Here is a 55,005-nt window from a genome sequence, read left to right on the forward strand (position 1 = left end):
CTGTGACGGCCACAAAAAAGGGAGGAAGAGAATGTTGAGATTCGTATCGAAAATCGCGGCTGCGGCGACCGTGTTCGCCGGTGTTGCACTGGCTGCACCGGCGCTGGCGCAGGATGCTCAGAAGACGTTCTACCTGCTGTCGCATGGCGGCCCGTCGGACGCCTTCTGGATCGACTGGAATGCAGGCGCGACCAAGGCCTGCGACCAGCTCAAGGTGACCTGCAAGATCTCGTTCAGCGGCGGCGACATGGCGGCGCAGAAGGAGGCCTTCAACTCCGCACTTGCCGCCAAGCCGGACGGCATCGCCACCACCTCGGCGCAGCCCGGCCTATGGAACGAGGAGGTCAAGGCAGCCAAGGCGGCTGGCGTCCCGATCGTGTTCTTCAACACCGACGATCCAGCGACCGGCCGGCAGGCCTATGTCGGCGCCGACATCAGGCAAGCCGGCGTCATCTGGGCGAAATATCTGGTCGACCACAAGATGGTGAAGCAAGGCGACAAGGTGTTCCTGCCGGTGGAAGTGCCGGGCGCCAGCTATCAGCAGCTCGAGACCGAAGGCATCGCCAGCGTCTTCGATCCGCTCGGCATCAAATACGACGTGGTCGATTGCGGCACCGATCCGGCCGGCATCATCGCCAAGATGACCGACTACATGGTCGCCAACAATCCGCCGGCGATCATCGCGCTCGGCGATTCCGTGGCGGCCAGCATCAAGCGGGTGTTCGACGGCGCCGGCGTGCCGGCCGGCACGATCCCGGTCGTAGGTTGGGGCAATTCCCGGGAGACCGCCGAAGCCGTCAAGGCCGGCTTCGTCAACGCGGCTGCCTGGCAGTTTCCGTCGGCGCAGGGCTTCATGCCGGTGGCGCTGCTCGGGCTTGCCGCCGCGGGCGAACCGATCGGCTACGATATCCACACTTTCAGCCTCTACGACGCATCGAGCGTCGAACCGATCCTGAAACTCTACGACAAGTGATTGAGACTGACGCCCGCTGCGCAGGCGGCGGGCGCCGCCCTGAGATATGGTCCAAGCAGTCATGACTATCGCCGCAGAACAGGAAATGCCGCGCTCCAAACGCAGGTCGAGCCTGATCCGCTCGCCGCAATTCTCTTCGCTCGTCATCCTGATTGTCCTGCTGGCGGTGTTCGCGATCGCCGACGGGAACTTCCTGTCGCCGCTCAACATCTCCAACATGATGGCGTTCCTGCCCGAACTCGGCATCATCGCGCTCGGCATGACGCTGCTTCTGACGGCGGGCGAGTTCGACCTTTCGGTCGGCGCCGTGTTCGGCCTGGCGCCGGTCGTCGTCCTGCTTTTGGTGCAGAACGGCGGGTTCGATATCGGCATCGCGCTGCTTGCCGGGCTATTGCTGTGCGTGGCGATCGGCGCCATCAACGGGCTGATCGTCACCAAGATCGGTATCTCCTCCTTCCTGGTGACGCTGTCGATGCTGCTCGTCGTGCGAGGGGCGGCGCTCTACATCACGCAAGGCTTTCCGCTGAAATCCTGGGACCAGCCTGGCTTTTTCGTGACACTGCTGGCCGGCAGCTTCAATATCGGAACGTTCCGTTTCTATACCTCGCTGTGGTGGTTCATCGGCCTGTCGCTGCTGGCGATCTACGTGCTGCACTACGCCAAGCTCGGCAACTGGATCAGCGCCATCGGTTCGAACCGCAACGCTGCGGTTGCGCGCGGCGTGCCGGCCGATGCGGTCAAGGTCTGGCTGTTCATCCTGACCTCAGTGCTGGCGGGTCTGGCCGGCATGATCAGTGCGTTCCGCATCTCGGCCGCCTCGCCGGTAGCCGGCACCGGATACGAGCTCGAAGTGATCGCCATGGTGGTGGTTGGCGGCACGGCGCTGACCGGCGGGCGCGGCACCATCCTGGGCACCATCGTCGGCGCGCTGATGCTGCGCAGCATCCGCAACGGCATCGTACTGGTTGGTGTGCCGGGGCTTGCCTACAATATCTTCGTCGGCGTCATCATCCTTGCCATGCTCATCCTGCACGCTTTGCTGCAGAAGAACGCCGCCAGGAACTGACCATGGAAGTGCTTCGGCTGCACAATCTGCAAAAATCCTTCGGCAGCGTTCGCGCGCTGAAGAGCGCCTCCTTCACCCTCAACGAGGGCGAAGTGGTGGCCTTGCTCGGCGACAATGGCGCCGGCAAATCCACGCTGATCAAGGCGATCTCCGGCGTCTTTCCCGTCGACCGCGGCGACATCTATGTGCGCGGCCAAAAAGTCTCGATCCGCTCGACGCGCGACGCCATGGATCTCGGCATCGAGACGATCCACCAGGATACCTCGTTGGCGCCGGACCTGAGCATCGCGCGCAACCTCTTTCTCGGTCGCGAGCCGGTCAATCTGAAATGGCTGGGCGTGTTCGCGCCGCTCGACCTCGCCAAATTGCGTGATGCCGCCGCGGCACTTTTGAAGCGCGTCGGCATCTCGAAAAAACTCGACGCCGATGCGCTGGTCAGCACATTGTCGGGCGGTGAGCGCCAGTCGATCGCCATTTCGCGGGCCATGCAGTTCGCCGCCAAGGTCATCATCCTTGACGAGCCGACCAACAATCTCGGCGTCGAGGAAACGCACGGTGTGCTGCGTTTCGTCAAGGAGATGCGCGCCGCCGGCCATTCGGTGCTTTTGATCACCCACAATATCCATCATGTCTTCCAGGTCGCCGACCGCATCATCGTCATGCGCCGTGGCGAGATCGTCGCCGAGCAGACGGTCGCCGATACCGATCTGCTGACGGTGGAGAGCATCATCACCGGCGCCGACATGTCGGCCCTGCTCAAGGAGACGAGAGCGAAGTGAAGGAACTGGCCGTCAGATGGTAGAGCTTTACGGCAAGACGCTTTCGCGCCGGCAGGTCTCGGAACGGTCCGGCATGCTGTCGCAGTTCGCCGGCGTGCGGCTGATGACGCTTGGCGACGGGGTGGAGCGCGGCATCCGCATGCTCGAATTCCGCACCGGCTCCGGCCTGCGCTTCACCGCGCTGGTCGACCGGGCGCTCGACATCGCCGATTGCGATTTTAGGGGCCAGGCGATCGGCTGGCATTCGCCGAGCGGCTTTCGCCATCCCGGCCTGCACGAATATGAAGGCGAGGAGGGGCTGGCCTGGGCGCGGTCGTTTTCCGGCCTGCTGCTGACCTGCGGCCTTGACCACATATTGTTCATGAACGAGGTACCCGCCGACAGCTACCATTATCCGCCGAAGAAGACGGTGCGCCATTCGCTGCATGGCCGCGTCAGCACCATCCCGGCGCGATTGACTGGCTATGGCGAGACATGGGACGGCGACCGCTGCGTGCTGTGGGCCGAAGGCATCGTTCAGCAGTCGACGGTGTTCGGCGAGGATCTGCATCTGCTGCGGCGGATCGAGGCCGATGTCGGCGGCAACGAGATCCGGCTTTCGGACCGCGTCGTCAATCACGGTTTTAGCCGCACGCCGCATATGTACTTTTATCACATCAATGTCAGCCATCCGGTGCTCGACGAGGGCTCGCGCTACCTGGCGCCGATCCGCGACGTCGTCTGGGCGGGCCATGCCGGCGAGCGCTATGAAGCGCAGAAGGTCGGCTACCGCACGGCGCCGGCACCGCAACTGGGCTTCACGGAACAGGTCTGGCAGCACGAACTCGGCGCCGACGCCAACGGCGACGTGCCGGTGGCGGTGGTCAACGACCGTCTCGGCCTCGGTCTCGAAGTCGTCACCCGCAAGCACCAGTTGCCTTGCGCCTATGAGTGGCAGAATTTCCAGGCTGGGCATTATGCGCTCGGCATCGAGCCGTCGACGCATCATGTGCTGGGCAATCTGGCAGCGCGCGAGCGCGGCGAGATGATCTGGCTGGAGCACGGCGAAAGCCGTTCGTACGAAGCGGTGTTTCGGGTTCTCGACGGCGCCGGCGAGATCGCCGCCGCCGAGAGCCGGATCGCAGCGATTGCCAGGCAGCCGCGGGAGGATTATCCGCGGCCATCGGGTCATTTTCCTGTTCTCGGAGGCAGGTCGTGACAATGGCGAAGGCGGTGCGAAACACCAGTTGGAAGGCTGGCCTCGGCCGGAGTGGAGAGGGCTCGCGGCGGTTCGAAAATTGGAGGTCACAATGGCTGGCAAGGTGAAACGCGATTACAGCCTGGTCGGCGAAAGCACGCGGATTGCGATCGAAACCGGGCTAGCCTCGGCTGAGTGGTACCATACCGATGTGCCGCGCAAGACGATGAAGGAACTGATGCAACGTTCCGACAGTCCGGCAATCCGCGACACGGCCATCTGGCTGGGCGCCATCCTGGTCTCCGCCGCCGGCGGCGTTTACTTCTGGGGCACCTGGTGGTGCGTGCCGTTCTTCTTCGTCTATGGCGTGCTCTATGCCTCGGCCAGCGACTCGCGCTGGCACGAATGCGGCCACGGCACGGCTTTCCGCACGCGCTGGATGAATGATGTCGTCTACCAGATTGCCAGCTTCATGCTGATGCGCAACCCGGTGACCTGGCGCTGGAGCCATGCCAGGCATCACACCGACACCATCATCGTCGGACGCGATGCCGAGATCGCCGTGATGCGCCCGCCGGACCTGCTGCGCACCGCACTCGCCTTCACCGGTATCCTCGACTTTCGCTATTCGCTCCCGGCACTGGCACGCCAGGCGTTCGGCAAGCTGACGCCGGACGAGAAAAGCTACGTGCCCGAGATGGAACAGCACAAGGCCGTCACTGCCGCGCGCTGGCATATCGCCATCTACATCGCCACAATCGCGCTCGCGGTTTTCATGCAGTCGTGGGTGCCGCTGGTGCTCATCGGCGTGCCGCGCCTCTACGGCACCTGGCACATGGTGCTGACCGGCCTGCTGCAGCACATCGGCCTGGCCGACAATGTCGTCGATCACCGGCTCAACAGCAGGACCGTGTATATGAACCCGATCAGCCGGTTCATCTACTGGAACATGAACTACCACGTCGAGCATCACATGTTTCCGATGGTGCCCTATCACGCGCTGCCCAGGCTGCACGAATTGATCAAGCACGATCTGCCGGAGCCGAACCCGTCGATGTGGCATGCCTATCGCGAGGTTTGGCCGGTCCTGCTCAGGCAGCTCAAATATGAGGACTATTTCCTCAAGCGCGAACTGCCGCCGACGGCACGGCCCTATCGTGGCGAGTTCCACGAAGTGAACATGTCGGCAACAGCTGAATAGCACTGCGCAGCACAGCAAGGCGAAATTTCGGGAGAAAATAGAGATGGCCGATTGGGTCGAGGCGTGCGCTGTGGACGATGTCGACGAAGAGGATGTCATCCGCTTCGATCATGACGGCCGCAGCTTCGCGATCTACCGTTCGCCGGATGACGAATTCTTCGCTACCGACGGCTTTTGCACACATGAAAAGGCGCATCTGGCCGATGGGCTTGTCATGGACGACATCATCGAATGCCCCAAGCACAATGGCCGCTTCAATTACAAGACCGGCCAGGCCAAGGGCGCGCCCGTCTGCGTCAATCTGCAGACCTATCCGGTCAAGGTCGAAGCTGGCAAGGTGATGATCCAGATCGCCTGACCGGCCTTCCGTTCACGTAACAAAGGGGACCAAATCAATGAGCCGGAAAAGACCGACGGTGGCAGACCTGCGCGCTATGAAGGGCAAGCGGCAATTGACCATGCTGCGGGTGCTGACGATGGCCGAGGCCGAGGCCGCCGAACGAGCCGGGGTCGACATAGTCTCGGTGCCGCCGGAACTGGTGCTCGATCCGCAATACCGCGATGCCGCACCCAGCCTGTTCACCATGCCGGGCGACAATTTCTACGAGATCGGCACAGCCGACGATTTCGTCCGCTGGGCGTTTCGGCTCTACAAGGCAAGCGCCGACGCGGTTTATTGCAGCGCCGGCTTTGCCGCTGTCAAACGGCTGGCCGATGACAATATCCCGGTGATCGGCCATGTCGGTCTGATCCCGTCGCGCGCCACCTGGACCGGCGGCTTCAAGGCTGTCGGCAAGACCGCCGACAGCGCCATGCAGATTTTCGAGGCAGTCAAGCAATACGAAGCGGCCGGCGCGATCGGCGCCGAGATCGAAGTGGTGCCGGTCGAGGTGGCCAAGGCGATTTCGGAGCGAACCTCGCTGATCATGCTGTCGATGGGGGCGGGCACCGGCTGCGACGCGCAATATCTGTTCGCCGACGACATCCTTGGCCAGAACCGTGGCCACATGCCGCGCCATTCCAAGGTCTATCGCAATTTCGCCGCCGAATATGACCGCCTGCAGGCGGAACGCATCGCTGCTTTTTCCGAATATGTCGCCGACGTCAACAGCCTGGCCTATCCCGAAGACAAGCATGTGGTGCATATGGACCCGGACCAGCTCGGCCAGTTCATGGAGAAGATCGACGCGGAATGAGACGCACCGGCCAGGATCGGCTGTGACCTTCTCCCCTTGTGGGAGAAGGTGGATCGGTGCGTAGCGCCGAGACGGATGAGGGGTGCTGGGAGAAACGCGGCGAAGAAAATATCGTGGAATTTGAAGTGCTTATGGCTTCGGTGTAGCGATCCTTCCAGCACCTCTCATCCGACCGACAGGTCGCGATACAAGTTTGTTGGGCCAAGTCTGGACGTCGCCGCCCAAATGCTGTTCAAACCGGTGCGTCACCGATTTGCCGGACAATCGCCTGGTCCCAGTGGCGCGGGAAAACCTTTCGTACAGTTCTGCGCATGACCGCCATTCCCGAAAACAAAGCCTTGCCCGAAACCGCGACGGCGGCGCGGCAGGCGCGGCGCGTGGCATTGATCGTCGCCGTCGCCTTCTTCATGCAGCTTCTGGATTCGACGATCATCTCGACATCGTTGCCGCAGATGGGAGAATCCTTCGGCGTGCCGGCAGTGGCGATGAGCATCGGCATCACCGTCTACATGCTGACCATGGCGGTGTTCGTGCCGCTGTCCGGCTGGCTCGCCGACCGCTTCGGCGCGCGCAACATCTTCCTTGTGGCGATCGCCCTGTTCACGCTGGCCTCGATCGCCTGCGGCATCTCGCAGAACCTGACCCAGTTCGTCGCCGCGCGTGCCGTGCAGGGCCTGGGCAGTGCGCTGATGACACCGGTCGGCCGCATCCTGGTGCTGCGCAACGCCTCGAAGTCCGAGCTTCTCAATGCCACCGCGCTGATCACATGGCCGGCGCTGTTTGCGCCGGTGATCGGGCCGGTGCTTGGCGGCTTCATCACCACTTATCTGTCCTGGCACTGGAATTTCTTCATCAACATTCCGCTCGGCGCGGCCGGCCTGGCGCTGGTCGCCCGCTTCATTCCCGGCGACCGCGCTTCCGAAACCAGGCCGCTCGACTGGCCGGGCTTCCTTGTGACCTCGGTCGGGCTTGCCTCAATGCTCTACGGCCTCGAACGCATCGCCCATCCGCAAGACGGCACCTTGCCGACCGTGGCGCTGCTTGGCGCGGGCGTCCTGATCGGCTGGCTGGCCGTGCGGCACCTGGCGCGCGCCAAAAATCCGCTGCTCGACCTTGCGGCATTCAAGGTGCAGACTTTCGCCATATCGACGCTGTCGGCCGGCACCATTTTCCGGGTCTCCATCAACGCCACGCCGTTCCTGCTGCCGCTGCTGTTCCAGGTCGGGTTCGGCCTGAGACCCGTCGATGCCGGCATGCTGATCCTGGCTTATTTCCTCGGCAATCTCGGCATGAAGACGGTGACGACGCCGACGCTGAAGCGCTTCGGTTTCCGTTCGGTGCTGGTCGTCAACGGCGTGATCGCATCGCTGTCGATCATGGCCTGCGCGGCGATATCGCCGCAGACACCGCAAGCGCTGGTGGTGGCGCTGATGCTGATTGCCGGACTGACGCGGTCGATGCAGTTCACCGCGCTCAACACGCTGGCCTTCGCCGATATCGCTTCGGCGCAGCGCAGCTCGGCGGCGACGCTGTCCAGCATGCTGCAGCAGGTGGCGATGCTGTTCGGCGTGGCGGTCGCCGCGGCGCTGCTCAACCTGTCGCAGATCGCCAGGGCCGGGGCGGCGCCCGACCTCGTCGACTTCCGCCTCGCCTTCCTGGCGATCGGCGCCATCGGGCTCGTGGCCTAGTTCCGCTTCCTGGCGCTGCCGCGGGCCGCCGGCGCCGAGGTTTCGGGCCATCGGGCGTGACCTTCTCCCACAATGGTGTTTGGAAGGGGGGCAGCGCGTCACACCGGCCGATATACCTTCTCCGCTGTGTTCCAAAAAATGTCCGCCTCTGCCGCCGCACCATGCTTGGCCACCGCCTCCCGGTGCTTCTTGATCAGTTCGGCGTGGCTGGTCCACAGCTTTTCGATCGGGAAGTTGGAGCCGAACATCAGACGGTCGCTGCCGAGGATTTCGATTGCGTTGTCGACAATGTAGGCGATCAGCGCCGGGTCGTTGCGGTGGACGAAGGTGCCGAGGCCGGACAGCTTGGCGTAGAGGTTTGGCGCTGCTGAAAGCGAGCGCAGGCCGGCCTTCCAGGCTTGCGTGGTTTCCTCCGACATGTCGGTCAGCATGCCGGCATGGGTGAGGATGAAGTTGGTCTCGGGATTTTCGCCGACAAGCGTCAGCCCGTCCTTCATCTGGGCCGGGAAAAGCTGCAGGTCGAAGGACAGGCCATAGTCCTTCAGCCGCGCCACATTGGCCCGCACCTTCGGGTCGACGACCTGATCGGCGGACGCGGCAAAGCGGAAGGCCGGCGTTTCGTGCCAGTGCAATTGCATGCGCACGCCGCGCAGCAGGGGGTACTTGATCAGTCGGTCGATCTGATGGCGTACATCGTCCACCGTCATGTCGGCATAGCCGACGATGGCGTGCGGCCAACCGGTTTCGTCAGCCGTCGTCTGCAGCAAGGCGACTTCTTTCTCGAAATCCTCCTTGGCCCAGTTGGTCTGGACATAGACCGCCTTCTCGACATCAGAGCCTTGCTGGTCGGCGAGGAATTCCTCGATCGGGTAGTCGCGTCGGATCGGCTCGTAGGGACCGAAGATGCGCGGCACCATCGGCCCGCGCAGCCAGGGCTGATCCTCCTGGCGCCAGATATGGAAATGCGCGTCGATCGCCTTTTTCATCATGAAACCCTTTTCCAGATTGCTGCCGCCGCCGGAGCGGGGCGGGCGAGCGACAGGATGAAATCGGTGAGACCGGCGATCGAAGAACCGTCGACCAGATCGTCGAGCACCGGCAGGATGGCGCGAAGTGCTGCCGTCGCCGGCCGGAAACGCGGATCGCCGGCCAGCGGCGTCGCCAGCGACAGGCGGAAGGCGCGGGCGCTCAGCCGGCGCATCGCCATTTCCAGCTCGGCATGGTCGCCGCGCTCCAGCGCATCCGACAGGATGACCACCGCCGCCCCGCGCGCAAGTGAGGAGAACCGCGGCACCGACAGGAAGGCGAGCAGCGTCGGTCCCATGCGGGTGCCGCCATCCCAGTCGTCGACCAATGCTGCCACCCGCGCCAGCGCCTGGTCGCGGTCGCGAATACGCAGCGCCGTGGTGATGCGGGTCAGCCGCGTGCCGAAGGTGAAAATTTCAGCCCGGTCCGCGCCTTGCACCGCCGCATGCGCCAGCTTGAGATAGTCCGATGTGTAGAGCTTCATCGAGCCGGACACGTCGATCAGCAGCAAAAGCTTGCGCGACACGGTCTGCCGGCGGCGCAGCAGCGGCGACGGAATATCGCCGTCGGCACTGACGATTTCGCGCAGCGAGCGGCGCAGATCGAGCTTGCCGCGTGCGTGCGTGCGAACGGTTCGGAAGGAGCGGCGGGCGGGCAGGGCGCTAGCGAGCTTGCGGCGGAAAGCGGCAAGCCCGTCGCCGACGCGCTGGAAGTCGCGGGCGCTCAACTGTTCGGCGCCAGACGATAGCGCGCCGCCTTCCTCCTGGCGCGCCACCTCGTTCTCTTCGTCGCTGGCGCCGCCGTCGTCCTTGATGCGGGTTTCCTCGTCGGCCTCGCCTTCGACCACGGCCGCGGTGTTGCCGTAGAAATAGCTTTGGAAATGCGCCTCGAATTCGTCGCGGCGGTCGGGCGGCGGCGCCAGCGTGGCAAGCGCGGCCTCGTGGATATCGGCCATCGAGCGGGGCCCGAGCAGCGTCACCGCCTGCATGAAGCCTGACACCTGCTCGGGCGCCACCGGAAAGCCGTAGCGGCGCAGCAGCCGGCCAAAACCGAGGAGAGGTGCTGCGGCGCGGGGTAGGGCCGCGGGGCTCACGCCAATGCCTCCTCGACGATCCGGCCAAGCTCGGGCGCGATGTAGGACAGGTCCTCCTCATCCTTGATCAGCACGCCGATGGCGCGGCGGAACGCTTCCGGCCATGGGCTGCCGCCCTTTTCGAGGATCGTCGCGGCGTTGGCCCATTCGACCGCTTCGGCGATGCCCGGCGGCTTGGCCAGCGGGCGGGCGCGGATGTCGCGCACGGCGGCAGCCACGGCGCGCGCCGTGGCGTTGGCGACGTCGCCGGCGCGCAGCATGATGATTTCGGCCTCGCGCTCGGCGTCGGGATAGGTGATCCAGTGGTAGACGCAGCGCCGCCGCAGCGCCTCCGCCAGTTCGCGGGTGCGGTTCGAGGTCAGGACGACGATCGGCTGCGCTTTGGCGCGGATGGTGCCGCGCTCGGGAATGCTGATCTGGAAGTCGGACAGGAATTCCAGCAGCAGCGCTTCGAACTCATGGTCGGAACGGTCGATCTCGTCGACCAGCAGCACGCGCTTTTCCGGCGCCTTCAGCACCTGCAGCAGCGGCCGCGCGATCAAAAAGCGGTCGTCATAGATGTCGACCTCATGCTCGCCGGCATGGCGGATGGCGAGCAACTGGCGCTGGTAGTTCCATTCGTATAGCGCGTGTGCGGCGTCGATGCCTTCGTAGCATTGCAGCCGCACCAGGTCGCGCCCGAGCAGTTCGGCTATCGCCTTGGCCGCTTCTGTCTTGCCGACGCCCGGCGCGCCTTCGAGCAGCAGCGGCTTGCCCAGCCGGATCGCCAGGAAAATGGCGGTGGCCAGGCTTTCATCGGCCAGATAGCGCGAGGCGGCGAGGCGCGATGCCACCGCCTCCGGCGAGATCACGACAGTGTCGGCGCTTCCAGTCCGGGCGCTTCTTTTGGGCATTTCCAGCACTCAGTTCGAGGCTTGCGCCTTCAGCGCCCGCAGGATGCGTTCCGGCGTGATCGGCAGCGTGTCGATGCGCACGCCGACGGCGTCGAAGACCGCGTTGGCGACCGCCGGGATTTGCGGGTTGGCGCACATTTCGCCCGGCCCCTTGGCGCCAAAGGGTCCGTCGGCCGAGGGCCTCTCCAGCACGATGATCTCGGTTTGCGCAAGATCGCCTGGTCCCGGCATCAGATACTGGTTGAAGTCGGTGCCGCCATGATCGCGGTCGGGGTAATAGGGTTCCGTCGTCTCGTAGAGCGCGTGGCTGATGCCCATCCACGAGCCACCGACGAGCTGCTGCTCGACCATTTTCGGGTTCAGCGCGCGGCCGATCTCAAAGACGTTCTTCACCGTCAGCACGGTGACCTCGCCGGTTTCGTCGTCGACCTCGACCTCGACCACCGTGCAGGCATGCGCGTAGCAGGTCGACGGTTTCATCGCGCCGGTTTCTTTTTCCGGATAGGAGCGCGGGATCAAGAACATGCCGCGGCCGGAAATCGAGCGGCCGCGCTTGAAATGCGCCGACAGCGCCACATCGAAGATCGAGATCGATCTTTGCGGCGCGCCCTTGACCAGGATGTTGCCCTGGCCGTCGGTCTCGAGGTCCGAGGCGTTCACTTCCAGTTCCTCTGCCGCCACTTCCAGCATCACCTGGCGGGCTTCCCTGGCCGCCTGGATGACGGCGTTGCCGGCGCGGTGGGTGCCGCGCGAGGCGAAGGTGCCCATGCAGTGCGGGCCGGTGTCGGTGTCGGCGGTGTCGACGACGACGCGGTCGGTCGGTACGCCGATCGTCTCGGCACAGATCTGCGCCATGATCTGCTTCATGCCCTGGCCGAGATCGACGCTCGACAGCGTTACCATGAAATTGCCGGTCGGCGTCGAATGGACCAGCGCCTGGGTTGGATCGCCACCGAGGTTCATGCCTGTCGGATAGTTGATCGCGGCGACGCCGCGCCCGCGCCTGATCGCCATTTCAAGCTCCCTTCGCGTAGGACGACATCGCCATGAATTTGTCCGCCACCGGCCAGTTGGCGGCGCGCGAGGCTTCCTGCATGCACTCGATCAGCGCCGCGCCCTCGGTCGGCTGGCGGTGCGCCTTGATGTCGCCGTCGCGGTAGGCATTGATGAAGCGGAACTCGAGCGGGTCCATGCCGATCAGCCGGGCGAGCTTGTCCATCTGCACCTCAAGCGCGAAATCGCCGATGGTGACGCCGAAGCCGCGCATGGCGGAGGAGGGGGTGCGGTTGGTGTAGACGCAGTAGGTGTCGATCCAGACATTCGGGATGGTGTAAGGGCCGGGATAGTGGCCGGCGCCCTTCTGCGCGCCATAGGGCGAATGGCGCGAATAGGCCCCGGCATCGGTGTAGCCGGTGACTTTTCTGGCGACGATGCGGCCATCCTTCATGACGCCGTCCTTGATGACGACCTTTTCGGCGGCGCGCGGCGAGGAAATCTGCATCTCCTCCTCACGGCTGTAGATGAAGGAGACCGGCCGCCCGGTCAGCTTGGCGCCGAGGATGGCGATCGGCTCGACGATGACGTCGACCTTGCCGCCAAAGCCGCCGCCGACGGTGCCGCCGACGAAATGCAGTCTGTTGCCCGGCATCTGCAGGATGATCGAGGCGTTGTCGAGGGTGAAGAACATCGCCTGCGTGTTGGTGTAGCAGGTAAAGCGGTCGTTGCCCTCCGGCGCGACGATGCAGCCGGTCGTCTCGGTCGGCGCGTGCTCGATCGGCGACGATTGATAGGTCTGCTCGAGCACGTGATCGGCGCCGGCGAAACCGGCCTCGACATCGCCGAAGCGCACCTTGCGGCATTCGCCGCTGTCATAGAGGTAATAATTCCGGCCGTGATATTCGTTGACAACAGGCGCGCCGGGCTTCAGCGCTTCTTCCATGTCGAAGACGGCCGGCAGCACCTCGTAGTCGACCTTGACCTTGGCCGCCGCCTCCTGGGCGGCACGCTCGGTCTCGGCCAGCACCGCCACCACGGCTTCGCCCTTCCAGCGCACCTTGCCGTCGGCCAGCACCGTCTCGTCCTCCGGCCCGATCTGGATCAGGATCAGGATGGTGTAGACATTGTGCGGCACGTCCTTGGCGGTCAGGATTTTCACCACGCCCGGATGCTTTTCCGCCTCTGAAGTGTCGATGCTGCGGATGCGGGCGTGATGATGCGGGCTGCGCACCATCTTCAGATGCAGCATGCCTGGAAAACTGCGGTCGGCGAAATAGGCGGTCTTGCCGGTGACATGACCGGGCGAATCGGAGCGCGGCCGTGGCTGGCCGATCTCGTGCAGATCGTCCGTGCGCTGGTCGGCGAAATAGCTCTTGCGGAGTTCCATTTTTTCGCCTCCCCTCAAGCTGCGTTCTGCGAATTGGACCGCGCGGCGGTCAGCACCGCCTGGATGATCGGCTCGTAGCCGGTGCAGCGGCAGATATTGCCCGACAGCGCCTCGACCACCTCGTCGCGGCTGGGGTCCGCCGTGTGGTCGAGCAGAACCTTGGCGGCCATGATCATGCCTGGCGTGCAGAAGCCGCATTGCGTGGCGAAGGCGTCGAGGAAGGCGCGCTGCAAAGGATGCAGCACGCCGCCTTGCGAAAGCCCCGATGTCGTGGTGATCGCCGCACCGTTGCAGGTTTCGGCCAGCGTCAGGCAGGACAGCCGAAGCTCGCCGTCGATGATGACCGAGCAGGCGCCGCATGTGCCCTGATGGCAGCCGCCCTTTGGCGAGGTGTCGCCGATCTTGTCGCGCAGCGCATTGAGCAGCGTCGTGCCGCTGTCGATGAATTCGGCCTTCTCCGCGCCGTTGAGCGTGAACTGAACCGGGATCTTTGTCATCTTTTACTCCTTGCGCCGCAGCTTGGCTGACTTGCCCGCCATTGGCTTTCAGGCGAGCAAAAGCCGGCCGAGATGGACCGGCAGGACTTCGTTGCGATACCAGGCACTGGCGATCGGATCGGTAATCGGCGAGGTGCCGTCGTTCGCGACGGCCAGCGCCGGCGCGATGCCGTCGCTCGTGAGTTTCCTGCCGAGCAGCGCCTTCTCCGCCGCCTTGGCGCGCATCGGCCGGTCGGCCATGCAGCCAAGCGCGATGTGCGCCGATGACATGGTTCCGTCCGGCGCTCGTTCCAGCACGGCGGCGATGCTCAGCACCGAGACGCCCTTCGGCTTGACCCTCGATATTTTCAGGAAGCGAAAGCCGCCTTCCAGTGGCAAGCTGAAGCCGACCGAAGTGACGATGGCGTGATTGTCTTCGCGTCTTGCCAGGAAGGTTTCGATCGGCACCTCGCCGTCATCGGTGCCGACGGTTGCGCCCAGTGCCAGCAGCGCGACGGTGAAATCGCCATAGGGCGCCGGGGCGAAGAGATTGCCGCCGATGGTCGCCATGTTGCGGATCGCCGGGCCGCCGACGGCGCGCGCCGCGCGGGCAAGGGAAGACAGATCCGGGTGACGGGCGATCGCCGCCATGGTCACCGAAGCGCCGATGCGGACCTCCCTGCCGGAAACAGTGATGGCCGACAGCGCCGGTTCGGTCGACCTGATGAGGCCGGAGACCGAAACGTCGCCTTCATTGGCGGCGCGCACGACCAGCGTGCCGCCGCCGAGATAGCGGGTGCCGGCGGCTTTCAGCGCCGCACTGGCGTCCTTGACCGTCGAGAAAGTCTGCAGTGCAAGCGCCATGGAACTGTCCTTTTTATGAGCCCATTCAGCTCAACCCTGGCCGGCGAAATGGGTCTTAAGGGCGTTAAAGCCGCCCTGGAAGACGTTGGCGCCCATGCCTTCGGCCAATTTGTCAGCTTCCTCGGGAGCCGCGTCGAAGCTTGCGGTCCATTCGGCATAGGTGCGGTCGCCATCGGTCACCCGGCGCAGCTGCAGCGTCGCCTTGTGGTTGGTCAGCGGTTGCGGCGTCTCCAGGATGGAGTAGCTGACGAGGAAATTGTCGTCGGAGAAGTCGAGCAGCTTCTCGCGGATGCGAGCGCCGCTGGCGAGCTGGAAATTGCGCACGCAGCCGACTGCGCTGGTGTCCTTGCCGTCCTCGATATGGCTCTCGACCATGCGCGGGTGCCAGCTCGGCAACCCATTGAAATCGCGTATGCGCGCCCAGACCTTTTCGACCGGTGCGTCGATGACGCTGGAGACGGTGACTTTCGCCATATGATCATTTCCTTGCAATAGCTGTGTCGCGAGGGTAGGGCGGCGAGCCCGGCAGCACTTATCAATGCGTCTTGAGCGCCTATCAATAAGTCTGAAAAAACTGGCACGCTGAAAAAACGGCAGCCTGAAAAAAACGGGCAGTCTGAAAACGGGCAGTCTGAAAATGGCTCAGGAGATGGCTCGCGCTGCCTCGCGATAGAGTGTCGGCGGAACGCCGACATGGTCGCGGAAGAATCGCGAGAAATTGCCCTGCGTGGTGAAGCCGAGATTGCAGGCGACCGAGATCAATGGTTCCTGCGACCACTGCAACTGCCGCACCGCTTCCTCCATGCGCAGCGTGTTCCAGTAGACATTGGGCGTCAGATTGGTCTGCTCCTTGAACAGCGCGAAGAAATGCGGCCGCGACAGGCCGACGCTGCGCGCCACCTCGTCGAAGCAGATGCGTTCGCAGACATTGGCCTTCATCAGCTGGATCGCCTTGCGGACACGAAAATCCTGCACGCTGTGGACGCGGGCGCGCGCCACTTGTGGCGCCGAGGCGTCGGCGGCGTCGAGCACGCTGTCGATGAAGCGCTCGATCTCGTAATTGGCGATGTCGTCGATGCTCTCATTGTCGCTGAGATGGTCGAGAAGATTGGCTGCCGCCTTGTGCAGCCACGGCTCCAGCGTGATCGCCGGTGCCGAAAACAGCGGCGCGGTCGACCGCAGGTCGCGGCGCCGGCGTGCCCAGTCCGGATCGATGTAGAAGGCGAGGAACAGGCCGGGCCGGCCGTCGCGGGATAAAGCGTGGCTGTGCGGCTGGAAGGAATTGATGCCAGCGGCGGTGCCGGGCCCAAGCCGCACCGTCTCGCGGCCGATGGTCATCTCGCCGGCCGTGCCTTCCAGCCAGATGATGATATGCGCCTCGACATGGGCATGGGTGACGAAGTCGCTGGCGACGTTCAGGACAGAAACATGTCCGAACCGGCCCCAGTAGAGCCTGATCGCTTCCGTCATGGGTATATCCTCCCGCAGGCGACTGGCCTCCCTTCGCCTGCAATCGGGATAGTGCTGCTCAGTCCGGGTCCGCGTCAAGGCGCATGTGCGCGCCTGGCGCACGCCACGCGGCGCGCCGGCCGATTTTCAGACTGAGCGATAGCAACGACAACGAATTGCGCGTGACCGCGGCCTATTCGTTGCGCCGGAAATTGCGGAGCCGGTCGAACAGGACCGCCATCAGAATGGCACCGCCGATGAACACCCCCTGCCAGAAGGCGTTGATGCCGAGCAGGCCAAGGCTGTTGCGGATCACTTCGATCAGCGCCGCGCCGACGACGGCGCCAAAGGCCGTGCCCATGCCGCCGGCCAGGTTGGCGCCGCCGATGACGGTGGCGGCGATGACCTGAAGCTCCATGCCGTTGCCGAGATTGGTGGTGACTGCGCCCAGCCAGCCGGTCTGGATGATGCCGGCAAGGCCCGCTGCCAGCGCCGAGATCATGTAGACAGCGACCTTGATCTGGCGCACCGGAACGCCGGTCAGCGTCGCCGCATGCTCGTTGCCGCCGATGGCGAAGATGTGCCGGCCGAATTTCGTCCAGCGCAGGACGAAGCCGGTGATCAGCGCCAGCACGATCATGTAGAGCACCGGATTGGCGATGCCGAACACAAAGGCGCCGCCGCCCAGCGCCAGAAGCTTGTCGTGGTCGGGCCCGAACTGGAAGACGACGGTGTTGTTGGAGGCGACCATGGCCAGGCTGCGCGCGATCGACAGCATGCCGAGCGTCACCACGAAGGGCGGAAACCCGAGATAGGCGATCAGGATGCCGTTGAAGGCGCCGATGATCAGCGCCGTCGCGATCGCAGCGGCAATGCCGACCTCGATGCCGTAGCCGGCATGCATGGTCACGGCGAGCACCATCGAACACAGGCAAAGCACCGAGCCGACCGACAGGTCGATGCCGCCGGTGATGATGACGAAGGTCATGCCGAGCGCGACGATGGCGACGAAGGTGATGTTGCGGGTGATGTTGTAGAGGTTCTTCGTCGTGGCGAAGGAATCGGTGGCGACGGACAGGAACAGGCAGGCGAGGATGACCGCGATCACCACCCAGAAGGTCTGGCTGGCAAACACCCTGGTCAGCAAAGTGTGCTGTTTCTGCGCGATCGTCTGGTCAAGAGTTACTGCCATCGTCGACCTTTATCTGCTTGCGTGGTGAAACCGGCTGGCATCAAACCTGTTCGATGGCGCCGGTGATGAGCCCGGTGACTTCCTCGGGCGAACTCGACGCGATCGTCTTGTCGGCGACCTTGCGGCCGCGCCGCATGACGATGACGCGGTCGGCAACGTCAAAGACGTCGGGCATGCGGTGGCTGATCAGCACGACGGCAATGCCCTGGTCGCGCAAATGGCGGATCAGGTTCAGCACCTCGGCGACCTGCCGGACCGAGATCGCCGCCGTCGGCTCGTCCATCAACACGATCTTGGCCTGCGAAAGCATGGTGCGGGCGATCGCCACCGCCTGGCGCTGGCCGCCCGACATCTGCTTGACCAGATCGCGCGGGCGGGTTTCGGATTTCAGCACGGCAAAGATCTGGCCGGCGCGCTTGTACATGGCGGCGTAGTCGAGGATGCGAAACGGCCCGACGCCGCGGCGCAGCTCGCGGCCGAGATAGACATTGGCGGCGGCCGTCAGATTGTTGCACAACGCCAGATCCTGATGGACGATCTCGATGCCGTGCTGGCGCGCCTCCACCGGCTTGTGCAGGATCAGCTCCTTGCCGTCCATCTGCATCGTGCCATGGCTTGGGCGGAAGTTGCCGGCGATCATCTTGACCAGCGTCGACTTGCCGGCGCCGTTGTCGCCCATCAGCCCGACCACCTGTCCGGCCTCGATCGACAGCGAAACGTCGTTGACGGCCTGGATGGCGCCAAAATGTTTTGAGATGTTGGCGAGTTCGAGAACCGGCACCAGTCTGCTTCCTCCGTGCTTTCGGCCTGCGGTCCTGCCGCGGCCTCGCTCTTCCCAGCTCCTCCCGGGAACCGCGCTTTCGCCCATTTACGCATATGCCCCCCTGCCGTCAACAGCGGCTTCTTTCGAAAAATCCGTTTTGTAGGACAAATAGCAATTGACGTCCGTCGCAAGCCGATATTAGCTAGGCGTCGGAGGAGATTATGCCGATCTCCTGCTCCGGCTCGCCGGGGCTGAGCAGGCGGAGGTTTATCGGTCGAGGATCTGGCAGCGTCCCTATCGCGCTGGTCTGCAACCGCATCTGGAAATTCTTATCGGCCCGGCTTGACGACACGAGCGCTCGCGAAACGAACCTCTGTCATCGCGCATCCGGGCTGGTCTGTGTGGCGGGCACGCCGTGTCCGTCTGTTTCAAGGGAGGACTGAAATGAGGAAGTCACTATTGCTCGCTGCCGTCGCCATGCTGGCGCTGGGCGCCGGGCCGGCTTTGGCCAAGAAACAGCTCGTCATCGTGGTGAAGGGGCTCGACAATCCGTTCTTCGAGGCCATCAACCAAGGTTGCCAGAAATGGAACAAGGAAAACGCCGACTCGGAGTATGAGTGCTTCTACACCGGTCCGGCATCGACCTCGGACGAAGCCGGCGAAGCCCAGATCGTCCAGGACATGCTGAGCAAGCCGGACACGGTGGCGATGGCGATTTCGCCGTCCAACGCACCGCTGATCGCGCAGACGATCAAAAGCGCCAATCCGTCGATCCCGATCATGACGCTCGACGCCGACCTCAGCAAGGAAGATGCGGCGCTGCGCAAGACCTATCTCGGCACCGACAACTACCTGATGGGCTACAAGATCGGCGAGTACATCAAGAAGGCCAAGCCCGACGGCGGCAAGATCTGCACCATCCAGGGCAATCCCGCGGCCGACAACATCCTGCGCCGCGCCCAGGGCATGCGTGACGCGCTTACAGGCCAGAAGGATCTCCCGGCGCTCGCCGGCGAGGGCGGCTGGACCGAGGTCGCCGGCTGCCCGGTGTTCACCAATGACGACGGTGCCAAGGGCGTGCAGGCGATGACCGATATCCTCGCCGCCAATCCCGATCTCGACGCCTTCGGCATCATGGGCGGCTGGCCGCTGTTCGGTGCGCCGCAGCCCTATCGCGACCTGTTCAAGCCGATGGCCGACAAGATCGCCAAGAACGAGTTCGTCATCGGCGCCGCCGATACGATCGGTGAGGAAGTGGCCATTGCCAAGGAGGGCTTGGTGACCGCATTGGTCGGCCAGCGGCCGTTCGAGATGGGCTACAAGGCGCCCTCGGTGATGATCGACCTGGTCGAAGGCAAGCCTGTCGCCGATCCGGTCTTCACCGGTCTCGACGAGTGCACCAAGGATACGGTCGATACCTGCATCCAGAAGTAGGTTCGCAGTTTTCGGGGCGTCCGCTCGACGGGCGCCACGTCACGCCGGTTCACGAAAATCTACGAGGTGACGTGGCTGGGGCGAACCGCTCCTGCTTTGCCGCGCCTTGAGTTCAGCCTGTGCCGGGGAACATGGATGTCGGACGCCAGATCGAAAAAGCGACTTACCACGGTCAAGGGACGGGCTACGGTCAAGGCACGGGTCACGGTCAAGGCACGGGCCCAAGTCAAGCCGCCGGCCGTCCGTCCAACCGGCGCCCGCCGGACCGACGCGGCGCTGATCCCCGGATCGAGCGTGCATGCGTCGCTGGCCAACGAGATCGGCCTCAGGATCGTGCGCGGCGATTATCCGCCGGGAACCATCCTTCCCAACGAGGCCAAATGGTCCGAGACTTTCGACGTCAGCCGCTCGGCGGTGCGCGAAGCGATAAAAATGCTGATGGCCAAGAGCCTGCTGGCCTCACGCCCCAAGATCGGCAGCTGGGTCGAGCCGAAAGAGCGCTGGAACCTGCTCGATCGCGACGTGCTCGCCTGGTATGCGACAGCGCCCGATCGCGAAATGTTCCTGCGCACTGTCCAGGAATTCCGTCACATCATCGAGCCGGAAGCCAGCGCTTTTGCGGCGATCCGGCGCAGCGACGAGCAGATGGCCGAGATCAGCCAGGCCTGCCGGGAGATGGGCGAGGCGGCGACATTGCCGGAGCGCACCCGCGCCGACACGCGTTTTCACCTGGCTATCCTGCGCGCCTCGGGCAATGACCTCCTGGTGCCGCTCGGCGTGCTGATCGAATCGGCGCTCGATCATCTCTTCGTTTTCGTCACGCGCGAAACCAGCGACCAGCCTCGGGCGCAGGCGCTGCATGAGGCGATCGAGAAGAACATCCGCCTCCGGCGGCCGGCGGCAGCCCGCACCGCGGTGCACCGACTGCTCGCCAACACCGACGAGGTTATCGGGCGGTCGCGGCGGTAAGGTCAAACGCAATCGCTCTGAACGGCCAGGGAGCGGCGACTTGGAAGACTCACGTCGGGCCTGAAACCCCATATGCTTCGTTGACCTCCTCAGAGCGAGGAACGAACCCATTTGCCAGCACTCTTGCTGAGGAGTATCCTTTTGCGCAAAGCTGGCGGTGAGTGTCGGTTGAGAGGGGGAGCATGGCCAGACTTGTCGCACTCTACAAGACTCCGAAAGACGTGGTCGCCTTCGACCGTTACTATGTTTCGACCCACATTCCTCTGGCCAAAGCCATTCCCGGCTTGAGGAAATACGAAATCAGTGATGGCGGCGTCCATTCACCGGGTGGGGCCTCAGGCTATCATCTTGTTGCTACGCTCTACTTCGATTCCGTTGCGGATATTCAAGCGGCCTTAGCGTCCCCCGAGGGTCGGGCCACGGCGGCTGATCTTGGCAATTTTGCAGATGGCGGAGTGGAGCTAATGCTCTTTGAGACTAGGGAAGTCTGAACCTCGCACAATCCGTCCCCAGCAAAGTTTCAACCGAATTTCGGTTGTCGTTCCGCTGTTCGTCATGGGCTCAGTTGCGCCATGACCATTCATTCGCGCCGCCCTGGACGAACGGCAACTCATGGCGGGCCACACACCCGGGCATATGTCGGTGTTAGTGGCGTCGGGCGGCGTTACGATGTTGATCACAGGCGATGCCCTCGCCAATATCCACTTCGCGTTCGATCACCCGGATTGGCAGATGATTTGGGGCCATGATCGCGAACTCGGCATCAAGACGCGCAAATCCCTGCTGGGCCGCGCGGCTCACGATCGGCTTCTCGTTACCGGCTACCACTATCCGGTCCCGGGCGTCGGCCATGTCGTGAAGGAGGGCGATGGCTTTCGCTGCCTGCCGGCGGACTGGGTCTGGGATAGAGAAACCTGACCTGTTTGCGTTTCCTGGGCGATCTGCTGTCGGCGGATGTCACGCCTAAACGTCGATTGACACGGATCGCGGTTCTCAACGACGTCCCGTGGAAAAGCCACTGTCACCAACCGATCCGCCATCAAGTGGCCGTCAAGGCGGGACTGGAAATCCGCTGGGGCGCGTGAGCCATCGAAGAGGGCTTCTGAAGCATTGATGGCGTTTTCCGAGCGCCCACTTGGTGTATTAGATGTCGGATGTCATCTGCAGTATGACCGTAGATTGCCATGATCGTCAGGATGATCGGCTCGCTCAGGAGATCGTCAAGCGTAGGTTCACACTCTCGCGTCATGGGTCGCCTCAAAATTCTTGTTTATTCCCGCACCTTCTCCTCGAACGATGACAGTGAGACGGCGTTCGGGAAATTCCTCAAAAAGAGGTAGTCTGCATCGTCATTGTCGACGACTGATATGGGTGCAGGTTGCCGCCATCGTTACGCGCGAAACCAGCGACCAGCCTCGGGCGCAGGCGCTGCATGAGGCAATCGAGAAGAACATCCGTCTCCGGCGTCCGGCGGCTGCAAGGAGTGCCGTGCACAGGCTGCTCGCCAATACTGACGAGTTATCGGGCGGTCGCGGCGGTGATTTATACCGCAGAGTCGGCGCTGCCCCTCACCCTTACCCTCTCCCCGTGAAGAACGGGGAGAGGGGACGCCAGCGCTGGAGCTTGTCCCTTCTCCCCGTTTTCACGGGGAGAAGGTGGCGGCAGCCGGATGAGGGGCAGCGCCAACTTTGATCAGATAGAGCGAGCCGATCGCCTCAAATCGTCTGCTTCTCCCCATCCTTCGTCGGCGTCAAATCGACGCCGTTGACCTTGCCGATATGCGTCGCCAGCATCGGCACATACTGATCGGCGGGCCCAGCGGCGAATGCGCCGGCGAAGGCGTTCTTGGTGGCATTGCCGAGCGGGTTGGCGATGCCGGCGGCACCGGCCATCGATTCGAGATAGGTGAGGTCCTTGAAAGCGTTGGCGATGGTGAATTTGTGCGCGTCACGGTCGCCTTCAAGCGTCCAGCGCATAAAAGTCTGGTAGAAGCCGCAATCCATGCGGCCGTTGCGGATGACGCTGTCGAAGCGCGGCGGCGAGATGCCGACCTTTTCGGCCAGCGCCAGCGCCTCGGAATAGATCGCCGCATAGCCCAGCGAGATGAAATTATTGAGCAGCTTCATACGGTGGCCGTCGCCGGTGTCACCGATATGGACGATACGTCCGGCCCAGGTGTCGAGCACTGGCTTCAGCCGGGCAAAGACCGCGTCGGATGCACCGACCATGGCGTCCAGCGTGCCTTCCCAGGCCTCCTTCGGCGTGCGGCTGAGCGGGGCATCGACATAGTCGACGCCGATCGCCTTGAGTTCGGCGGCAAGCGCCACCGTCGAAGTGGGATCCGAAGTCGAGCAATCGACGACCACCGAACCCTGCTTCAGGCCCTCCTTGAGGCCGCCCGGCCCGCGGATGATGGCCTCGACCTCGCGCGAGCCGGTGACGCAGATGAAGACGATATCGGATGCCGCTGCCACCTCGCGCGAGGTCGCGGCTTCCTTCGCGCCCCGGCCGAGCATGTCTTGCGCCGGCGCGCGGTTCTTGCGGCCGAGAAACGTCAGGGAATAGCCCTTGTCGACGATGTTCTTCGCGATCCCGTGTCCCATCAGGCCCAGTCCGATGAAGCCGATCTTTTCGTTCGCGGCGGTGGTGTTCATGGCGTGTAATCCTGTGTTGCGGTCTCGATGACGGCGCTGCACTTCGACAGGCGAATTGTTGAAGCGGGTTTTCGCCGCAGGCGGTTGGCAGGCGATTGCGGAATGCCATATTGTCTGACAATACACATGTATTCCAGGGAATGTGGAGAGCAAAATGACGAAGCGGATCATGTTCACCGGCGGCAGCGGCAAGGCGGGGCGTCATGTCGTGCAGTATCTGGTCGAGCAGGGCTGCCAGGTGCTCAACATCGACACCAAGCCGCTCGACAATCCCAAGGTGCGCACCTTGATCACCGACATCACCGACAGCGGGCAGGTGTTCAATGCGCTGTCGAGCTATATCGGCCTGCATGAATTCGACCCGTCGCTGCGCGCGCAGCCGGTCGATGCCGTGGTGCACTTCGCGGCGATCCCGCGCATCATGATCACGCCCGACAACGAGGTGTTCCGCATCAACGCGCTCGGCACCTACAATGTCATCGAGGCGGCGGTGAAACTCGGCATCCGCAAGGTGGTGATCGCCTCCAGCGAGACGACCTATGGGCTGGTTTTTGCCAACGAGCCGCGCGACCCGACACATTTCCCGCTCGACGAGGACTACGACGTCGATCCAATGGACAGTTATGCGCTGTCGAAGATCGTCAACGAGAAGACGGCGCGCGCCTTCGCGCTGCGCAGCGGCATCGACATCTACGCCTTGCGCATCGGCAACGTCATCGAGCCGAATGAATATTCGCTGTTCCCGAAATGGTTCGCCGATCCAGGTTTCCGCAAGCGGATCGCCTGGAGCTATATCGACGCGCGCGACCTCGGCCAGATCACCCTGCGCGCCATCGAGACGGACGGGCTCGGCTATCAGGTGTTCAACGCCGCCAATGACGACACCTCGTCCGACCTGCCGACGGCCGAACTGTTGAAGCGGTTCTATCCCGGCGTGCCGGTCAAGGGCGAGCTCGGCGAATACGAGACGCTGCTTTCGAACCGCAAGGCGCGGGATATGCTCGGCTTCCGCCCGGAACACAGCTGGCGGAAATACGTCAAGACGGCATGACGAGGCTGATGCATCCCGGCTGATCTGTGCACAGAAGCAGGCTTTGCCGCCCGAGGCTTGTCCGGTGCTTGACAGCTTTCGCAATCCGGACTTTGTGAACGCATGCGGGACGGCAAGCCGAATAAGCGAAAAACACCGGCCAGGGCGGCGTCGGCCGAGCGCCCGGCTGCCGTTCGCCGTGCCGATACGGCGCGCATGCCTGGGGCGAGCGTGCATGCGTCGCTGGCCAACGAAATCGGTCTCAGGATCGTCCGCGGCGACTATCCGCCGGGAACCATCCTGCCCAACGAGGCCAAATGGTCCGAGACTTTCGACGTCAGCCGCTCGGCGGTGCGCGAAGCGATAAAAATGCTGATGGCCAAGAGCCTTTTGGCGTCGCGTCCAAAGATCGGCAGCTGGGTCGAGCCGAAAGAGCGCTGGAACCTGCTCGATCGCGACGTGCTGGCCTGGTACGCGACCTCGCCCGACCGCGAGGTGTTCCTGAAAACGGTGCAGGAGTTCCGCCACATCATCGAGCCGGAAGCGACCGCCTTTGCCGCGATGCGGCGCACAGACGAGCAGATGGCCGAGATCAGCCGGGCCTGCCGGGAGATGGGCGCGGCGGCGACGCTGCAGGAGCGCACCCGCGCCGACACGCGGTTTCACCTGGCGATCCTGCGCGCCTCCGGTAACGACCTCCTGGTGCCGCTCGGCGTGCTGATCGAATCGGCGTTCGATCATCTGTTCGCCTATACGACGCGGGAACTGGACGATCTGCAGCACGCGCAGAAGCTGCACGAGGCGATCGAAAGGAACATCCGCCTGCAGCGGCCGGATGCGGCACGCAACGCGGTGCGCAAGCTGTTGGCCAATACAGATAGCGTCATCAAGTCGCGCTGATATAGCGCGGGACCACTGCAGCGCTTCATCTTCTTTCTCCACCGCCCGCAATTTCGCCGTTCGCAATCTCCCCGTTCGCGATCGCCGCCGGGCCACAGCCGCCAATCTCCAAGATTTGAGATTAGCCGCAGGGTCCCATGCCTTCGTCATCCTGGGGCGAAGCAAGGAGCGAAGCGACGCCGCGCAGACCCCAGGATCCATGCCGTTACCTTGGAGCACTGCTGCGGTGCAGGACCTTTGATCGCGGAGGGACAGCGCCCCCCTCTGTCCTGCCCTCTTTGCCAAGACTCGACATCTCCCCCACTTGGGGGAGATCGGCAGCTTCGCGGACAGCGTCCGCAAGGTTGGTGATTGGCGGAATCAGTGATGAAGCCAATCTCCCTCCTTGTGGGGGAGATGTCCGGCAGGACAGAGGGGGGCGCTGTCCCTCCGCGATCAAAGGTCCTGCACCGCAGCAGTGCTCCAAGGTAACGGCATGGATCCTGGGGTCTGCGCGGCGTCGCTTCGCTCCTTGCTTCGCCCCAGGATGACGAAGGCATGGGACCCTGCGGCTAATCTCAAATCTTGGAGATTGGCGGCTGTGGCCCGGCGGCGATCGCGAACGGGGAGATTGCGAACGGCGAAATTGCGGGCGGTGGAGAAAGAAGATGAAGCGCTGCAGTGGTCCCGCGCTATATCAGCGCGACTTGATGACGCTATCTGTATTGGCCAACAGCTTGCGCACCGCGTTGCGTGCCGCATCCGGCCGCTGCAGGCGGATGTTCCTTTCGATCGCCTCGTGCAGCTTCTGCGCGTGCTGCAGATCGTCCAGTTCCCGCGTCGTATAGGCGAACAGATGATCGAACGCCGATTCGATCAGCACGCCGAGCGGCACCAGGAGGTCGTTACCGGAGGCGCGCAGGATCGCCAGGTGAAACCGCGTGTCGGCGCGGGTGCGCTCCTGCAGCGTCGCCGCCGCGCCCATCTCCCGGCAGGCCCGGCTGATCTCGGCCATCTGCTCGTCTGTGCGCCGCATCGCGGCAAAGGCGGTCGCTTCCGGCTCGATGATGTGGCGGAACTCCTGCACCGTTTTCAGGAACACCTCGCGGTCGGGCGAGGTCGCGTACCAGGCCAGCACGTCGCGATCGAGCAGGTTCCAGCGCTCTTTCGGCTCGACCCAGCTGCCGATCTTTGGACGCGACGCCAAAAGGCTCTTGGCCATCAGCATTTTTATCGCTTCGCGCACCGCCGAGCGGCTGACGTCGAAAGTCTCGGACCATTTGGCCTCGTTGGGCAGGATGGTTCCCGGCGGATAGTCGCCGCGGACGATCCTGAGACCGATTTCGTTGGCCAGCGACGCATGCACGCTCGCCCCAGGCATGCGCGCCGTATCGGCACGGCGAACGGCAGCCGGGCGCTCGGCCGACGCCGCCCTGGCCGGTGTTTTTCGCTTATTCGGCTTGCCGTCCCGCATGCGTTCACAAAGTCCGGATTGCGAAAGCTGTCAAGCACCGGACAAGCCTCGGGCGGCAAAGCCTGCTTCTGTGCACAGATCAGCCGGGATGCATCAGCCTCGTCATGCCGTCTTGACGTATTTCCGCCAGCTGTGTTCCGGGCGGAAGCCGAGCATATCCCGCGCCTTGCGGTTCGAAAGCAGCGTCTCGTATTCGCCGAGCTCGCCCTTGACCGGCACGCCGGGATAGAACCGCTTCAACAGTTCGGCCGTCGGCAGGTCGGACGAGGTGTCGTCATTGGCGGCGTTGAACACCTGATAGCCGAGCCCGTCCGTCTCGATGGCGCGCAGGGTGATCTGGCCGAGGTCGCGCGCGTCGATATAGCTCCAGGCGATCCGCTTGCGGAAACCTGGATCGGCGAACCATTTCGGGAACAGCGAATATTCATTCGGCTCGATGACGTTGCCGATGCGCAAGGCGTAGATGTCGATGCCGCTGCGCAGCGCGAAGGCGCGCGCCGTCTTCTCGTTGACGATCTTCGACAGCGCATAACTGTCCATTGGATCGACGTCGTAGTCCTCGTCGAGCGGGAAATGTGTCGGGTCGCGCGGCTCGTTGGCAAAAACCAGCCCATAGGTCGTCTCGCTGGAGGCGATCACCACCTTGCGGATGCCGAGTTTCACCGCCGCCTCGATGACATTGTAGGTGCCGAGCGCGTTGATGCGGAACACCTCGTTGTCGGGCGTGATCATGATGCGCGGGATCGCCGCGAAGTGCACCACGGCATCGACCGGCTGCGCGCGCAGCGACGGGTCGAATTCATGCAGGCCGATATAGCTCGACAGCGCATTGAACACCTGCCCGCTGTCGGTGATGTCGGTGATCAAGGTGCGCACCTTGGGATTGTCGAGCGGCTTGGTGTCGATGTTGAGCACCTGGCAGCCCTGCTCGACCAGATACTGCACGACATGACGCCCCGCCTTGCCGCTGCCGCCGGTGAACATGATCCGCTTCGTCATTTTGCTCTCCACATTCCCTGGAATACATGTGTATTGTCAGACAATATGGCATTCCGCAATCGCCTGCCAACCGCCTGCGGCGAAAACCCGCTTCAACAATTCGCCTGTCGAAGTGCAGCGCCGTCATCGAGACCGCAACACAGGATTACACGCCATGAACACCACCGCCGCGAACGAAAAGATCGGCTTCATCGGACTGGGCCTGATGGGACACGGGATCGCGAAGAACATCGTCGACAAGGGCTATTCCCTGACGTTTCTCGGCCGCAAGAACCGCGCGCCGGCGCAAGACATGCTCGGCCGGGGCGCGAAGGAAGCCGCGACCTCGCGCGAGGTGGCAGCGGCATCCGATATCGTCTTCATCTGCGTCACCGGCTCGCGCGAGGTCGAGGCCATCATCCGCGGGCCGGGCGGCCTCAAGGAGGGCCTGAAGCAGGGTTCGGTGGTCGTCGATTGCTCGACTTCGGATCCCACTTCGACGGTGGCGCTTGCCGCCGAACTCAAGGCGATCGGCGTCGACTATGTCGATGCCCCGCTCAGCCGCACGCCGAAGGAGGCCTGGGAAGGCACGCTGGACGCCATGGTCGGTGCATCCGACGCGGTCTTTGCCCGGCTGAAGCCAGTGCTCGACACCTGGGCCGGACGTATCGTCCATATCGGTGACACCGGCGACGGCCACCGTATGAAGCTGCTCAATAATTTCATCTCGCTGGGCTATGCGGCGATCTATTCCGAGGCGCTGGCGCTGGCCGAAAAGGTCGGCATCTCGCCGCCGCGCTTCGACAGCGTCATCCGCAACGGCCGCATGGATTGCGGCTTCTACCAGACTTTTATGCGCTGGACGCTTGAAGGCGACCGTGACGCGCACAAATTCACCATCGCCAACGCTTTCAAGGACCTCACCTATCTCGAATCGATGGCCGGTGCCGCCGGCATCGCCAACCCGCTCGGCAATGCCACCAAGAACGCCTTCGCCGGCGCATTCGCCGCTGGGCCCGCCGATCAGTATGTGCCGATGCTGGCGACGCATATCGGCAAGGTCAACGGCGTCGATTTGACGCCGACGAAGGATGGGGAGAAGCAGACGATTTGAGGCGATCGGCTCGCTCTATCTGATCAAAGTTGGCGCTGCCCCTCATCCGGCTGCCGCCACCTTCTCCCCGTGAAAACGGGGAGAAGGGACAAGCTCCAGCGCTGGCGTCCCCTCTCCCCGTTCTTCACGGGGAGAGGGTAAGGGTGAGGGGCAGCGCCGACTCTGCGGTATAAATCACCGCCGCGACCGCCCGATAACTCGTCAGTATTGGCGAGCAGCCTGTGCACGGCACTCCTTGCAGCCGCCGGACGCCGGAGACGGATGTTCTTCTCGATTGCCTCATGCAGCGCCTGCGCCCGAGGCTGGTCGCTGGTTTCGCGCGTAACGATGGCGGCAACCTGCACCCATATCAGTCGTCGACAATGACGATGCAGACTACCTCTTTTTGAGGAATTTCCCGAACGCCGTCTCACTGTCATCGTTCGAGGAGAAGGTGCGGGAATAAACAAGAATTTTGAGGCGACCCATGACGCGAGAGTGTGAACCTACGCTTGACGATCTCCTGAGCGAGCCGATCATCCTGACGATCATGGCAATCTACGGTCATACTGCAGATGACATCCGACATCTAATACACCAAGTGGGCGCTCGGAAAACGCCATCAATGCTTCAGAAGCCCTCTTCGATGGCTCACGCGCCCCAGCGGATTTCCAGTCCCGCCTTGACGGCCACTTGATGGCGGATCGGTTGGTGACAGTGGCTTTTCCACGGGACGTCGTTGAGAACCGCGATCCGTGTCAATCGACGTTTAGGCGTGACATCCGCCGACAGCAGATCGCCCAGGAAACGCAAACAGGTCAGGTTTCTCTATCCCAGACCCAGTCCGCCGGCAGGCAGCGAAAGCCATCGCCCTCCTTCACGACATGGCCGACGCCCGGGACCGGATAGTGGTAGCCGGTAACGAGAAGCCGATCGTGAGCCGCGCGGCCCAGCAGGGATTTGCGCGTCTTGATGCCGAGTTCGCGATCATGGCCCCAAATCATCTGCCAATCCGGGTGATCGAACGCGAAGTGGATATTGGCGAGGGCATCGCCTGTGATCAACATCGTAACGCCGCCCGACGCCACTAACACCGACATATGCCCGGGTGTGTGGCCCGCCATGAGTTGCCGTTCGTCCAGGGCGGCGCGAATGAATGGTCATGGCGCAACTGAGCCCATGACGAACAGCGGAACGACAACCGAAATTCGGTTGAAACTTTGCTGGGGACGGATTGTGCGAGGTTCAGACTTCCCTAGTCTCAAAGAGCATTAGCTCCACTCCGCCATCTGCAAAATTGCCAAGATCAGCCGCCGTGGCCCGACCCTCGGGGGACGCTAAGGCCGCTTGAATATCCGCAACGGAATCGAAGTAGAGCGTAGCAACAAGATGATAGCCTGAGGCCCCACCCGGTGAATGGACGCCGCCATCACTGATTTCGTATTTCCTCAAGCCGGGAATGGCTTTGGCCAGAGGAATGTGGGTCGAAACATAGTAACGGTCGAAGGCGACCACGTCTTTCGGAGTCTTGTAGAGTGCGACAAGTCTGGCCATGCTCCCCCTCTCAACCGACACTCACCGCCAGCTTTGCGCAAAAGGATACTCCTCAGCAAGAGTGCTGGCAAATGGGTTCGTTCCTCGCTCTGAGGAGGTCAACGAAGCATATGGGGTTTCAGGCCCGACGTGAGTCTTCCAAGTCGCCGCTCCCTGGCCGTTCAGAGCGATTGCGTTTGACCTTACCGCCGCGACCGCCCGATAACCTCGTCGGTGTTGGCGAGCAGTCGGTGCACCGCGGTGCGGGCTGCCGCCGGCCGCCGGAGGCGGATGTTCTTCTCGATCGCCTCATGCAGCGCCTGCGCCCGAGGCTGGTCGCTGGTTTCGCGCGTGACGAAAACGAAGAGATGATCGAGCGCCGATTCGATCAGCACGCCGAGCGGCACCAGGAGGTCATTGCCCGAGGCGCGCAGGATAGCCAGGTGAAAACGCGTGTCGGCGCGGGTGCGCTCCGGCAATGTCGCCGCCTCGCCCATCTCCCGGCAGGCCTGGCTGATCTCGGCCATCTGCTCGTCGCTGCGCCGGATCGCCGCAAAAGCGCTGGCTTCCGGCTCGATGATGTGACGGAATTCCTGGACAGTGCGCAGGAACATTTCGCGATCGGGCGCTGTCGCATACCAGGCGAGCACGTCGCGATCGAGCAGGTTCCAGCGCTCTTTCGGCTCGACCCAGCTGCCGATCTTGGGGCGTGAGGCCAGCAGGCTCTTGGCCATCAGCATTTTTATCGCTTCGCGCACCGCCGAGCGGCTGACGTCGAAAGTCTCGGACCATTTGGCCTCGTTGGGAAGGATGGTTCCCGGCGGATAATCGCCGCGCACGATCCTGAGGCCGATCTCGTTGGCCAGCGACGCATGCACGCTCGATCCGGGGATCAGCGCCGCGTCGGTCCGGCGGGCGCCGGTTGGACGGACGGCCGGCGGCTTGACTTGGGCCCGTGCCTTGACCGTGACCCGTGCCTTGACCGTAGCCCGTCCCTTGACCGTGGTAAGTCGCTTTTTCGATCTGGCGTCCGACATCCATGTTCCCCGGCACAGGCTGAACTCAAGGCGCGGCAAAGCAGGAGCGGTTCGCCCCAGCCACGTCACCTCGTAGATTTTCGTGAACCGGCGTGACGTGGCGCCCGTCGAGCGGACGCCCCGAAAACTGCGAACCTACTTCTGGATGCAGGTATCGACCGTATCCTTGGTGCACTCGTCGAGACCGGTGAAGACCGGATCGGCGACAGGCTTGCCTTCGACCAGGTCGATCATCACCGAGGGCGCCTTGTAGCCCATCTCGAACGGCCGCTGGCCGACCAATGCGGTCACCAAGCCCTCCTTGGCAATGGCCACTTCCTCACCGATCGTATCGGCGGCGCCGATGACGAACTCGTTCTTGGCGATCTTGTCGGCCATCGGCTTGAACAGGTCGCGATAGGGCTGCGGCGCACCGAACAGCGGCCAGCCGCCCATGATGCCGAAGGCGTCGAGATCGGGATTGGCGGCGAGGATATCGGTCATCGCCTGCACGCCCTTGGCACCGTCGTCATTGGTGAACACCGGGCAGCCGGCGACCTCGGTCCAGCCGCCCTCGCCGGCGAGCGCCGGGAGATCCTTCTGGCCTGTAAGCGCGTCACGCATGCCCTGGGCGCGGCGCAGGATGTTGTCGGCCGCGGGATTGCCCTGGATGGTGCAGATCTTGCCGCCGTCGGGCTTGGCCTTCTTGATGTACTCGCCGATCTTGTAGCCCATCAGGTAGTTGTCGGTGCCGAGATAGGTCTTGCGCAGCGCCGCATCTTCCTTGCTGAGGTCGGCGTCGAGCGTCATGATCGGGATCGACGGATTGGCGCTTTTGATCGTCTGCGCGATCAGCGGTGCGTTGGACGGCGAAATCGCCATCGCCACCGTGTCCGGCTTGCTCAGCATGTCCTGGACGATCTGGGCTTCGCCGGCTTCGTCCGAGGTCGATGCCGGACCGGTGTAGAAGCACTCATACTCCGAGTCGGCGTTTTCCTTGTTCCATTTCTGGCAACCTTGGTTGATGGCCTCGAAGAACGGATTGTCGAGCCCCTTCACCACGATGACGAGCTGTTTCTTGGCCAAAGCCGGCCCGGCGCCCAGCGCCAGCATGGCGACGGCAGCGAGCAATAGTGACTTCCTCATTTCAGTCCTCCCTTGAAACAGACGGACACGGCGTGCCCGCCACACAGACCAGCCCGGATGCGCGATGACAGAGGTTCGTTTCGCGAGCGCTCGTGTCGTCAAGCCGGGCCGATAAGAATTTCCAGATGCGGTTGCAGACCAGCGCGATAGGGACGCTGCCAGATCCTCGACCGATAAACCTCCGCCTGCTCAGCCCCGGCGAGCCGGAGCAGGAGATCGGCATAATCTCCTCCGACGCCTAGCTAATATCGGCTTGCGACGGACGTCAATTGCTATTTGTCCTACAAAACGGATTTTTCGAAAGAAGCCGCTGTTGACGGCAGGGGGGCATATGCGTAAATGGGCGAAAGCGCGGTTCCCGGGAGGAGCTGGGAAGAGCGAGGCCGCGGCAGGACCGCAGGCCGAAAGCACGGAGGAAGCAGACTGGTGCCGGTTCTCGAACTCGCCAACATCTCAAAACATTTTGGCGCCATCCAGGCCGTCAACGACGTTTCGCTGTCGATCGAGGCCGGACAGGTGGTCGGGCTGATGGGCGACAACGGCGCCGGCAAGTCGACGCTGGTCAAGATGATCGCCGGCAACTTCCGCCCAAGCCATGGCACGATGCAGATGGACGGCAAGGAGCTGATCCTGCACAAGCCGGTGGAGGCGCGCCAGCACGGCATCGAGATCGTCCATCAGGATCTGGCGTTGTGCAACAATCTGACGGCCGCCGCCAATGTCTATCTCGGCCGCGAGCTGCGCCGCGGCGTCGGGCCGTTTCGCATCCTCGACTACGCCGCCATGTACAAGCGCGCCGGCCAGATCTTTGCCGTGCTGAAATCCGAAACCCGCCCGCGCGATCTGGTCAAGCAGATGTCGGGCGGCCAGCGCCAGGCGGTGGCGATCGCCCGCACCATGCTTTCGCAGGCCAAGATCGTGTTGATGGACGAGCCGACGGCGGCGATCTCGGTCCGGCAGGTCGCCGAGGTGCTGAACCTGATCCGCCATTTGCGCGACCAGGGCATTGCCGTCGTGCTGATCAGCCACCGCATGCCCGACGTCTTTGACGTTGCCGACCGCGTCATCGTCATGCGGCGCGGCCGCAAGGTCGCCGACAAGACGATCGCGTCGAGTTCGCCCGAGGAAGTCACCGGGCTCATCACCGGCGCCATCGAACAGGTTTGATGCCAGCCGGTTTCACCACGCAAGCAGATAAAGGTCGACGATGGCAGTAACTCTTGACCAGACGATCGCGCAGAAACAGCACACTTTGCTGACCAGGGTGTTTGCCAGCCAGACCTTCTGGGTGGTGATCGCGGTCATCCTCGCCTGCCTGTTCCTGTCCGTCGCCACCGATTCCTTCGCCACGACGAAGAACCTCTACAACATCACCCGCAACATCACCTTCGTCGCCATCGTCGCGCTCGGCATGACCTTCGTCATCATCACCGGCGGCATCGACCTGTCGGTCGGCTCGGTGCTTTGCCTGTGTTCGATGGTGCTCGCCGTGACCATGCATGCCGGCTACGGCATCGAGGTCGGCATTGCCGCTGCGATCGCGACGGCGCTGATCATCGGCGCCTTCAACGGCATCCTGATCGCCTATCTCGGGTTTCCGCCCTTCGTGGTGACGCTCGGCATGCTGTCGATCGCGCGCAGCCTGGCCATGGTCGCCTCCAACAACACCGTCGTCTTCCAGTTCGGGCCCGACCACGACAAGCTTCTGGCGCTGGGCGGCGGCGCCTTTGTGTTCGGCATCGCCAATCCGGTGCTCTACATGATCGTGCTGGCGCTGATCACCGGCTTCGTCCTGCGCTGGACGAAATTCGGCCGGCACATCTTCGCCATCGGCGGCAACGAGCATGCGGCGACGCTGACCGGCGTTCCGGTGCGCCAGATCAAGGTCGCTGTCTACATGATCTCGGCGCTGGCAGCGGGCCTTGCCGGCATCATCCAGACCGGCTGGCTGGGCGCAGTCACCACCAATCTCGGCAACGGCATGGAGCTTCAGGTCATCGCCGCCACCGTCATCGGCGGCGCCAACCTGGCCGGCGGCATGGGCACGGCCTTTGGCGCCGTCGTCGGCGCGGCGCTGATCGAAGTGATCCGCAACAGCCTTGGCCTGCTCGGCATCAACGCCTTCTGGCAGGGGGTGTTCATCGGCGGTGCCATTCTGATGGCGGTCCTGTTCGACCGGCTCCGCAATTTCCGGCGCAACGAATAGGCCGCGGTCACGCGCAATTCGTTGTCGTTGCTATCGCTCAGTCTGAAAATCGGCCGGCGCGCCGCGTGGCGTGCGCCAGGCGCGCACATGCGCCTTGACGCGGACCCGGACTGAGCAGCACTATCCCGATTGCAGGCGAAGGGAGGCCAGTCGCCTGCGGGAGGATATACCCATGACGGAAGCGATCAGGCTCTACTGGGGCCGGTTCGGACATGTTTCTGTCCTGAACGTCGCCAGCGACTTCGTCACCCATGCCCATGTCGAGGCGCATATCATCATCTGGCTGGAAGGCACGGCCGGCGAGATGACCATCGGCCGCGAGACGGTGCGGCTTGGGCCCGGCACCGCCGCTGGCATCAATTCCTTCCAGCCGCACAGCCACGCTTTATCCCGCGACGGCCGGCCCGGCCTGTTCCTCGCCTTCTACATCGATCCGGACTGGGCACGCCGGCGCCGCGACCTGCGGTCGACCGCGCCGCTGTTTTCGGCACCGGCGATCACGCTGGAGCCGTGGCTGCACAAGGCGGCAGCCAATCTTCTCGACCATCTCAGCGACAATGAGAGCATCGACGACATCGCCAATTACGAGATCGAGCGCTTCATCGACAGCGTGCTCGACGCCGCCGACGCCTCGGCGCCACAAGTGGCGCGCGCCCGCGTCCACAGCGTGCAGGATTTTCGTGTCCGCAAGGCGATCCAGCTGATGAAGGCCAATGTCTGCGAACGCATCTGCTTCGACGAGGTGGCGCGCAGCGTCGGCCTGTCGCGGCCGCATTTCTTCGCGCTGTTCAAGGAGCAGACCAATCTGACGCCCAATGTCTACTGGAACACGCTGCGCATGGAGGAAGCGGTGCGGCAGTTGCAGTGGTCGCAGGAACCATTGATCTCGGTCGCCTGCAATCTCGGCTTCACCACGCAGGGCAATTTCTCGCGATTCTTCCGCGACCATGTCGGCGTTCCGCCGACACTCTATCGCGAGGCAGCGCGAGCCATCTCCTGAGCCATTTTCAGACTGCCCGTTTTCAGACTGCCCGTTTTTTTCAGGCTGCCGTTTTTTCAGCGTGCCAGTTTTTTCAGACTTATTGATAGGCGCTCAAGACGCATTGATAAGTGCTGCCGGGCTCGCCGCCCTACCCTCGCGACACAGCTATTGCAAGGAAATGATCATATGGCGAAAGTCACCGTCTCCAGCGTCATCGACGCACCGGTCGAAAAGGTCTGGGCGCGCATACGCGATTTCAATGGGTTGCCGAGCTGGCACCCGCGCATGGTCGAGAGCCATATCGAGGACGGCAAGGACACCAGCGCAGTCGGCTGCGTGCGCAATTTCCAGCTCGCCAGCGGCGCTCGCATCCGCGAGAAGCTGCTCGACTTCTCCGACGACAATTTCCTCGTCAGCTACTCCATCCTGGAGACGCCGCAACCGCTGACCAACCACAAGGCGACGCTGCAGCTGCGCCGGGTGACCGATGGCGACCGCACCTATGCCGAATGGACCGCAAGCTTCGACGCGGCTCCCGAGGAAGCTGACAAATTGGCCGAAGGCATGGGCGCCAACGTCTTCCAGGGCGGCTTTAACGCCCTTAAGACCCATTTCGCCGGCCAGGGTTGAGCTGAATGGGCTCATAAAAAGGACAGTTCCATGGCGCTTGCACTGCAGACTTTCTCGACGGTCAAGGACGCCAGTGCGGCGCTGAAAGCCGCCGGCACCCGCTATCTCGGCGGCGGCACGCTGGTCGTGCGCGCCGCCAATGAAGGCGACGTTTCGGTCTCCGGCCTCATCAGGTCGACCGAACCGGCGCTGTCGGCCATCACTGTTTCCGGCAGGGAGGTCCGCATCGGCGCTTCGGTGACCATGGCGGCGATCGCCCGTCACCCGGATCTGTCTTCCCTTGCCCGCGCGGCGCGCGCCGTCGGCGGCCCGGCGATCCGCAACATGGCGACCATCGGCGGCAATCTCTTCGCCCCGGCGCCCTATGGCGATTTCACCGTCGCGCTGCTGGCACTGGGCGCAACCGTCGGCACCGATGACGGCGAGGTGCCGATCGAAACCTTCCTGGCAAGACGCGAAGACAATCACGCCATCGTCACTTCGGTCGGCTTCAGCTTGCCACTGGAAGGCGGCTTTCGCTTCCTGAAAATATCGAGGGTCAAGCCGAAGGGCGTCTCGGTGCTGAGCATCGCCGCCGTGCTGGAACGAGCGCCGGACGGAACCATGTCATCGGCGCACATCGCGCTTGGCTGCATGGCCGACCGGCCGATGCGCGCCAAGGCGGCGGAGAAGGCGCTGCTCGGCAGGAAACTCACGAGCGACGGCATCGCGCCGGCGCTGGCCGTCGCGAACGACGGCACCTCGCCGATTACCGATCCGATCGCCAGTGCCTGGTATCGCAACGAAGTCCTGCCGGTCCATCTCGGCCGGCTTTTGCTCGCCTGAAAGCCAATGGCGGGCAAGTCAGCCAAGCTGCGGCGCAAGGAGTAAAAGATGACAAAGATCCCGGTTCAGTTCACGCTCAACGGCGCGGAGAAGGCCGAATTCATCGACAGCGGCACGACGCTGCTCAATGCGCTGCGCGACAAGATCGGCGACACCTCGCCAAAGGGCGGCTGCCATCAGGGCACATGCGGCGCCTGCTCGGTCATCATCGACGGCGAGCTTCGGCTGTCCTGCCTGACGCTGGCCGAAACCTGCAACGGTGCGGCGATCACCACGACATCGGGGCTTTCGCAAGGCGGCGTGCTGCATCCTTTGCAGCGCGCCTTCCTCGACGCCTTCGCCACGCAATGCGGCTTCTGCACGCCAGGCATGATCATGGCCGCCAAGGTTCTGCTCGACCACACGGCGGACCCCAGCCGCGACGAGGTGGTCGAGGCGCTGTCGGGCAATATCTGCCGCTGCACCGGCTACGAGCCGATCATCCAGGCGGTGCTGACCGCCGCGCGGTCCAATTCGCAGAACGCAGCTTGAGGGGAGGCGAAAAAATGGAACTCCGCAAGAGCTATTTCGCCGACCAGCGCACGGACGATCTGCACGAGATCGGCCAGCCACGGCCGCGCTCCGATTCGCCCGGTCATGTCACCGGCAAGACCGCCTATTTCGCCGACCGCAGTTTTCCAGGCATGCTGCATCTGAAGATGGTGCGCAGCCCGCATCATCACGCCCGCATCCGCAGCATCGACACTTCAGAGGCGGAAAAGCATCCGGGCGTGGTGAAAATCCTGACCGCCAAGGACGTGCCGCACAATGTCTACACCATCCTGATCCTGATCCAGATCGGGCCGGAGGACGAGACGGTGCTGGCCGACGGCAAGGTGCGCTGGAAGGGCGAAGCCGTGGTGGCGGTGCTGGCCGAGACCGAGCGTGCCGCCCAGGAGGCGGCGGCCAAGGTCAAGGTCGACTACGAGGTGCTGCCGGCCGTCTTCGACATGGAAGAAGCGCTGAAGCCCGGCGCGCCTGTTGTCAACGAATATCACGGCCGGAATTATTACCTCTATGACAGCGGCGAATGCCGCAAGGTGCGCTTCGGCGATGTCGAGGCCGGTTTCGCCGGCGCCGATCACGTGCTCGAGCAGACCTATCAATCGTCGCCGATCGAGCACGCGCCGACCGAGACGACCGGCTGCATCGTCGCGCCGGAGGGCAACGACCGCTTTACCTGCTACACCAACACGCAGGCGATGTTCTTCACCCTCGACAACGCCTCGATCATCCTGCAGATGCCGGGCAACAGACTGCATTTCGTCGGCGGCACCGTCGGCGGCGGCTTTGGCGGCAAGGTCGACGTCATCGTCGAGCCGATCGCCATCCTCGGCGCCAAGCTGACCGGGCGGCCGGTCTCCTTCATCTACAGCCGTGAGGAGGAGATGCAGATTTCCTCGCCGCGCGCCGCCGAAAAGGTCGTCATCAAGGACGGCGTCATGAAGGATGGCCGCATCGTCGCCAGAAAAGTCACCGGCTACACCGATGCCGGGGCCTATTCGCGCCATTCGCCCTATGGCGCGCAGAAGGGCGCCGGCCACTATCCCGGCCCTTACACCATCCCGAATGTCTGGATCGACACCTACTGCGTCTACACCAACCGCACCCCCTCCTCCGCCATGCGCGGCTTCGGCGTCACCATCGGCGATTTCGCGCTTGAGGTGCAGATGGACAAGCTCGCCCGGCTGATCGGCATGGACCCGCTCGAGTTCCGCTTCATCAATGCCTACCGCGACGGCGACATCAAGGCGCACCGCCAGCCGACCGAGGGCGCGGCGCTGATCGAGTGCATGCAGGAAGCCTCGCGCGCCGCCAACTGGCCGGTGGCGGACAAATTCATGGCGATGTCGTCCTACGCGAAGGGAGCTTGAAATGGCGATCAGGCGCGGGCGCGGCGTCGCCGCGATCAACTATCCGACAGGCATGAACCTCGGTGGCGATCCAACCCAGGCGCTGGTCCATTCGACGCCGACCGGCAATTTCATGGTAACGCTGTCGAGCGTCGATCTCGGCCAGGGCATGAAGCAGATCATGGCGCAGATCTGTGCCGAGACGATCGGCGTACCGACCGACCGCGTCGTCGTCGACACCGCCGACACCGACACCGGCCCGCACTGCATGGGCACCTTCGCCTCGCGCGGCACCCACCGCGCCGGCAACGCCGTCATCCAGGCGGCCAGGGAAGCCCGCCAGGTGATGCTGGAAGTGGCGGCAGAGGAACTGGAAGTGAACGCCTCGGACCTCGAGACCGACGGCCAGGGCAACATCCTGGTCAAGGGCGCGCCGCAAAGATCGATCTCGATCTTCGATGTGGCGCTGTCGGCGCATTTCAAGCGCGGCCGCTCGATTTCCGGCCGCGGCATGTTCTTGATCCCGCGCTCCTATCCGGAAAAAGAAACCGGCGCGATGAAACCGTCGACCTGCTACGCGCATGCCTGCACGGTGGTCGAGGTCGAGGTCGACGACGAAACCGGCGAGGTCACCGTGCTGACGGTGAAGAACGTCTTTGAGATCGGCCGCGCGCTGAACCCGAAAATGGTCGAGCAGCAGCTCGTCGGTGGCTCGTGGATGGGCATCAGCCACGCGCTCTACGAGACGACGGAACCCTATTACCCCGACCGCGATCATGGCGGCACCGACTTCAACCAGTATCTGATGCCGGGACCAGGCGATCTTGCGCAAACCGAGATCATCGTGCTGGAGAGGCCCTCGGCCGACGGACCCTTTGGCGCCAAGGGGCCGGGCGAAATGTGCGCCAACCCGCAAATCCCGGCGGTCGCCAACGCGGTCTTCGACGCCGTCGGCGTGCGCATCGACACGCTGCCGATCACGCCGGAACGCATCCTGCGGGCGCTGAAGGCGCAAGCCTCGAACTGAGTGCTGGAAATGCCCAAAAGAAGCGCCCGGACTGGAAGCGCCGACACTGTCGTGATCTCGCCGGAGGCGGTGGCATCGCGCCTCGCCGCCTCGCGCTATCTGGCCGATGAAAGCCTGGCCACCGCCATTTTCCTGGCGATCCGGCTGGGCAAGCCGCTGCTGCTCGAAGGCGCGCCGGGCGTCGGCAAGACAGAAGCGGCCAAGGCGATAGCCGAACTGCTCGGGCGCGACCTGGTGCGGCTGCAATGCTACGAAGGCATCGACGCCGCACACGCGCTATACGAATGGAACTACCAGCGCCAGTTGCTCGCCATCCGCCATGCCGGCGAGCATGAGGTCGACATCTATGACGACCGCTTTTTGATCGCGCGGCCGCTGCTGCAGGTGCTGAAGGCGCCGGAAAAGCGCGTGCTGCTGGTCGACGAGATCGACCGTTCCGACCATGAGTTCGAAGCGCTGCTGCTGGAATTCCTGTCCGACTTCCAGATCAGCATTCCCGAGCGCGGCACCATCCGCGCCAAAGCGCAGCCGATCGTCGTCCTGACCTCGAACCGCACCCGCGAACTGGCGGAGGCGCTGCGGCGGCGCTGCGTCTACCACTGGATCACCTATCCCGACGCCGAGCGCGAGGCCGAAATCATCATGCTGCGCGCCGGCGACGTCGCCAACGCCACGGCGCGCGCCGTGGCTGCCGCCGTGCGCGACATCCGCGCCCGCCCGCTGGCCAAGCCGCCGGGCATCGCCGAAGCGGTCGAATGGGCCAACGCCGCGACGATCCTCGAAAAGGGCGGCAGCCCATGGCCGGAAGCGTTCCGCCGCGCCATCGGCGTGCTGATCAAGGATGAGGAGGACCTGTCCTACATCGCGCCCGAGCTTGGCCGGATCGTCGAGGAGGCATTGGCGTGAGCCCCGCGGCCCTACCCCGCGCCGCAGCACCTCTCCTCGGTTTTGGCCGGCTGCTGCGCCGCTACGGCTTTCCGGTGGCGCCCGAGCAGGTGTCAGGCTTCATGCAGGCGGTGACGCTGCTCGGGCCCCGCTCGATGGCCGATATCCACGAGGCCGCGCTTGCCACGCTGGCGCCGCCGCCCGACCGCCGCGACGAATTCGAGGCGCATTTCCAAAGCTATTTCTACGGCAACACCGCGGCCGTGGTCGAAGGCGAGGCCGACGAGGAAACCCGCATCAAGGACGACGGCGGCGCCAGCGACGAAGAGAACGAGGTGGCGCGCCAGGAGGAAGGCGGCGCGCTATCGTCTGGCGCCGAACAGTTGAGCGCCCGCGACTTCCAGCGCGTCGGCGACGGGCTTGCCGCTTTCCGCCGCAAGCTCGCTAGCGCCCTGCCCGCCCGCCGCTCCTTCCGAACCGTTCGCACGCACGCACGCGGCAAGCTCGATCTGCGCCGCTCGCTGCGCGAAATCGTCAGTGCCGACGGCGATATTCCGTCGCCGCTGCTGCGCCGCCGGCAGACCGTGTCGCGCAAGCTTTTGCTGCTGATCGACGTGTCCGGCTCGATGAAGCTCTACACATCGGACTATCTCAAGCTGGCGCATGCGGCGGTGCAAGGCGCGGACCGGGCTGAAATTTTCACCTTCGGCACGCGGCTGACCCGCATCACCACGGCGCTGCGTATTCGCGACCGCGACCAGGCGCTGGCGCGGGTGGCAGCATTGGTCGACGACTGGGATGGCGGCACCCGCATGGGACCGACGCTGCTCGCCTTCCTGTCGGTGCCGCGGTTCTCCTCACTTGCGCGCGGGGCGGCGGTGGTCATCCTGTCGGATGCGCTGGAGCGCGGCGACCATGCCGAGCTGGAAATGGCGATGCGCCGGCTGAGCGCCCGCGCCTTCCGCCTGTCGCTGGCGACGCCGCTGGCCGGCGATCCGCGTTTCCGGCCGGCGACGGCAGCACTTCGCGCCATCCTGCCGGTGCTCGACGATCTGGTCGACGGTTCTTCGATCGCCGGTCTCACCGATTTCATCCTGTCGCTCGCCCGCCCCGCTCCGGCGGCGGCAGCAATCTGGAAAAGGGTTTCATGATGAAAAAGGCGATCGACGCGCATTTCCATATCTGGCGCCAGGAGGATCAGCCCTGGCTGCGCGGGCCGATGGTGCCGCGCATCTTCGGTCCCTACGAGCCGATCCGACGCGACTACCCGATCGAGGAATTCCTCGCCGACCAGCAAGGCTCTGATGTCGAGAAGGCGGTCTATGTCCAGACCAACTGGGCCAAGGAGGATTTCGAGAAAGAAGTCGCCTTGCTGCAGACGACGGCTGACGAAACCGGTTGGCCGCACGCCATCGTCGGCTATGCCGACATGACGGTGGACGATGTACGCCATCAGATCGACCGACTGATCAAGTACCCCCTGCTGCGCGGCGTGCGCATGCAATTGCACTGGCACGAAACGCCGGCCTTCCGCTTTGCCGCGTCCGCCGATCAGGTCGTCGACCCGAAGGTGCGGGCCAATGTGGCGCGGCTGAAGGACTATGGCCTGTCCTTCGACCTGCAGCTTTTCCCGGCCCAGATGAAGGACGGGCTGACGCTTGTCGGCGAAAATCCCGAGACCAACTTCATCCTCACCCATGCCGGCATGCTGACCGACATGTCGGAGGAAACCACGCAAGCCTGGAAGGCCGGCCTGCGCTCGCTTTCAGCAGCGCCAAACCTCTACGCCAAGCTGTCCGGCCTCGGCACCTTCGTCCACCGCAACGACCCGGCGCTGATCGCCTACATTGTCGACAACGCAATCGAAATCCTCGGCAGCGACCGTCTGATGTTCGGCTCCAACTTCCCGATCGAAAAGCTGTGGACCAGCCACGCCGAACTGATCAAGAAGCACCGGGAGGCGGTGGCCAAGCATGGTGCGGCGGCAGAGGCGGACATTTTTTGGAACACAGCGGAGAAGGTATATCGGCCGGTGTGACGCGCTGCCCCCCTTCCAAACACCATTGTGGGAGAAGGTCACGCCCGATGGCCCGAAACCTCGGCGCCGGCGGCCCGCGGCAGCGCCAGGAAGCGGAACTAGGCCACGAGCCCGATGGCGCCGATCGCCAGGAAGGCGAGGCGGAAGTCGACGAGGTCGGGCGCCGCCCCGGCCCTGGCGATCTGCGACAGGTTGAGCAGCGCCGCGGCGACCGCCACGCCGAACAGCATCGCCACCTGCTGCAGCATGCTGGACAGCGTCGCCGCCGAGCTGCGCTGCGCCGAAGCGATATCGGCGAAGGCCAGCGTGTTGAGCGCGGTGAACTGCATCGACCGCGTCAGTCCGGCAATCAGCATCAGCGCCACCACCAGCGCTTGCGGTGTCTGCGGCGATATCGCCGCGCAGGCCATGATCGACAGCGATGCGATCACGCCGTTGACGACCAGCACCGAACGGAAACCGAAGCGCTTCAGCGTCGGCGTCGTCACCGTCTTCATGCCGAGATTGCCGAGGAAATAAGCCAGGATCAGCATGCCGGCATCGACGGGTCTCAGGCCGAACCCGACCTGGAACAGCAGCGGCAGCAGGAACGGCGTGGCGTTGATGGAGACCCGGAAAATGGTGCCGGCCGACAGCGTCGATATGGCGAAAGTCTGCACCTTGAATGCCGCAAGGTCGAGCAGCGGATTTTTGGCGCGCGCCAGGTGCCGCACGGCCAGCCAGCCGATCAGGACGCCCGCGCCAAGCAGCGCCACGGTCGGCAAGGTGCCGTCTTGCGGATGGGCGATGCGTTCGAGGCCGTAGAGCATTGAGGCAAGCCCGACCGAGGTCACAAGGAAGCCCGGCCAGTCGAGCGGCCTGGTTTCGGAAGCGCGGTCGCCGGGAATGAAGCGGGCGACCAGCGCCAGGCCGGCCGCGCCGAGCGGAATGTTGATGAAGAAATTCCAGTGCCAGGACAGATAAGTGGTGATGAAGCCGCCAAGCACCGGCCCGATCACCGGCGCAAACAGCGCCGGCCATGTGATCAGCGCGGTGGCATTGAGAAGCTCGGACTTCGAGGCGTTGCGCAGCACCAGGATGCGGCCGACCGGTGTCATCAGCGCACTGCCCAGGCCCTGCACGGCACGCGCGGCGACGAACTGGGTCAGGTTCTGCGAGATGCCGCAGGCGATCGAGGCCAGCGTGAACAGGGCGATCGCCACAAGGAAGATGTTGCGCGCGCCGAAGCGGTCGGCGAGCCAGCCGGACAGCGGCACGAACACCGCCATGGTCAGCATGTAGACGGTGATGCCGATGCTCATCGCCACTGCCGGCACGCCGAAGGATTCTCCCATCTGCGGCAACGATGTCGAGATGATCGTCGAATCCAGAAGCTGCATGAAGAAGGCGACGGCGACGATCAATGCCACGCGCCGCGCCTGCCGCGCCGCCGTCGCGGTTTCGGGCAAGGCTTTGTTTTCGGGAATGGCGGTCATGCGCAGAACTGTACGAAAGGTTTTCCCGCGCCACTGGGACCAGGCGATTGTCCGGCAAATCGGTGACGCACCGGTTTGAACAGCATTTGGGCGGCGACGTCCAGACTTGGCCCAACAAACTTGTATCGCGACCTGTCGGTCGGATGAGAGGTGCTGGAAGGATCGCTACACCGAAGCCATAAGCACTTCAAATTCCACGATATTTTCTTCGCCGCGTTTCTCCCAGCACCCCTCATCCGTCTCGGCGCTACGCACCGATCCACCTTCTCCCACAAGGGGAGAAGGTCACAGCCGATCCTGGCCGGTGCGTCTCATTCCGCGTCGATCTTCTCCATGAACTGGCCGAGCTGGTCCGGGTCCATATGCACCACATGCTTGTCTTCGGGATAGGCCAGGCTGTTGACGTCGGCGACATATTCGGAAAAAGCAGCGATGCGTTCCGCCTGCAGGCGGTCATATTCGGCGGCGAAATTGCGATAGACCTTGGAATGGCGCGGCATGTGGCCACGGTTCTGGCCAAGGATGTCGTCGGCGAACAGATATTGCGCGTCGCAGCCGGTGCCCGCCCCCATCGACAGCATGATCAGCGAGGTTCGCTCCGAAATCGCCTTGGCCACCTCGACCGGCACCACTTCGATCTCGGCGCCGATCGCGCCGGCCGCTTCGTATTGCTTGACTGCCTCGAAAATCTGCATGGCGCTGTCGGCGGTCTTGCCGACAGCCTTGAAGCCGCCGGTCCAGGTGGCGCGCGACGGGATCAGACCGACATGGCCGATCACCGGGATATTGTCATCGGCCAGCCGTTTGACAGCGGCAAAGCCGGCGCTGCAATAAACCGCGTCGGCGCTTGCCTTGTAGAGCCGAAACGCCCAGCGGACGAAATCGTCGGCTGTGCCGATCTCGTAGAAATTGTCGCCCGGCATGGTGAACAGGCTGGGTGCGGCATCGCGGTATTGCGGATCGAGCACCAGTTCCGGCGGCACCGAGACTATGTCGACCCCGGCTCGTTCGGCGGCCTCGGCCTCGGCCATCGTCAGCACCCGCAGCATGGTCAATTGCCGCTTGCCCTTCATAGCGCGCAGGTCTGCCACCGTCGGTCTTTTCCGGCTCATTGATTTGGTCCCCTTTGTTACGTGAACGGAAGGCCGGTCAGGCGATCTGGATCATCACCTTGCCAGCTTCGACCTTGACCGGATAGGTCTGCAGATTGACGCAGACGGGCGCGCCCTTGGCCTGGCCGGTCTTGTAATTGAAGCGGCCATTGTGCTTGGGGCATTCGATGATGTCGTCCATGACAAGCCCATCGGCCAGATGCGCCTTTTCATGTGTGCAAAAGCCGTCGGTAGCGAAGAATTCGTCATCCGGCGAACGGTAGATCGCGAAGCTGCGGCCGTCATGATCGAAGCGGATGACATCCTCTTCGTCGACATCGTCCACAGCGCACGCCTCGACCCAATCGGCCATCTCTATTTTCTCCCGAAATTTCGCCTTGCTGTGCTGCGCAGTGCTATTCAGCTGTTGCCGACATGTTCACTTCGTGGAACTCGCCACGATAGGGCCGTGCCGTCGGCGGCAGTTCGCGCTTGAGGAAATAGTCCTCATATTTGAGCTGCCTGAGCAGGACCGGCCAAACCTCGCGATAGGCATGCCACATCGACGGGTTCGGCTCCGGCAGATCGTGCTTGATCAATTCGTGCAGCCTGGGCAGCGCGTGATAGGGCACCATCGGAAACATGTGATGCTCGACGTGGTAGTTCATGTTCCAGTAGATGAACCGGCTGATCGGGTTCATATACACGGTCCTGCTGTTGAGCCGGTGATCGACGACATTGTCGGCCAGGCCGATGTGCTGCAGCAGGCCGGTCAGCACCATGTGCCAGGTGCCGTAGAGGCGCGGCACGCCGATGAGCACCAGCGGCACCCACGACTGCATGAAAACCGCGAGCGCGATTGTGGCGATGTAGATGGCGATATGCCAGCGCGCGGCAGTGACGGCCTTGTGCTGTTCCATCTCGGGCACGTAGCTTTTCTCGTCCGGCGTCAGCTTGCCGAACGCCTGGCGTGCCAGTGCCGGGAGCGAATAGCGAAAGTCGAGGATACCGGTGAAGGCGAGTGCGGTGCGCAGCAGGTCCGGCGGGCGCATCACGGCGATCTCGGCATCGCGTCCGACGATGATGGTGTCGGTGTGATGCCTGGCATGGCTCCAGCGCCAGGTCACCGGGTTGCGCATCAGCATGAAGCTGGCAATCTGGTAGACGACATCATTCATCCAGCGCGTGCGGAAAGCCGTGCCGTGGCCGCATTCGTGCCAGCGCGAGTCGCTGGCCGAGGCATAGAGCACGCCATAGACGAAGAAGAACGGCACGCACCACCAGGTGCCCCAGAAGTAAACGCCGCCGGCGGCGGAGACCAGGATGGCGCCCAGCCAGATGGCCGTGTCGCGGATTGCCGGACTGTCGGAACGTTGCATCAGTTCCTTCATCGTCTTGCGCGGCACATCGGTATGGTACCACTCAGCCGAGGCTAGCCCGGTTTCGATCGCAATCCGCGTGCTTTCGCCGACCAGGCTGTAATCGCGTTTCACCTTGCCAGCCATTGTGACCTCCAATTTTCGAACCGCCGCGAGCCCTCTCCACTCCGGCCGAGGCCAGCCTTCCAACTGGTGTTTCGCACCGCCTTCGCCATTGTCACGACCTGCCTCCGAGAACAGGAAAATGACCCGATGGCCGCGGATAATCCTCCCGCGGCTGCCTGGCAATCGCTGCGATCCGGCTCTCGGCGGCGGCGATCTCGCCGGCGCCGTCGAGAACCCGAAACACCGCTTCGTACGAACGGCTTTCGCCGTGCTCCAGCCAGATCATCTCGCCGCGCTCGCGCGCTGCCAGATTGCCCAGCACATGATGCGTCGACGGCTCGATGCCGAGCGCATAATGCCCAGCCTGGAAATTCTGCCACTCATAGGCGCAAGGCAACTGGTGCTTGCGGGTGACGACTTCGAGACCGAGGCCGAGACGGTCGTTGACCACCGCCACCGGCACGTCGCCGTTGGCGTCGGCGCCGAGTTCGTGCTGCCAGACCTGTTCCGTGAAGCCCAGTTGCGGTGCCGGCGCCGTGCGGTAGCCGACCTTCTGCGCTTCATAGCGCTCGCCGGCATGGCCCGCCCAGACGACGTCGCGGATCGGCGCCAGGTAGCGCGAGCCCTCGTCGAGCACCGGATGGCTGACATTGATGTGATAAAAGTACATATGCGGCGTGCGGCTAAAACCGTGATTGACGACGCGGTCCGAAAGCCGGATCTCGTTGCCGCCGACATCGGCCTCGATCCGCCGCAGCAGATGCAGATCCTCGCCGAACACCGTCGACTGCTGAACGATGCCTTCGGCCCACAGCACGCAGCGGTCGCCGTCCCATGTCTCGCCATAGCCAGTCAATCGCGCCGGGATGGTGCTGACGCGGCCATGCAGCGAATGGCGCACCGTCTTCTTCGGCGGATAATGGTAGCTGTCGGCGGGTACCTCGTTCATGAACAATATGTGGTCAAGGCCGCAGGTCAGCAGCAGGCCGGAAAACGACCGCGCCCAGGCCAGCCCCTCCTCGCCTTCATATTCGTGCAGGCCGGGATGGCGAAAGCCGCTCGGCGAATGCCAGCCGATCGCCTGGCCCCTAAAATCGCAATCGGCGATGTCGAGCGCCCGGTCGACCAGCGCGGTGAAGCGCAGGCCGGAGCCGGTGCGGAATTCGAGCATGCGGATGCCGCGCTCCACCCCGTCGCCAAGCGTCATCAGCCGCACGCCGGCGAACTGCGACAGCATGCCGGACCGTTCCGAGACCTGCCGGCGCGAAAGCGTCTTGCCGTAAAGCTCTACCATCTGACGGCCAGTTCCTTCACTTCGCTCTCGTCTCCTTGAGCAGGGCCGACATGTCGGCGCCGGTGATGATGCTCTCCACCGTCAGCAGATCGGTATCGGCGACCGTCTGCTCGGCGACGATCTCGCCACGGCGCATGACGATGATGCGGTCGGCGACCTGGAAGACATGATGGATATTGTGGGTGATCAAAAGCACCGAATGGCCGGCGGCGCGCATCTCCTTGACGAAACGCAGCACACCGTGCGTTTCCTCGACGCCGAGATTGTTGGTCGGCTCGTCAAGGATGATGACCTTGGCGGCGAACTGCATGGCCCGCGAAATGGCGATCGACTGGCGCTCACCGCCCGACAATGTGCTGACCAGCGCATCGGCGTCGAGTTTTTTCGAGATGCCGACGCGCTTCAAAAGTGCCGCGGCGGCATCACGCAATTTGGCGAGGTCGAGCGGCGCGAACACGCCCAGCCATTTCAGATTGACCGGCTCGCGACCGAGAAAGAGGTTGCGCGCGATGCTCAGGTCCGGCGCCAACGAGGTATCCTGGTGGATCGTCTCGATGCCGAGATCCATGGCGTCGCGCGTCGAGCGGATCGAGACTTTTTGGCCGCGCACATAGATGTCGCCGCGGTCGACGGGAAAGACGCCGGAGATCGCCTTGATCAGCGTGGATTTGCCGGCGCCATTGTCGCCGAGCAAGGCCACCACTTCGCCCTCGTTGAGGGTGAAGGAGGCGCTCTTCAGCGCGCGAACGCTGCCGAAGGATTTTTGCAGATTGTGCAGCCGAAGCACTTCCATGGTCAGTTCCTGGCGGCGTTCTTCTGCAGCAAAGCGTGCAGGATGAGCATGGCAAGGATGATGACGCCGACGAAGATATTGTAGGCAAGCCCCGGCACACCAACCAGTACGATGCCGTTGCGGATGCTGCGCAGCATCAGCGCGCCGACGATGGTGCCCAGGATGGTGCCGCGCCCGCCGGTCAGCGCCGTGCCGCCAACCACCACCATGGCGATCACTTCGAGCTCGTATCCGGTGCCGGCTACCGGCGAGGCGGCCGAGATGCGGAACGCACTGATCATGCCGGCCAGACCCGCCAGCACTGAGGTCAGGATGAACAGCCAGACCTTGACCGCATCGGCCGGCACGCCGCGCGCAACCGCAGCGTTGCGGTTCGAACCGATGGCGCTGATCCAGTTGCCGAGCTTGGCGTAGTGCAGCACGTAGATCGCCAGCAGCGACAGGCCGATGAACCACCACAGCGAGGTATAGAAACGGAACGTTCCGATATTGAAGCTGCCGGCCAGCAGTGTCACGAAAAAGCCAGGCTGGTCCCAGGATTTCAGCGGAAAGCCTTGCGTGATGTAGAGCGCCGCCCCTCGCACGACGAGCAGCATCGACAGCGTCACCAGGAAGGAGGAGATACCGATCTTGGTGACGATCAGCCCGTTGATGGCGCCGATCGCCACGCACAGCAATAGCCCGGCAAGCAGCGCGATGCCGATATCGAACCCGCCGTTCTGCACCAAAAGCAGGACGACGACCGGCGCCAGGCCGAACACGGCGCCGACCGAAAGGTCGAACTCGCCCGCCGTCAGAAGCAGCGTCATGCCGAGCGCGATGATGCCGAGTTCGGGCAGGAACGCCATCATGTTGGAGATGTTGAGCGGCGACAGGAAGTTCCCGTCGGCGATCGCGAACACCGCCAGCAGGACAATCAGGATGACGAGCGAAGAGAATTGCGGCGAGCGGATCAGGCTCGACCTGCGTTTGGAGCGCGGCATTTCCTGTTCTGCGGCGATAGTCATGACTGCTTGGACCATATCTCAGGGCGGCGCCCGCCGCCTGCGCAGCGGGCGTCAGTCTCAATCACTTGTCGTAGAGTTTCAGGATCGGTTCGACGCTCGATGCGTCGTAGAGGCTGAAAGTGTGGATATCGTAGCCGATCGGTTCGCCCGCGGCGGCAAGCCCGAGCAGCGCCACCGGCATGAAGCCCTGCGCCGACGGAAACTGCCAGGCAGCCGCGTTGACGAAGCCGGCCTTGACGGCTTCGGCGGTCTCCCGGGAATTGCCCCAACCTACGACCGGGATCGTGCCGGCCGGCACGCCGGCGCCGTCGAACACCCGCTTGATGCTGGCCGCCACGGAATCGCCGAGCGCGATGATCGCCGGCGGATTGTTGGCGACCATGTAGTCGGTCATCTTGGCGATGATGCCGGCCGGATCGGTGCCGCAATCGACCACGTCGTATTTGATGCCGAGCGGATCGAAGACGCTGGCGATGCCTTCGGTCTCGAGCTGCTGATAGCTGGCGCCCGGCACTTCCACCGGCAGGAACACCTTGTCGCCTTGCTTCACCATCTTGTGGTCGACCAGATATTTCGCCCAGATGACGCCGGCTTGCCTGATGTCGGCGCCGACATAGGCCTGCCGGCCGGTCGCTGGATCGTCGGTGTTGAAGAACACGATCGGGACGCCAGCCGCCTTGGCTGCCTTGACCTCCTCGTTCCATAGGCCGGGCTGCGCCGAGGTGGTGGCGATGCCGTCCGGCTTGGCGGCAAGTGCGGAGTTGAAGGCCTCCTTCTGCGCCGCCATGTCGCCGCCGCTGAACGAGATCTTGCAGGTCACCTTGAGCTGGTCGCAGGCCTTGGTCGCGCCTGCATTCCAGTCGATCCAGAAGGCGTCCGACGGGCCGCCATGCGACAGCAGGTAGAACGTCTTCTGAGCATCCTGCGCCAGCGCCGGTGCAGCCAGTGCAACACCGGCGAACACGGTCGCCGCAGCCGCGATTTTCGATACGAATCTCAACATTCTCTTCCTCCCTTTTTTGTGGCCGTCACAGTCCGTTGGCGCGGAATTTCTCGTCGAGGAATTTCTTGGCGCGCGGCACGTCGTCCTCCGAAAGGTGCTCGATGATGACCGGGATGTTCGGGTGCTTATCGGCCAAACGCTTGAGATAGAGGTCGTAGTTCAGCGAACCGAGGCCGGGCGCCGGCAGCTCGATCTCGCCGACACCGCGAAAAGTGTGGCTTTCCAGCGCGTCCTCGTCGCCGATATCGGCGTGCTTCTCCGACTTGTCGCCGCCCGAGCGCTTGACGTCCTTGGCGTGGGCTATTTTGATCTTGTCGGTCAGGGTGTCGAATACCTGGTTCAGGATCTGGTCCATCCTGTCGATGTTATGGGTCTCGAAATAGTTGGTCGGATCCATCAACAGGCCGAGGCCGGGATGGTCGACCTGCGCGAACATCTTCACCGTCTCCTCGACCGAGCCGACGACATTGTTGACATAGGTTTCGAGCAGGAACACCGCGCCGTGGTCGTAGGCGGTCTGGGCAAGGTCGGCGATGACCTTGCGGCATTCCTCAAAACCTTCCTCGGTCTTGTTCTTGGGATGGTGCACCCAGTCGGATTCGGTGTTGTAGGTGCCGGTTTCCGAGATCACGTAAGGCGTGCCGAATTCGCGCGCATTGCGGATGATCTCCTTGAGATAGCCGACGCGCCTCTCGCGCTCGCCCATGTCCGGATGAATGATGTTGGTGTAGCCCGACACGCAGCACACCGGCAGGTTATGGTCGCGAAACGTGTCGCGAACTGTCCTGGCCTTTTCCTTGGTGATCTGCCCGACCGACAGGTCGATATCCCTGAAATGCAGGTCGAGCTGCACCGTGTTGAAATCGAGCGCGCGGATCTTCTGCGCGGTTTCCTTGAGGCCGTACGGGAAATAGCCCGTGAAGATACCTGCCTGCATCATGATATGAAATTCTCCCTGTAAGCGATTCAGTTGATTGGGTTTATCGAGATTTCGGACAGCTTGACCGTGCGGCGCTCGTCGATCGAGCGATAGCCGGCTTCGATCAGCGCCATGGTCTTGACGTTGTCGGCGACGGAAAGTGCCGGCGGCTCACCCGTCTTGACCGCATGCTGGAGTTGCTCCATCACGCCGATGAAGGCGTGCGGGAACCACATCGTGCTCCAGCTGGGGGTGACCCATTCACCGTCGGTGATCTCGGTCGAGGCATAGGTCAGCGTCGAGGCCGAACCCGTCGGCCAGCCGATCGTGCCCTTGGCGACGCCCTTGGTGCCGTCGACGCGCCAGTTGATGTGCTGGTCGTCCTTGTAGCCGTCCTGGCGCGGGCCGGACCAGACATCCTCCAGCGACACAGCGAGCACGCCGGACGGAAACCGCAGCGTCGAAACTGTGATGCCGTCAGAATGGTCGAAGCGCGTGCGCGGATCCTTGCGGGTCAGCGTGGTGATCTCGTCGGGATCGCCGAACAGAAAACGCAGCACATCGAGATGGTGGACACTCATATTGGCGAGCGTCAGCCGGTTGTAGTCCTCGAGAAACGTCTGCCAGTGCGGGATCGCATGCATGTCGATCTGGGCGAAGACGATGTCGCCGAGCGCGCCGCTGTCGATGATCTGCTTCAGCACCCGCATCGACTGGTCGTAGCGCATGTTCTGGTTGACCGAGAGGATCTTGCCGGCCCTGGCCGCCTCGTCACGCAGTTTGACCGCTTCATCGAGCGACAGCGCCAGCGGCTTTTGCGCCAGGATCGCCTTGATATGCTGCTGCTTCAGCGCATGGCGGATCAGTGCCGGCTGCTGGTCCGGCGGAAACGCAAGGTCGATGATCTCGACATTTTTGTCCTCGATCAATTGTTCCGGCGTGTCGTGGACGGTCGGTATCTCCCAGCGCCTGGCGACCTTCTCGGCGCTGGCCTTGGTCCTGGAGGCGATCGACACCACGGGAAAACCAGCTTCCTGGTAGGCCGCAAGGTGACATTCGGCCATGATCATGCCGGCGCCGACGCAGCCGATCCTGTATTCCCTGGTGCGGACTTTAACGTCCGGCTCGAAGTCCTTGCCCGCTATTCCTTCGCCAGCCATCTGATCCTCCCGAAGCTCGTTTCTTAGAACCGCTGTCATCGTGCCAACGCTGCCCCGCTTTGCCCGAAATAATGCACCCTGCCCGGCTCGCAGGATATCGCCACCATCGCGTCCGGCCTGATATCGGGCTGGCCGCGCAGCAGTGCCCGCAGACGCGCCTGCCCGGCGGCGAGTGTCACCACGGTGTAGCCGCCGAGCGGCTCGACCTCGAACACTCGCGCCGGGCGGCCCGCGCGCCCAACCGACATTCCATCATCCGATATTTCCCCATCCTGCCAGGGCCGGACCTTGATGTCTTCCGGCCTGAGCCCGATCTCGACGGCATCGGCCGGCGCGGCCTTGTCCGCGATGCGGATCGTGCCTTCGGCCGCTTCCATGCCTTCCGCGCCGCGCACCGACTTCAAGATGTTCATCATCGGCGAACCGAGCAGCCGCGCGACATAGGTGCTGGCCGGCCGATCATAGATCTCGGCCGGCGCGCCGGTCTGCCTGATCCTGCCGTTTTCCAGAATGGCGATACGGTCGGCGACAGACATCGCCTCTTCCTGGTCGTGCGTGACATAAATCAGCGTCTTGCCGAGCTCGCGCTGGATGCGCTTCAGCTCGACGCGAGTCTCCTCGCGAAGCCTGGCGTCGAGCGCCGAGATCGGATCGTCCATCAGATAGGCATTGGGGTCGCGCACCAGCGCCCGAGCGATCGCCACGCGCTGCCGCTCGCCGCCCGAAAGCTGCGCCGGCGGCTTATGCAGGATGTGGCCGATATGCAGCTTGGCCGCGACGTCTGCGACACGCTTTTCGATTTCGGCCTCGGCGACCCGGCGTTCGACCAGGGGAAAGCGGACATTGTCGCGCGCGCTCATATGCGGAAACAGCGCCAGGTTCTGGAACACCATGGCGACATTGCGTTCGGCCGGCGACACCGTGTTGACCGGCCTGCCGCCGATCAGGATTTCGCCGGCGTCCGGCGTCTCCAGCCCGAGCACCAGACGCAGCACCGTCGACTTGCCCGATAGCGGCGGGCCGAAGAAGCAGAAGAACTCATTGTCGTTGACAGTGAACGAGGCGTCGTCGACGGCGAGCGTGTCGCCATAGCGTTTCGTCACATTGCGGAAGACGATATCGGCCATGGTCTCAGCCCGCCTTCATGGCAAGGCCGGTGGCGGCGTCGAACACACGCACGGACGCCTGGGCCGGCGCGACAACCGCTGTCTGCCCGATCGCCAGCCCGACGTCATTGTCGAACACCGCCTTCACCGTGCTCTCGCCCTGGCCGAAATGGACGATGGTGCGCGCGCCGATGCGCTCGACGAATGTTACCGGCATCGACAGGCCGCGGTCTGAGAGAATCACCTGCTCAGGCCGAAAGCCGTAGAGCACATCTTCGCGCGCGGCCCTCACCGCCGGGGCGAGATTGTCCGGCAGCGGCGGCGTGACACCGATCGGCCCGAGATCGATGACCAGGCCACGGCCGCTTTCCGCCGGCCTGCCCTTGAGCAGGTTCATGCCCGGCGCACCGATGAAGCGGGCGACAAAGACACTGGCCGGATCGTTGTAGACCTCGAGCGGCGTGCCGACCTGCTGCAGCACGCCATGGTCCATCACCGCGATGCGATCAGCCATGGTCATCGCTTCGAGCTGGTCGTGGGTGACATAGACCATGGTCTGCCGGAACTGACGCTGCAGCTGTTTCAATTCGGTCCGCATGACAGCCCGGAAGGCGGCGTCGACATTGGACAGCGGCTCGTCCAGCAGGAAAATCGCCGGCTCCATGATCGCCGAACGGCCGATCGCCACGCGCTGCAATATGTTGACCGACAGCCTGCCGGCCTTGCGGTCGAGCAGCGAAGTCAGTTGAAGCATCTCGGCGAT

Annotated in this window: 57 protein-coding genes and 2 pseudogenes (2 of these 59 only partly in view); 28 read left to right on the forward strand and 31 right to left on the reverse strand. The window is 63.6% G+C overall.

Features of this window, described 5'->3' with window-relative positions:
- The 9 genes from AC0L2Z_RS12055 to AC0L2Z_RS12095 form a co-directional block, all read left to right on the forward strand.
- On the forward strand, positions 1-6 hold the final stretch of the coding sequence (locus AC0L2Z_RS12055) for a sugar phosphate isomerase/epimerase family protein (protein WP_473628117.1). 909 nt of this gene lie to the left of the window's left edge; only the last 6 of its 915 coding nucleotides appear in the window; its start codon lies off the left edge, out of view; the stop codon is at positions 4-6.
- Between the two features lie 25 nt (positions 7-31).
- On the forward strand, positions 32-973 hold the full coding sequence (locus tag AC0L2Z_RS12060) for a sugar ABC transporter substrate-binding protein (protein ID WP_473628119.1): 942 nt from the start codon (positions 32-34) through the stop codon (positions 971-973).
- A gap of 61 nt (positions 974-1,034) precedes the next feature.
- Complete coding sequence (locus tag AC0L2Z_RS12065; RefSeq protein ID WP_473628121.1) at positions 1,035-2,039, forward strand: ABC transporter permease; 1,005 nt, start codon at positions 1,035-1,037, stop codon at positions 2,037-2,039.
- On the forward strand, positions 2,036-2,818 hold the full coding sequence (locus AC0L2Z_RS12070; protein WP_473480040.1) for an ATP-binding cassette domain-containing protein: 783 nt from the start codon (positions 2,036-2,038) through the stop codon (positions 2,816-2,818). Before AC0L2Z_RS12065 ends, AC0L2Z_RS12070 begins: the two co-directional genes overlap by 4 nt.
- 16 nt (positions 2,819-2,834) lie before the next feature.
- Entirely contained in the window at positions 2,835-4,016 is a 1,182-nt protein-coding gene (locus tag AC0L2Z_RS12075; protein ID WP_473628123.1) for an aldose 1-epimerase family protein, read from the forward strand.
- A gap of 91 nt (positions 4,017-4,107) precedes the next feature.
- Positions 4,108-5,196, forward strand: coding sequence for a fatty acid desaturase family protein (locus tag AC0L2Z_RS12080; RefSeq protein WP_473628124.1), 1,089 nt, complete (start codon positions 4,108-4,110; stop codon positions 5,194-5,196).
- A gap of 43 nt (positions 5,197-5,239) precedes the next feature.
- Positions 5,240-5,554 carry a MocE family 2Fe-2S type ferredoxin gene (locus tag AC0L2Z_RS12085; protein ID WP_473628126.1) on the forward strand — a complete coding sequence of 105 codons (315 nt, stop codon included), beginning with the start codon at positions 5,240-5,242 and terminating at the stop codon, positions 5,552-5,554.
- A 37-nt stretch (positions 5,555-5,591) separates the two neighbouring features.
- Entirely contained in the window at positions 5,592-6,392 is an 801-nt protein-coding gene (locus tag AC0L2Z_RS12090) for a 3-methyl-2-oxobutanoate hydroxymethyltransferase (protein WP_473628127.1), read from the forward strand.
- Between the two features lie 311 nt (positions 6,393-6,703).
- On the forward strand, positions 6,704-8,080 hold the full coding sequence (locus AC0L2Z_RS12095; RefSeq protein WP_473628129.1) for a DHA2 family efflux MFS transporter permease subunit: 1,377 nt from the start codon (positions 6,704-6,706) through the stop codon (positions 8,078-8,080).
- Between the two features lie 98 nt (positions 8,081-8,178).
- Here AC0L2Z_RS12095 and AC0L2Z_RS12100 read toward each other — a convergent pair whose 3' ends face one another.
- From AC0L2Z_RS12100 to AC0L2Z_RS12150, 11 genes are all read right to left on the reverse strand, one after another.
- Positions 8,179-9,066, reverse strand: coding sequence for an amidohydrolase family protein (locus AC0L2Z_RS12100; RefSeq protein WP_473628144.1), 888 nt, complete (start codon positions 9,064-9,066; stop codon positions 8,179-8,181).
- Positions 9,066-10,142: a vWA domain-containing protein gene (locus AC0L2Z_RS12105; RefSeq protein ID WP_473628145.1), complete on the reverse strand. Its 1,077-nt coding sequence runs from the start codon at positions 10,140-10,142 to the stop codon at positions 9,066-9,068. Before AC0L2Z_RS12105 ends, AC0L2Z_RS12100 begins: the two co-directional genes overlap by 1 nt.
- A gap of 53 nt (positions 10,143-10,195) precedes the next feature.
- On the reverse strand, positions 10,196-11,092 hold the full coding sequence (locus AC0L2Z_RS12110; protein ID WP_473628130.1) for an AAA family ATPase: 897 nt from the start codon (positions 11,090-11,092) through the stop codon (positions 10,196-10,198).
- 9 nt (positions 11,093-11,101) lie between these two features.
- Complete coding sequence (locus AC0L2Z_RS12115) at positions 11,102-12,106, reverse strand: xanthine dehydrogenase family protein molybdopterin-binding subunit (RefSeq protein ID WP_027154342.1); 1,005 nt, start codon at positions 12,104-12,106, stop codon at positions 11,102-11,104.
- Position 12,107: 1 nt separating this feature from the next.
- Positions 12,108-13,475, reverse strand: coding sequence for a xanthine dehydrogenase family protein molybdopterin-binding subunit (locus tag AC0L2Z_RS12120; RefSeq protein WP_473628131.1), 1,368 nt, complete (start codon positions 13,473-13,475; stop codon positions 12,108-12,110).
- A 14-nt stretch (positions 13,476-13,489) separates the two neighbouring features.
- Positions 13,490-13,972, reverse strand: coding sequence for a (2Fe-2S)-binding protein (locus AC0L2Z_RS12125; protein ID WP_473616197.1), 483 nt, complete (start codon positions 13,970-13,972; stop codon positions 13,490-13,492).
- Between the two features lie 48 nt (positions 13,973-14,020).
- On the reverse strand, positions 14,021-14,815 hold the full coding sequence (locus AC0L2Z_RS12130; RefSeq protein WP_473628133.1) for an FAD binding domain-containing protein: 795 nt from the start codon (positions 14,813-14,815) through the stop codon (positions 14,021-14,023).
- A gap of 30 nt (positions 14,816-14,845) precedes the next feature.
- On the reverse strand, positions 14,846-15,289 hold the full coding sequence (locus AC0L2Z_RS12135) for an SRPBCC family protein (RefSeq protein WP_473628134.1): 444 nt from the start codon (positions 15,287-15,289) through the stop codon (positions 14,846-14,848).
- A gap of 168 nt (positions 15,290-15,457) precedes the next feature.
- Positions 15,458-16,285 (reverse strand): AraC family transcriptional regulator, encoded by an 828-nt coding sequence (locus AC0L2Z_RS12140; RefSeq protein ID WP_287241005.1) that lies wholly within the window; start codon positions 16,283-16,285, stop codon positions 15,458-15,460.
- Positions 16,286-16,457: 172 nt separating this feature from the next.
- A complete protein-coding gene (locus tag AC0L2Z_RS12145) occupies positions 16,458-17,456 on the reverse strand; it encodes an ABC transporter permease (RefSeq protein WP_128175099.1) in 999 nt (332 codons plus the stop codon).
- 40 nt (positions 17,457-17,496) lie between these two features.
- Positions 17,497-18,237 carry an ATP-binding cassette domain-containing protein gene (locus tag AC0L2Z_RS12150; RefSeq protein ID WP_027154335.1) on the reverse strand — a complete coding sequence of 247 codons (741 nt, stop codon included), beginning with the start codon at positions 18,235-18,237 and terminating at the stop codon, positions 17,497-17,499.
- 426 nt (positions 18,238-18,663) lie between these two features.
- On the opposite strand from AC0L2Z_RS12150, the gene AC0L2Z_RS12155 reads away from it, so the two are divergent.
- From AC0L2Z_RS12155 to AC0L2Z_RS12175, 5 genes and pseudogenes are all read left to right on the forward strand, one after another.
- Positions 18,664-19,653 carry a sugar-binding protein gene (locus AC0L2Z_RS12155; RefSeq protein ID WP_473493725.1) on the forward strand — a complete coding sequence of 330 codons (990 nt, stop codon included), beginning with the start codon at positions 18,664-18,666 and terminating at the stop codon, positions 19,651-19,653.
- A 135-nt stretch (positions 19,654-19,788) separates the two neighbouring features.
- Entirely contained in the window at positions 19,789-20,622 is an 834-nt protein-coding gene (locus AC0L2Z_RS12160; protein WP_023798647.1) for a FadR/GntR family transcriptional regulator, read from the forward strand.
- A 182-nt stretch (positions 20,623-20,804) separates the two neighbouring features.
- On the forward strand, positions 20,805-21,113 hold the full coding sequence (locus tag AC0L2Z_RS12165) for an EthD family reductase (RefSeq protein ID WP_091599210.1): 309 nt from the start codon (positions 20,805-20,807) through the stop codon (positions 21,111-21,113).
- Positions 21,114-21,234: 121 nt separating this feature from the next.
- A complete protein-coding gene (locus tag AC0L2Z_RS12170) occupies positions 21,235-21,540 on the forward strand; it encodes a hypothetical protein (protein ID WP_473628135.1) in 306 nt (101 codons plus the stop codon).
- Between the two features lie 471 nt (positions 21,541-22,011).
- Positions 22,012-22,163 (forward strand): annotated as a pseudogene (locus AC0L2Z_RS12175) (FadR/GntR family transcriptional regulator); the annotation flags it as partial.
- Between the two features lie 174 nt (positions 22,164-22,337).
- On the opposite strand, the gene AC0L2Z_RS12180 reads toward AC0L2Z_RS12175, so the two are convergent.
- Positions 22,338-23,276 carry an NAD(P)-dependent oxidoreductase gene (locus tag AC0L2Z_RS12180; RefSeq protein WP_473628137.1) on the reverse strand — a complete coding sequence of 313 codons (939 nt, stop codon included), beginning with the start codon at positions 23,274-23,276 and terminating at the stop codon, positions 22,338-22,340.
- A 154-nt stretch (positions 23,277-23,430) separates the two neighbouring features.
- Between AC0L2Z_RS12180 and AC0L2Z_RS12185 the strand changes: the two genes are divergently transcribed.
- Together AC0L2Z_RS12185 and AC0L2Z_RS12190 are read left to right on the forward strand one after the other, a co-directional pair.
- Positions 23,431-24,327, forward strand: a complete 897-nt coding sequence (locus tag AC0L2Z_RS12185) for an NAD-dependent epimerase/dehydratase family protein (protein ID WP_473628139.1) — start codon at positions 23,431-23,433, stop codon at positions 24,325-24,327.
- 102 nt (positions 24,328-24,429) lie between these two features.
- Positions 24,430-25,206, forward strand: a complete 777-nt coding sequence (locus AC0L2Z_RS12190) for a FadR/GntR family transcriptional regulator (RefSeq protein ID WP_287052673.1) — start codon at positions 24,430-24,432, stop codon at positions 25,204-25,206.
- Between the two features lie 676 nt (positions 25,207-25,882).
- Here the strand turns inward: AC0L2Z_RS12190 and AC0L2Z_RS12195 are convergent.
- Entirely contained in the window at positions 25,883-26,659 is a 777-nt protein-coding gene (locus AC0L2Z_RS12195) for a FadR/GntR family transcriptional regulator (RefSeq protein WP_287052673.1), read from the reverse strand.
- 102 nt (positions 26,660-26,761) lie between these two features.
- Positions 26,762-27,658, reverse strand: a complete 897-nt coding sequence (locus tag AC0L2Z_RS12200; RefSeq protein ID WP_473628139.1) for an NAD-dependent epimerase/dehydratase family protein — start codon at positions 27,656-27,658, stop codon at positions 26,762-26,764.
- Between the two features lie 154 nt (positions 27,659-27,812).
- On the opposite strand from AC0L2Z_RS12200, the gene AC0L2Z_RS12205 reads away from it, so the two are divergent.
- Positions 27,813-28,751, forward strand: coding sequence for an NAD(P)-dependent oxidoreductase (locus AC0L2Z_RS12205; protein ID WP_473628137.1), 939 nt, complete (start codon positions 27,813-27,815; stop codon positions 28,749-28,751).
- 174 nt (positions 28,752-28,925) lie between these two features.
- On the opposite strand, the pseudogene AC0L2Z_RS12210 reads toward AC0L2Z_RS12205, so the two are convergent.
- The 5 genes and pseudogenes from AC0L2Z_RS12210 to AC0L2Z_RS12230 all read right to left on the reverse strand — a co-directional run.
- A pseudogene (locus AC0L2Z_RS12210) lies at positions 28,926-29,077 on the reverse strand (FadR/GntR family transcriptional regulator); the annotation flags it as partial.
- 471 nt (positions 29,078-29,548) lie between these two features.
- Complete coding sequence (locus AC0L2Z_RS12215; protein ID WP_473628135.1) at positions 29,549-29,854, reverse strand: hypothetical protein; 306 nt, start codon at positions 29,852-29,854, stop codon at positions 29,549-29,551.
- Positions 29,855-29,975: 121 nt separating this feature from the next.
- Positions 29,976-30,284 carry an EthD family reductase gene (locus AC0L2Z_RS12220; protein WP_091599210.1) on the reverse strand — a complete coding sequence of 103 codons (309 nt, stop codon included), beginning with the start codon at positions 30,282-30,284 and terminating at the stop codon, positions 29,976-29,978.
- A 182-nt stretch (positions 30,285-30,466) separates the two neighbouring features.
- Positions 30,467-31,300 (reverse strand): FadR/GntR family transcriptional regulator, encoded by an 834-nt coding sequence (locus AC0L2Z_RS12225; protein ID WP_023798647.1) that lies wholly within the window; start codon positions 31,298-31,300, stop codon positions 30,467-30,469.
- A gap of 135 nt (positions 31,301-31,435) precedes the next feature.
- Positions 31,436-32,425, reverse strand: a complete 990-nt coding sequence (locus AC0L2Z_RS12230; RefSeq protein WP_473493725.1) for a sugar-binding protein — start codon at positions 32,423-32,425, stop codon at positions 31,436-31,438.
- Between the two features lie 426 nt (positions 32,426-32,851).
- Between AC0L2Z_RS12230 and AC0L2Z_RS12235 the strand changes: the two genes are divergently transcribed.
- The 11 genes from AC0L2Z_RS12235 (at position 32,852) to AC0L2Z_RS12285 (ending at position 42,910) form a co-directional block, all read left to right on the forward strand.
- The gene (locus AC0L2Z_RS12235; protein WP_027154335.1) at positions 32,852-33,592 is read left to right on the forward strand and encodes an ATP-binding cassette domain-containing protein; all 741 of its coding nucleotides are present in this window, start codon (positions 32,852-32,854) and stop codon (positions 33,590-33,592) included.
- Positions 33,593-33,632: 40 nt separating this feature from the next.
- A complete protein-coding gene (locus AC0L2Z_RS12240) occupies positions 33,633-34,631 on the forward strand; it encodes an ABC transporter permease (RefSeq protein ID WP_128175099.1) in 999 nt (332 codons plus the stop codon).
- 172 nt (positions 34,632-34,803) lie between these two features.
- A complete protein-coding gene (locus AC0L2Z_RS12245) occupies positions 34,804-35,631 on the forward strand; it encodes an AraC family transcriptional regulator (protein WP_287241005.1) in 828 nt (275 codons plus the stop codon).
- 168 nt (positions 35,632-35,799) lie between these two features.
- A complete protein-coding gene (locus AC0L2Z_RS12250) occupies positions 35,800-36,243 on the forward strand; it encodes an SRPBCC family protein (protein ID WP_473628134.1) in 444 nt (147 codons plus the stop codon).
- A gap of 30 nt (positions 36,244-36,273) precedes the next feature.
- Positions 36,274-37,068, forward strand: coding sequence for an FAD binding domain-containing protein (locus AC0L2Z_RS12255; RefSeq protein ID WP_473628133.1), 795 nt, complete (start codon positions 36,274-36,276; stop codon positions 37,066-37,068).
- Positions 37,069-37,116: 48 nt separating this feature from the next.
- The gene (locus tag AC0L2Z_RS12260) at positions 37,117-37,599 is read left to right on the forward strand and encodes a (2Fe-2S)-binding protein (RefSeq protein WP_473616197.1); all 483 of its coding nucleotides are present in this window, start codon (positions 37,117-37,119) and stop codon (positions 37,597-37,599) included.
- Between the two features lie 14 nt (positions 37,600-37,613).
- Entirely contained in the window at positions 37,614-38,981 is a 1,368-nt protein-coding gene (locus AC0L2Z_RS12265) for a xanthine dehydrogenase family protein molybdopterin-binding subunit (protein ID WP_473628131.1), read from the forward strand.
- Position 38,982: 1 nt separating this feature from the next.
- On the forward strand, positions 38,983-39,987 hold the full coding sequence (locus tag AC0L2Z_RS12270) for a xanthine dehydrogenase family protein molybdopterin-binding subunit (protein ID WP_027154342.1): 1,005 nt from the start codon (positions 38,983-38,985) through the stop codon (positions 39,985-39,987).
- Positions 39,988-39,996: 9 nt separating this feature from the next.
- Positions 39,997-40,893: an AAA family ATPase gene (locus tag AC0L2Z_RS12275; protein WP_473628130.1), complete on the forward strand. Its 897-nt coding sequence runs from the start codon at positions 39,997-39,999 to the stop codon at positions 40,891-40,893.
- Between the two features lie 53 nt (positions 40,894-40,946).
- Entirely contained in the window at positions 40,947-42,023 is a 1,077-nt protein-coding gene (locus AC0L2Z_RS12280; RefSeq protein ID WP_473628145.1) for a vWA domain-containing protein, read from the forward strand.
- Positions 42,023-42,910, forward strand: coding sequence for an amidohydrolase family protein (locus AC0L2Z_RS12285; protein WP_473628144.1), 888 nt, complete (start codon positions 42,023-42,025; stop codon positions 42,908-42,910). Before AC0L2Z_RS12280 ends, AC0L2Z_RS12285 begins: the two co-directional genes overlap by 1 nt.
- 98 nt (positions 42,911-43,008) lie before the next feature.
- On the opposite strand, the gene AC0L2Z_RS12290 is transcribed toward AC0L2Z_RS12285, so the two are convergent.
- The 12 genes from AC0L2Z_RS12290 to AC0L2Z_RS12345 form a co-directional block, all read right to left on the reverse strand.
- A complete protein-coding gene (locus tag AC0L2Z_RS12290; protein ID WP_473628129.1) occupies positions 43,009-44,385 on the reverse strand; it encodes a DHA2 family efflux MFS transporter permease subunit in 1,377 nt (458 codons plus the stop codon).
- A gap of 311 nt (positions 44,386-44,696) precedes the next feature.
- On the reverse strand, positions 44,697-45,497 hold the full coding sequence (locus AC0L2Z_RS12295; protein ID WP_473628127.1) for a 3-methyl-2-oxobutanoate hydroxymethyltransferase: 801 nt from the start codon (positions 45,495-45,497) through the stop codon (positions 44,697-44,699).
- Positions 45,498-45,534: 37 nt separating this feature from the next.
- The gene (locus tag AC0L2Z_RS12300; protein WP_473628126.1) at positions 45,535-45,849 is read right to left on the reverse strand and encodes a MocE family 2Fe-2S type ferredoxin; all 315 of its coding nucleotides are present in this window, start codon (positions 45,847-45,849) and stop codon (positions 45,535-45,537) included.
- A 43-nt stretch (positions 45,850-45,892) separates the two neighbouring features.
- Positions 45,893-46,981, reverse strand: a complete 1,089-nt coding sequence (locus AC0L2Z_RS12305; protein ID WP_473628124.1) for a fatty acid desaturase family protein — start codon at positions 46,979-46,981, stop codon at positions 45,893-45,895.
- Positions 46,982-47,072: 91 nt separating this feature from the next.
- Complete coding sequence (locus AC0L2Z_RS12310; RefSeq protein WP_473628123.1) at positions 47,073-48,254, reverse strand: aldose 1-epimerase family protein; 1,182 nt, start codon at positions 48,252-48,254, stop codon at positions 47,073-47,075.
- A gap of 16 nt (positions 48,255-48,270) precedes the next feature.
- Positions 48,271-49,053, reverse strand: a complete 783-nt coding sequence (locus AC0L2Z_RS12315) for an ATP-binding cassette domain-containing protein (protein ID WP_473480040.1) — start codon at positions 49,051-49,053, stop codon at positions 48,271-48,273.
- A complete protein-coding gene (locus AC0L2Z_RS12320) occupies positions 49,050-50,054 on the reverse strand; it encodes an ABC transporter permease (RefSeq protein ID WP_473628121.1) in 1,005 nt (334 codons plus the stop codon). Before AC0L2Z_RS12320 ends, AC0L2Z_RS12315 begins: the two co-directional genes overlap by 4 nt.
- 61 nt (positions 50,055-50,115) lie before the next feature.
- Positions 50,116-51,057: a sugar ABC transporter substrate-binding protein gene (locus tag AC0L2Z_RS12325; RefSeq protein ID WP_473628119.1), complete on the reverse strand. Its 942-nt coding sequence runs from the start codon at positions 51,055-51,057 to the stop codon at positions 50,116-50,118.
- A gap of 25 nt (positions 51,058-51,082) precedes the next feature.
- On the reverse strand, positions 51,083-51,997 hold the full coding sequence (locus AC0L2Z_RS12330; protein WP_473628117.1) for a sugar phosphate isomerase/epimerase family protein: 915 nt from the start codon (positions 51,995-51,997) through the stop codon (positions 51,083-51,085).
- Between the two features lie 26 nt (positions 51,998-52,023).
- On the reverse strand, positions 52,024-53,136 hold the full coding sequence (locus AC0L2Z_RS12335) for a Gfo/Idh/MocA family protein (RefSeq protein WP_473628116.1): 1,113 nt from the start codon (positions 53,134-53,136) through the stop codon (positions 52,024-52,026).
- A 35-nt stretch (positions 53,137-53,171) separates the two neighbouring features.
- Positions 53,172-54,263 carry an ABC transporter ATP-binding protein gene (locus AC0L2Z_RS12340; protein ID WP_128247700.1) on the reverse strand — a complete coding sequence of 364 codons (1,092 nt, stop codon included), beginning with the start codon at positions 54,261-54,263 and terminating at the stop codon, positions 53,172-53,174.
- 4 nt (positions 54,264-54,267) lie between these two features.
- On the reverse strand, positions 54,268-55,005 hold the 3' portion of the coding sequence (locus AC0L2Z_RS12345; protein ID WP_473628115.1) for an ABC transporter ATP-binding protein. Its footprint extends 348 nt past the window's final position; the window shows 738 of its 1,086 coding nt (coding positions 349-1,086); the start codon falls outside the window, past its right edge — the gene reads right to left on this strand; the stop codon is at positions 54,268-54,270.

The sequence above is a fragment of the Mesorhizobium sp. WSM4850 genome (assembly GCF_055811735.1).

What these genes read in the sequence shown, in the direction of transcription:
- AC0L2Z_RS12335 (WP_473628116.1), bottom strand. Translation starts at nt 53,136, where the DNA reads ATGGCTGGCGAAGGAATAGCGGGCAAGGACTTCGAGCCGGACGTTAAA.
- AC0L2Z_RS12060 (WP_473628119.1), top strand. Translation starts at nt 32, where the DNA reads ATGTTGAGATTCGTATCGAAAATCGCGGCTGCGGCGACCGTGTTCGCC.
- AC0L2Z_RS12135 (WP_473628134.1), bottom strand. Translation starts at nt 15,289, where the DNA reads ATGGCGAAAGTCACCGTCTCCAGCGTCATCGACGCACCGGTCGAAAAG.
- AC0L2Z_RS12250 (WP_473628134.1), top strand. Translation starts at nt 35,800, where the DNA reads ATGGCGAAAGTCACCGTCTCCAGCGTCATCGACGCACCGGTCGAAAAG.
- AC0L2Z_RS12265 (WP_473628131.1), top strand. Translation starts at nt 37,614, where the DNA reads ATGGAACTCCGCAAGAGCTATTTCGCCGACCAGCGCACGGACGATCTG.
- AC0L2Z_RS12065 (WP_473628121.1), top strand. Translation starts at nt 1,035, where the DNA reads ATGACTATCGCCGCAGAACAGGAAATGCCGCGCTCCAAACGCAGGTCG.
- AC0L2Z_RS12170 (WP_473628135.1), top strand. Translation starts at nt 21,235, where the DNA reads ATGGCGGGCCACACACCCGGGCATATGTCGGTGTTAGTGGCGTCGGGC.
- AC0L2Z_RS12305 (WP_473628124.1), bottom strand. Translation starts at nt 46,981, where the DNA reads ATGGCTGGCAAGGTGAAACGCGATTACAGCCTGGTCGGCGAAAGCACG.
- AC0L2Z_RS12115 (WP_027154342.1), bottom strand. Translation starts at nt 12,106, where the DNA reads ATGGCGATCAGGCGCGGGCGCGGCGTCGCCGCGATCAACTATCCGACA.
- AC0L2Z_RS12295 (WP_473628127.1), bottom strand. Translation starts at nt 45,497, where the DNA reads ATGAGCCGGAAAAGACCGACGGTGGCAGACCTGCGCGCTATGAAGGGC.
- AC0L2Z_RS12090 (WP_473628127.1), top strand. Translation starts at nt 5,592, where the DNA reads ATGAGCCGGAAAAGACCGACGGTGGCAGACCTGCGCGCTATGAAGGGC.
- AC0L2Z_RS12125 (WP_473616197.1), bottom strand. Translation starts at nt 13,972, where the DNA reads ATGACAAAGATCCCGGTTCAGTTCACGCTCAACGGCGCGGAGAAGGCC.
- AC0L2Z_RS12110 (WP_473628130.1), bottom strand. Translation starts at nt 11,092, where the DNA reads ATGCCCAAAAGAAGCGCCCGGACTGGAAGCGCCGACACTGTCGTGATC.
- AC0L2Z_RS12320 (WP_473628121.1), bottom strand. Translation starts at nt 50,054, where the DNA reads ATGACTATCGCCGCAGAACAGGAAATGCCGCGCTCCAAACGCAGGTCG.
- AC0L2Z_RS12185 (WP_473628139.1), top strand. Translation starts at nt 23,431, where the DNA reads ATGACGAAGCGGATCATGTTCACCGGCGGCAGCGGCAAGGCGGGGCGT.
- AC0L2Z_RS12120 (WP_473628131.1), bottom strand. Translation starts at nt 13,475, where the DNA reads ATGGAACTCCGCAAGAGCTATTTCGCCGACCAGCGCACGGACGATCTG.
- AC0L2Z_RS12310 (WP_473628123.1), bottom strand. Translation starts at nt 48,254, where the DNA reads ATGGTAGAGCTTTACGGCAAGACGCTTTCGCGCCGGCAGGTCTCGGAA.
- AC0L2Z_RS12300 (WP_473628126.1), bottom strand. Translation starts at nt 45,849, where the DNA reads ATGGCCGATTGGGTCGAGGCGTGCGCTGTGGACGATGTCGACGAAGAG.
- AC0L2Z_RS12245 (WP_287241005.1), top strand. Translation starts at nt 34,804, where the DNA reads ATGACGGAAGCGATCAGGCTCTACTGGGGCCGGTTCGGACATGTTTCT.
- AC0L2Z_RS12240 (WP_128175099.1), top strand. Translation starts at nt 33,633, where the DNA reads ATGGCAGTAACTCTTGACCAGACGATCGCGCAGAAACAGCACACTTTG.
- AC0L2Z_RS12220 (WP_091599210.1), bottom strand. Translation starts at nt 30,284, where the DNA reads ATGGCCAGACTTGTCGCACTCTACAAGACTCCGAAAGACGTGGTCGCC.
- AC0L2Z_RS12260 (WP_473616197.1), top strand. Translation starts at nt 37,117, where the DNA reads ATGACAAAGATCCCGGTTCAGTTCACGCTCAACGGCGCGGAGAAGGCC.
- AC0L2Z_RS12100 (WP_473628144.1), bottom strand. Translation starts at nt 9,066, where the DNA reads ATGAAAAAGGCGATCGACGCGCATTTCCATATCTGGCGCCAGGAGGAT.
- AC0L2Z_RS12325 (WP_473628119.1), bottom strand. Translation starts at nt 51,057, where the DNA reads ATGTTGAGATTCGTATCGAAAATCGCGGCTGCGGCGACCGTGTTCGCC.
- AC0L2Z_RS12230 (WP_473493725.1), bottom strand. Translation starts at nt 32,425, where the DNA reads ATGAGGAAGTCACTATTGCTCGCTGCCGTCGCCATGCTGGCGCTGGGC.
- AC0L2Z_RS12340 (WP_128247700.1), bottom strand. Translation starts at nt 54,263, where the DNA reads ATGGCCGATATCGTCTTCCGCAATGTGACGAAACGCTATGGCGACACG.
- AC0L2Z_RS12130 (WP_473628133.1), bottom strand. Translation starts at nt 14,815, where the DNA reads ATGGCGCTTGCACTGCAGACTTTCTCGACGGTCAAGGACGCCAGTGCG.
- AC0L2Z_RS12190 (WP_287052673.1), top strand. Translation starts at nt 24,430, where the DNA reads ATGCGGGACGGCAAGCCGAATAAGCGAAAAACACCGGCCAGGGCGGCG.
- AC0L2Z_RS12145 (WP_128175099.1), bottom strand. Translation starts at nt 17,456, where the DNA reads ATGGCAGTAACTCTTGACCAGACGATCGCGCAGAAACAGCACACTTTG.
- AC0L2Z_RS12290 (WP_473628129.1), bottom strand. Translation starts at nt 44,385, where the DNA reads ATGACCGCCATTCCCGAAAACAAAGCCTTGCCCGAAACCGCGACGGCG.
- AC0L2Z_RS12165 (WP_091599210.1), top strand. Translation starts at nt 20,805, where the DNA reads ATGGCCAGACTTGTCGCACTCTACAAGACTCCGAAAGACGTGGTCGCC.
- AC0L2Z_RS12155 (WP_473493725.1), top strand. Translation starts at nt 18,664, where the DNA reads ATGAGGAAGTCACTATTGCTCGCTGCCGTCGCCATGCTGGCGCTGGGC.
- AC0L2Z_RS12275 (WP_473628130.1), top strand. Translation starts at nt 39,997, where the DNA reads ATGCCCAAAAGAAGCGCCCGGACTGGAAGCGCCGACACTGTCGTGATC.
- AC0L2Z_RS12140 (WP_287241005.1), bottom strand. Translation starts at nt 16,285, where the DNA reads ATGACGGAAGCGATCAGGCTCTACTGGGGCCGGTTCGGACATGTTTCT.
- AC0L2Z_RS12180 (WP_473628137.1), bottom strand. Translation starts at nt 23,276, where the DNA reads ATGAACACCACCGCCGCGAACGAAAAGATCGGCTTCATCGGACTGGGC.
- AC0L2Z_RS12205 (WP_473628137.1), top strand. Translation starts at nt 27,813, where the DNA reads ATGAACACCACCGCCGCGAACGAAAAGATCGGCTTCATCGGACTGGGC.
- AC0L2Z_RS12255 (WP_473628133.1), top strand. Translation starts at nt 36,274, where the DNA reads ATGGCGCTTGCACTGCAGACTTTCTCGACGGTCAAGGACGCCAGTGCG.
- AC0L2Z_RS12200 (WP_473628139.1), bottom strand. Translation starts at nt 27,658, where the DNA reads ATGACGAAGCGGATCATGTTCACCGGCGGCAGCGGCAAGGCGGGGCGT.
- AC0L2Z_RS12075 (WP_473628123.1), top strand. Translation starts at nt 2,835, where the DNA reads ATGGTAGAGCTTTACGGCAAGACGCTTTCGCGCCGGCAGGTCTCGGAA.
- AC0L2Z_RS12330 (WP_473628117.1), bottom strand. Translation starts at nt 51,997, where the DNA reads ATGATGCAGGCAGGTATCTTCACGGGCTATTTCCCGTACGGCCTCAAG.
- AC0L2Z_RS12160 (WP_023798647.1), top strand. Translation starts at nt 19,789, where the DNA reads ATGTCGGACGCCAGATCGAAAAAGCGACTTACCACGGTCAAGGGACGG.
- AC0L2Z_RS12215 (WP_473628135.1), bottom strand. Translation starts at nt 29,854, where the DNA reads ATGGCGGGCCACACACCCGGGCATATGTCGGTGTTAGTGGCGTCGGGC.
- AC0L2Z_RS12225 (WP_023798647.1), bottom strand. Translation starts at nt 31,300, where the DNA reads ATGTCGGACGCCAGATCGAAAAAGCGACTTACCACGGTCAAGGGACGG.
- AC0L2Z_RS12285 (WP_473628144.1), top strand. Translation starts at nt 42,023, where the DNA reads ATGAAAAAGGCGATCGACGCGCATTTCCATATCTGGCGCCAGGAGGAT.
- AC0L2Z_RS12195 (WP_287052673.1), bottom strand. Translation starts at nt 26,659, where the DNA reads ATGCGGGACGGCAAGCCGAATAAGCGAAAAACACCGGCCAGGGCGGCG.
- AC0L2Z_RS12270 (WP_027154342.1), top strand. Translation starts at nt 38,983, where the DNA reads ATGGCGATCAGGCGCGGGCGCGGCGTCGCCGCGATCAACTATCCGACA.
- AC0L2Z_RS12095 (WP_473628129.1), top strand. Translation starts at nt 6,704, where the DNA reads ATGACCGCCATTCCCGAAAACAAAGCCTTGCCCGAAACCGCGACGGCG.
- AC0L2Z_RS12080 (WP_473628124.1), top strand. Translation starts at nt 4,108, where the DNA reads ATGGCTGGCAAGGTGAAACGCGATTACAGCCTGGTCGGCGAAAGCACG.
- AC0L2Z_RS12085 (WP_473628126.1), top strand. Translation starts at nt 5,240, where the DNA reads ATGGCCGATTGGGTCGAGGCGTGCGCTGTGGACGATGTCGACGAAGAG.